Genomic DNA, 56,575 nt, shown 5'->3' with positions numbered 1-56,575 from the left:
AATAGGTATTTATGAATGTCTTTGTGTGAGTAAGGCAGTTCGCTGATGTCGATCAGGATCTTTAAAGGATCATGCCCCATATTATCCGATTCAAAATGTGGAAAAATATGTTTGAAGTCTTTGCCATCGAGCACTTTGATTTTATTTAAAGTGGCCATCTGTTGTTTGAATTCTGCGACATGATTGAGTAGCGAATTTAAGATCTTATAACCTTCCATCTCTAGCTGTTTATGGCACACATCAAGCGAGGCAATTAGCTGATATTTAGGTGAGGTGCTGGCGTAGATGCTGAAAATTTCGCGGAAAAAATCTTCATCAAAGTCCGGATCGTTGATATGAATATAGGAAGCCTGTGAGAAAGCCGACACTACTTTGTGCGCAGAGTGGGTGACATAGTCTGCCCCTGCGTTAATCGCTGAGTAATAGCGAAACTGTGGGTGGAACAATGAATAAGCAAACCAGGCCTCATCAATAAAGACTTTGACGTTATGGGCATGGGCTAAATCTACGACCTGCTTTAAATCACTTAACAGACCATCATACGTGCAGCCGGTCAACACCAATAGTTTGGCATCGGGGTTTTGCTTAATCGCCAGCTTCATGTCAGCCAGCGAAGGCGGTGCAAAAATGCCGTATTTCGGATTGAGGATACTGGACAGATAAATCGGCATACTGCCAGATTGTAAAATTCCGTAATGCACAGACTTATGGCAGTTGCGATCGATAATGACCTTGTCACCTTTGCGCAGCAGCGTCTGCAGAATGATTTTGTTCGAGGTGGATGAACCATTGGTGACGAAATAGGTGCGTTTAACTTCAAAGGTTGTTGCCGCAGCCTGTTGGGCGCGACCGATATAATTGGTGCTATCGGACAGTGAGCCCAAGGAGTCTACCGAAACGGAAAGGTCACCGACAAAAACATTGCGGCCATAAAACTGATAAAAGTCGCGGATGTAGGGTGAGTTTCTAAAACTGGCTCCGCCACTGTGCCCTGGTGTGTGCCAGGAATCATTAGATTCGGCTACATAGCGTTTATAGGCTGTCCAGAAAGGCGTTTCACAGCGATCGTCAAAATCATTGATGATATAACCGAGGATGGACTCGGGATCGGATAGGACATCATCCTTGAAAAAGAAGGATTCGATATATTCTGATTCATTAACGATATCGAGCCCTTTGCTATCATCACCTAATACGTAAACCGGCAATTCCAGACGGATAGATTTTAACTCGTCAATGAACTGGGCATAGCGATTAGCAATGGCGTTCTCACGAATCTGCCAGCTAACAATAACTGCCTGGATGTCACCATCGTCACGAATATAGTCGAGGCCTTTTGCAAGCGTGTCGCACTCAATGACCTCCAGGGTTACATCGGTACGCTCAAAGTTATCAATGGTTTTTGACAGGTTATGAGTTAATTCAGAGAGAATGGGTTTGTCGTCTTCAATCAGAAGAATTTTCAGTAATGGCAGCACTATGCATTCCAGCTATTTTATATCTTACAATTAGCATACATAAAAGCGGGGTAAGAAAGCAAAGACAGAAAGCCAATACAGAAAATTAGGCGTTGATCATTCTTCAAGAAGCTTTTCGAAAGTAAGCACACGAATTAACTGTGGGCTAAGGCAAAGTTCAAGCTGCTGTAGCCACTCATAAATCACTTCAAGGGTATTCCAGTCATAGTAGCTATAATCTTGCTCACTTAGGAGACGGAAGCCATCCAGAAACTTGCCTAGAGATTGTTCAAGAATATCATCAGGAATAAAAAGATTAGGATCAGTCAGTGCAAGTCGTGCTGCCGCCTGAGTACTACGTAAAGTTGCAGCTGGAACACCCTTTACTTGCAAGAGTTGCTGCGCAGGCAGCTCTACCAGATCGGCAAGTGACTCGATACCTGACTTTGCCAGAGCCTGAATGAGCTTGGTATCGGAAGAGTTAAGATAACGGATGGGCAGCTTGGATAGGTAGTCGTAAGCGATGATGCTCGGTGTTCCAGACTGAGTGAGCTGTTCGAGAGCTTTCTGGTTAGACTTTTTCTTGGCATCATAAGTAACTTCCAGTTGCCAGCCATCCTGAGCGAGCGGATAACGCTCGGTATCCAGTTGCAGGTTAGTCTGTTCCTGCGAACTTGGGAACTGACCCATACGCACCTTGATGGATGAAATCTCCACCATAGGCGCGTCGTAGTAGGTACTGGTGCTGGCTAAAGCCGTTGTGAGCTCGCCGTGTACCAGATGAACCATATCTTCTAAATCAACACTGGGCATAACGACTACCTGATTGACTTAAAGTTTAGCTCAATTTCACTGTAGATATTAGCAGTGGTGGTTGAGGCCTGAGGATCGCGATTGTTGGCAGGCTTGATGGCAACTTTTATATCTTCCGTAAGTTTGGGTTTAAGTATACCCGCCTTTATGGTTGGATTAGACAGTATACGGCTACGTGCACTGATTGTTTTTGTATCAATGACCGACTTGCGAATGGAATCTTTGAGCTTAATGCGTTTATCGAGCACCGCTTTTTTCGCTTTCGGCTTGGGCTTAGGTTTTTCTGCCCCGCCGTTTGCAGGTGCTGCTTCTTCTTCTGAGTCTTCGCGCTCTACTGAAGTATTGAATGTGAACTTGGCATTGATTTTACCGCTGTCGACGATGATGTTAGAAAAACCATGTTCGATAGCATTGATCATGGCCTGACGTTTTTGCTGAGCAAATGGTCTTGCCGCAGCACGATAAATTTCTAAAACATCAAGTTCGGTAAAACTTCCCTTTTTGGCAGAATCAGTATCAGTAAGATCCAGTCCAAGCTGTTCCAGAATAGCGGGTGACTCAGGGCTACTACCCTTTTTTACTTTATAGGGAGCACCTTCGAAAATAGCGTGCCTGCTGTTATCACTGGTAGTTGGAAAATAAGAGCTTAGCAGGCGATCAATTTGTTCGAGGAAGGTATCGTCCTGTAATAAATTGTCGATAAACAAACCTTCAGGCTGACTAACAAGCTCTTTAATTTCCAGTAATTTTTCCTGTTGCTCCGCTTGTGAAGTGACGACGGCGTCGAATACTTCAGAGATGAGCTTCGCCACAAATTCGGCGAAGCCCATATCAGCGGGCGTCAAAATTTCTTCTGACATAATGCTCTCCCGCTTAGTCTTGATCTAATGGTAGGTAATCAGTTTTAAAGTTCAGATGGACACGACCATAGATTTGTACGCTGCTGCTTGAGCGGTCAATGTCGGTCTTAGTTGCGGTTGAAACTTTAACGCTGTTATAGGATGTTGAAGCAGAGGCTTTAACCCATCCTGATAATAGACCACCAGTTTTGGCTTTAGCTCGGAAGTTAAAGTTCTTGCGGTTGTAATCGGTAGAGCGATTTTGTAGATAGGATGAACCGTAAGTGTTAAAGGTCAGGCGTGTTTCAATTTCACCTTGTTCGATGACTAAGCGAAGCAAACCTTGCTTAACCATTTCTTTGAGCAGGGTATATTTATCAGCAGCAAGGCGATTGGCAACAGCATCAAGTATGGTGTTGAACTTATCTTCGTCCAAGGCACCAGTGGGAAGGTTTTTACCGTTATCTTTAAAGGCATCGTCATCAATTTTGACTGCTTCACCGATTAGGTCTGCATCAGCTTTTGCTAAGGTAGCTCCCGGTCTTACCTTTGGATTACCATCCTTATCAGCGCCTACAACTTTAGATAAGAACTGTAATAGCATATTCCCATCAATATCATCCTTGGTATCATTGATGAATGCCTGCAACGACTTTCCTGTTTCTTTCAACAGTTCAACATAGGCTTCGGTTTGACGTAAGTTGGATGCGATTAATGAGTCAAAAACATCGCTTACCAGTTTGGTGGTGAATTCGGGAAAACCGATTTCGGGTAGGTGGGTTGCCAATTCAACGGCTTCATTGCTTCCAGACATAAAATTTCTCCTTGTCTTTGGTTTTGGTTAGTAAAACTATGTACAGAAAGCCACTTGCTCATCATGAGACTTGTGTCCTTTCTGTATTGGTGTAACCATTTAAAATTCCATTTGCGAGTGATGCTAGTTAATGACTTATACTTTGTCAACAGTTATAGATAGTCAGATTTGCATTGCTAACTCTATGAAAACTGTAAATAAATTCAACGCATGACTTCTGTCGAAAGTCGTTTTATGATGGAAATCAAAGGCGAGAATTTGGTCATAATAAAATAGCTAAGGGATGTGTATTGAAGGCTTGTAAGGCAGTTTTACTATTTACAAAGGCGCTGTTGTTGGTAGCAATGCTAACGATGTATGGTGCTGCTGTATGGGCTGAAGACAAAGTCAAAATTGAAGAAATTAATATTGTCGTCAATCCAATTTTTAGTGAAAAAGAGCGTACAGGCTGGTTGTATGAAACTGCCGACAAACTACACATTGACACCTACCCCTATGTCATCAGTCGATTATTACCTTTCAAGAAAGGCGATAGCATTACTCTGCGAAGCATAGATGAAGCAGAAAGAATTTTGAGGGCGAAATCATTTCTGCGCGATGCCAGAGTGACCTGGAAAGAGTCGGATAGCGGCGATGGAATCATTATTGATGTAAACACTTGGGAAAACTGGACGCTGGTACCAAAGGTGGATGTCAGTCGTAAGGGAGGGATTACCGAATATTCCTATGGTATAGAAGACGATAATTTGTTGGGGCATGGGCTTAGGGCCACCATGCTATATTTTAAAGAGCAGCAACGTAGCGGCTACTCGCTGGTGCTGGCTTCCCAGGTTTCTACAGAACACCATGTTCAGGCTTCGCTGGTTTTGTCTGATACTTCTGATGGAGAACAATATTCCTTAGGATTAAGCAAGCCTTTCTACACACTGGACGACGAATGGGGAGCTGATTTTTACGTCAATACCGAGCGTCGGGATGACACCATCTACAGTAACGATGAAGAGGTTAATGTATTTGAACATAAGATCGACCACTTTGAGGGGGCTTATGGGATATCTGAAGGGCTGGTGAACGATCGGACAGTCCGTTTTCAGTTTGGATATACTCAGCGAAAAGATAGCTTTATGGAAGGGCCATTAACGATTGGGCTACCGGAGGAACGAAACTTTAGCTACCCTTGGTTTGGGGTTGATTATATAGAAGATAATTTTATCAAAACCCGCAACCTGTATTTGATTGGCCGGGTAGAGGATGTTCAGCTCGGCTGGCGCCATAATCTCAGAGTGGGAGTCAATATCGGCAACAGTAAATACCAGAAGGCTGTACACTGGAACTGGTATTCACGCTATACCAATCAAATTAATGAGGAGCATCTTTATACCACCTGGCTTACAAGCGAAGGCGTTGAGCCGGAAAATGGCCTGACTCCAACCTATTATTATTCACTAGGCTATGAATATTTTCATAACGCATCGAGCACTCGAATATGGTACGGCAAGCTGCAATTCTGGGGAGCAGAGAATCCTTTTATTGACAGGCCTATCTCGATTGGGGGCGAGTCCGGTTTACGCGGTTATCCATTGCAATATCAGCATGGCGATCAGGCCTATCTGATTAATCTGGAGAAGCGGTATTACCCGGGGATTAATTTGTTTAAATTGGTCGATGTCGGCTTTGCAGCTTTTACCGACATTGGTCGGGCAAAGGGTGACACCCTCTATCCCAATCAGGAGGAGGGGACGCTGGCGTCAGTAGGCCTGGGTATACGATTATTCTTTTCACGTTCCAGTGGGCGTAATCTGGTCAACATAAATTTTGCCAGGCCGGTTAATTCTGATTATCTCAATGATTGGGATTTCAGTATTACTGCAACCACCAGTTTTTGATCATAAAACCTTCCTGCAACAAAAAGTATGTCCGAAAATCTATTCAGATGTGTGTCTGGAAACATAATTTGGCATACATTCTTTGCACTTTCCCAAAAATGGTACAGTTATTTGATCGTGGAAATGTCTGGTTACATTTACTAACAACGGTATCGTTCTTTTTCGTGTCTGATAAGTAGAAACAAGAAAATTGTTTAGTCACTGAAAAGGAGTATGGATATGAACACTAAAACCCAAAAAACACATGAGTTTGATGTTAAAGATTATGTATTGGATGCCTGCTGGGCAGTCATTGCGGTTTTACTGGTAGGGATGATTATTTTCAGTATAATTTAATATGTTACGGTAACTTCTAGTTGCTTTAGTGGTCTAAGGATTCGAAGTCCCGAGTTACGAACATCTGACACTTTATTTGCCCGTCGAAAGACAAGGAACTGGCTGTGCCACACACTTCGCGATGCTTTAATCTTGTTGACTGGCAGGTCGATCCTGCCCTCAACAGGCTTATGATCGATGAGCAAACTTTTGAGCTGGAACCCAGGGTGATGCAAGTATTAGTCTGCCTGTACGACCATGCGGAGGAGCTGGTTTCAAAGGATGACTTGCTTGGCGAAGTGTGGCATGGCGTTTCCATCACGGACGATGCCATTTACTGTAGCATTTCAAAACTGCGTAAAACATTTCGACAGGTTGAAGAGCATCGTAGCCCACAATTGAAAACCATTACACGCCAGGGTTATATGCTGTGCCTTAATCCGGTTTACAGGGTACTGCACGATAAGGTTAAGGCTAAGGGCCATATCAATGGCGGTCATCAATCCGAACCTACCTATGGCCGACGTCATGATGACAGGCAGCTGACGACTGAAATCAGTGCCAATGGTTATGCTTTTAACACAGCGCACAAAAGTGAAATGACCAAGGATGCAAAACGTCTGGCGACTGCTTCTGAGTTAAAGCCCGTTAACCTGCAAATATTCGTCGCTAAAAAAAATGATGGCTATCATCAGGAGGCGGTTTCTCAGCATAAAAAATTAAAGCTGGTGCTTTTCATTTTATTATCCATCCTCTTGTTGCAGACCATTTTTATCGTATATCTATGACAGCTGGCTGTAATACCTGAACTACTTTTGCGTCATTTGTCTTAAGAAACTCTTAAGAATGTCTGATGAAGCATATGCGACTTGATCTAAGTCATTGCTTCTGAATAGCTTTAAAAGCTCAGAAGCTGAACAGGACTTTAGAGCAATTTTATTGAATACTGAAAGCTCATTGGAAAACAGCGCAAGCAAGGAGAATCCATGAAACCTAAAATAGTTAAGCCAAAACATGAGCATGAGTATGACGCAGAAGATGTCTTTTTAAATGTTTGTCAGGGCGCAGTTGCTGCCTTACTGGTGACCATTCTGGTCTACAACATTTTTATCTAGAGTTTCTCTGATTAGCTGATCAATTAACTGGGTAACCTGTTCAACACTAATCTGTTGCATCAGGTTGTCCCCTTTCAGTCGATAGCCCCAGGGAAGTTCTTCTGCCTTGCAGTTAAGCTGCGAAGTTGCATTGCGGGTATAGGCGTCGGCAACATAGTTCAGATAGAGATAGGGGCCTGTGCGCTTTGGATTGCTGTGGGCATACAGACCAATAACAGGTGTGCCCTGAGTAACCGCCATATGTGCAGGCCCTGAGTCAGGCGCTATAACAAACTGTGCTTTTTTCAGCACCGCCAATAATTGTTTTAAGTTGGTTTGGCCGATTAGATCGATTATTGGGCTTTTGCTATGGCTCAAGATGCTATCACCGAGCGAACGTTCCATCGCGCTTGGCCCTCCGGTCATGACCACTTTGAAACCTTTACCATGACAATAATCAGCCACTTTGGCGTAGCGTGCAGCCAGCCAGTTACGTTCCGCTTTGCTGGCCCCCGGGGAAATCACCATGAAAGGTTCTTGTGGCAATTGATTGTCGGCCCACAATTCTACTTCATGCGGTAGCGGAATGTTCCATAAGGGCTCACTATCGGGCACGTCAATGGCACGGGCAAAATCACGAAAGCCTTCTAAAACATGCATTCCTTTGCTATCAGTAATATGTTCATTCACAAACAGAGAATGAAGTTCTTTGCTGCGCTTTTTTTCAAAGCCGAGTTTGATTTTGGCGGGAATAAAATAGGCGGCAAGATTGGCGCGGAAGGCTAGTTGCATGTGTAACAGAATGTCGTACTGGCGACCTTTCATCGCTTGACGCAATTCAGAATATGCTTTCATGCCCTTGCTTTTGTCGAAGACAATAAACTCAACATCGGGCAAGTTTTTTAACAGTTGCGCTTCGATCTTGCCAATGATCCAGGTAATTAAGGCCTCGGGGTACTGCCTTTGGATGGCCTGCACCGTGGAGACTGCATGACAGACATCGCCGATAGCTGAAAGGCGCAATATGCAGATCGACTGCGGCGATTGAGGGAGCTCTTTTAACACAGTATGGCCTTGAAAATTAGGGACTTGCGACGATTTTAATGTATAGTAGGCGATAAACCAACCATCAGTCCCGCTTACTTTTCTGTGAAAATTGAACAAGTTGACAGAAATCGGTTCCTGGTGACAACCAAGCGCTATCGCGACAAGGTTACCAGCGACTGGTTTGATGCAAAACTATTAGCAGAGCAGGGAGCTATCATTGGACATTCAACCGGACGAAATACCACCTGGTTTTTTCAACAGCAGGACGAGCAGTTCGTGCTGCGAAAATACTTCCGGGGTGGCATTTTATCGAAGTGGGTTGAAGATTCTTATCTATTCATTGGCCTGAAACGAACGCGCGCTTATCGTGAGCTTGCGCTGTTGCGCAAGATGCGTAAGAAGGGCTTGCCGGTGCCCGAACCCGTGGCCCTGATGGTGGATAAAAATGGTTTTACCTATCGCGCTTCAATCATCATCGGACTGATTAAAAATACACAGGACCTTTTCCATGTTTTGCGACAGCGTTCACTTTCCGCTGACGAGTGGCAGGCAGTAGGAGCGTTGATTAAGCAATTTCACGATAAGGGTGTCTATCATTCCGACTTAAACATTCACAACATTCTGTTGGACGATCAGGGTAAGTTCTGGTTGATTGATTTTGATAAAGGACGACTGATTGCTAACAATGGCGCCAAGCTAGAAACTAACCTGGCGCGGCTGCAACGATCCCTGCGAAAGGAGCGTTCAAAATTCTCCGACTTCAACTGGCAGGACAGCGACTGGCAATATCTGCTGCAAGGATATAACGGTTAGGCTGTAAGCAATCAGGCCGACATTAAACCAATCAATAACGCAATGATCAGCATAAAGCTGAAAATGACCATATAAAGCAGGCCAAAGAGTGAGAAGCGCCAGATAGTTGCCCAGTACCCGGTCTGATAGAAATTCTTCTGGGCGAAGAACAGATAAATAAACAGTCCAAAGAAGACGAACCAGCCGAGATGCAACACTTGCAGTTGCGGCAACCAACCGACTAGTTGTACCCAGCCCAGATACAGCAGAATTACCGCAAACATGAAGCTGTGGCTGTGGATCAGCAGGACCAGATGCTCAACGTAGAGTCGCTTTTTGAATAAATAAAACAAGCCCAGTAGCAAGGCAAAAATCGGCAGGGCAAAAAGGACTGTCTGCGGAATCACTTCAATCATGTTCTGAACAATCGACAATCCTAAAGCACTGCGCGCGGCTTTCTGCTTTTCTTCCGGTAAGTAGGAAATGTCGTGGTAGGTGTCGCACAGTTTGTCGATGCGTTCTTCCAATGCCTGGTCGAGCCATTGCGGCCATAACTGAAACATGTCTTTGGCTTCAGATTTACAGTTAAGCGCCATTTCTACCGGGTCGCGCTTTTCCTGCGGAGCAGCCTGCTTCTCAGCATTTTCAAGCGCCTTGAGCACGTTTGGACTGATCAGTTTGTCGTCACCTAGTTCGTTTCTGACTTCAGCCAAGTTCTGCTGCAGTTCCGCCTGTTGCTGCTCTGTCATATCGGTTCCACCAAACTGAACATTGGTGATGTTAAAACCGCCCACCTTGGTCATAATCAGGAAAATGATCGACAGGATTAGGTAAAGCTTGATCGGTGTGACGTAATGGTTTTTGTGATGCGAATTGTTGAAGTAGTCACGTGATAAGGCGCCGGGCTTGACCAGCATGCGCGCGGTCTTAAAGACTTTTGAATCGTAGTTGAGCCAGTCTTCGACGAACTCGACCAGCAGTTCCTTGATGGTTCTTTGTGGGCGAAAGGTCTTCTGCCCACATTGATTGCAATATTTACCAGGTTTTTGGGAGCTGGGCTGACTCACTATGACTTCCTTGCGATGAGGTTTCTACCGGTAGAACGCTTTCTCTAAACTCTATAACATCAAAGTAATGTAGCAAAATTACGATGATAAACAATAAGATAGAAAGGCCGATACGCCAGCTCAGCGCCTTGACCAGCTTTTTACTGGACTCTTCATCACCCTTGCCTAAAAAGAACAGGCCCCTAAAAAGGCTGAATAATATGGCCAGCATCAATATAATAAGTACAATTTTAATCCACATAATTTAATTCTTTGCTTCCAGCCAATCGCTAAGGGACTGGTATTTGTCTAAGTGTCAGTGACGCATTATACGCTGATTGGCCCTGAAAACAGAAGCGTCAGAATACTAAGGGCTTGTTTTGTCAAAACCTTTGTTTCAAATATCGATAGGCGGGCGCCGATTTGCGCCGACCCTGATTCCCACGCTGGCCTTTTTACTGCTGTTGCCCCTGCTGTTGCGGCTTGGGATCTGGCAACTGGATCGTGCCGAGGAAAAACGTGACTTGATAGCTAGCCTGGAAGCTAAATCCAGCGAGCAAAGTATCAGCCTTGAGCGGGCTTTACAGCTGGACAACCCTGATCAGACCAAGGTTACGCTGGCTGGTCAGCCGGTGCCTGATCTCCATTTGGTGGTGGACAATCAAAAGCACGAGGGAAGGCTGGGCTACGAGATTTATGGCTTATGGCAAATTGAGCCAAGCGTTGGCAAATCAGTTCCGGGATATGTATTAGTCAGTCGCGGCTGGCTGCCTCGACAAGATTTTTACCAGAAGGTCCCTACAATCCCTACTTTCGAGGATCAGAAGCTTGAAGGTCAGCTCTATTTTTCCAAGGGGGCCAATCAGATTGTGGCGCAAAATGCCCAGTGGCAGAAGTTCGACGATGCCTGGCTAATCGGCCAGTTTGATCTGGAAACTATTGCAGAAAAAGCAGGCGAAATAGGGTATCATACCGCTCCTTTTGTGGTCAGGCAGCAGGCAGAGCCGAACTCACCCTTCGTCAGGCAGTGGGAGTTGGTGGCTAGTCCTCCGGAAAAGCATATTGCTTATGCCATACAGTGGTTTGGTATGGCTTTGGTTCTGATCATTTTATTTATGGTTTTAAATCTTAAGCGAGAGAGACAAGATGAGTCAGCAAACGGTTGACCCGAAAGTACGCAGCCAAAACCGCAAAGTGGTTTCGGCGTTAGTTCTGGTTTTTGCCGCGCCAGTGATTCTGGCTTATGTGGCGATGCACATGGGATGGTTCCAGGTGGCCACCAAAAATAACGGCACCCTTCTGGATATGCCTTATCCTCATTTTGACCAATTCCAGTGGATTGGTGTGGATGACCAGCCGCTACATTTCAAAGATTTTGAAACTCAGTGGTGGTGGATTTATTTCCCAGATCAGAATACCTGTGATGAAGCCTGTGAGCTGAATATTCACTGGTTGACCCAGACTCATGCCACTCTTGGAAAAGAATCTGAAAAGTTAACCCGTCTGATCGTTTTCCCTGACGATATTATTTATGAAGACAAGGTGCAGGATAGCGAGCAACTGCGGTTGGCTCGTGGCAATGGTCAGCCCACGATAGGCGATGGCGTGCAGCTTGAAACAGGCAAGATTTATTTGATGGATGTGCATGGCAATATTTTCATGCGCTACGAGCCAGTAGCTGATGAGCAGGAAGCGATAATGCGCAGCAAAGGTCTGCGTGATGATGTGCGACGTGCCATTAAGGCCACAGGTTTGTAAGTAGGTACTATCGATGCAAAAGAAAACATTACGTAAGTTTGCGATCTTTGCCAGTATTCTGGCGCTGTGCGTGATTTTATTAGGAGCCTGGACGCGTCTGAGCGATGCTGGGCTTGGCTGTCCGGACTGGCCTGGCTGCTATGGTCACTTCACCGTTCCTCAGGATGCTGACTACATCAAGCAGGCTGAGGTGGAATACAATCAGGTTTTCGAGGCCGATAAAGCCTGGCCTGAAATGATCCACCGCCACTTCGCCAAGGCGATTGGTTTGGTCATTATTATTCTGTTTGTCGGCGCCTGGCGCGGGCGTCGTAAAGATTCAACCATTCCGGTTTTAATTCCCTCCATTTTGCTTCCGCTGGTCATTTTCCAGGGGCTGCTGGGAATGTGGACGGTCACCTTAAAAGTGCATCCTTTTGTCGTGATGCTGCATTTGTTGGGTGGCTTCTCAATTATTTCGCTATTGTTTTTATACATTCTGCAATTAAGACCGAAGATTGTTTCTCTGTCGCAGGTGGTGGCCAAGAAATTCAAAAAGTTGGCAGTGGTCAGTTTCGTTCTGGTGATTATGCAGATTGCTTTGGGCGGCTGGACCGCAGCTAACTATGCGGCGACTGCCTGTACTGAATTACCTTTCTGTAATGATGGCTGGACCCAGAATGTAGATTTCAAGGGCGGTTATGACCTATGGCAAAAAGGTTTTGAGTTCGACGAGTTCAAGGCTCTGGAGCAGGAAAAATTTGAAGCCGACCTGGCTAAAGCTCAGGGTGAACCCTTTATCAATTATGAGGGTGGTGTCTTAAGTCATCAGCAGAAAGTGGCTATTCATGTCAGCCATCGAATTGGCGCCTATATCGTTTTCCTGGTGGTGGGTTTATTGGCCTTCCTGATGATTCGTGAAAAAGACAGCGTTCTGATCCGTCACTTTGGTCGTGCTCTGGCATTAGTGCTCATCGGACAAATGCTGCTGGGCTTTAGCAACATCATATTCGCACTGCCACTTTACGTTGCGGTTGCCCACAATGGCGGTGGCGTTATTTTATTACTCACTCTAATTGCGGTTAACTTTTTGGTCAGTTGGCAGTTTAAACAACCAAAACGAGCGGGAGGCAAGCATGGCTAATTCGAATCAGCAAACCCAGGCAACAGAGGGTGCGCCGAAAAGCCAGGGCCGTCCCATAACATGGCGTGATTATTACGAGCTGACCAAACCGAAGGTGGTTTATCTATTGGTCTTTACTGCCGTCGTCGGCATGTTTCTGGCCAATGATGTCACTCAAAGCTGGTTCCCACCTTTGAATGCGTTGATTTTTGGTACTCTGGGTATTGCCTTTGCATCGGGTGCCGCGGCCGTGGTCAATCACGTGGTAGATGCACGCATCGATACCATGATGGCGCGCACCATGCAGCGCCCGGTTGCTCAGGGGCGGGTCAAGCCTCGCAATGCGGTGATTTTCTCGACCGTACTTGCGGCTGTTGCGATGGCCATGTTGTGGTTTCTGGTCAATCCATTAACCGCCGTATTCACCCTTGGCGGCCTGGTGGGTTATGCCTTTATTTACACCATGTTTTTAAAGCGTGCGACGCCACAGAATATTGTGATTGGTGGTCTGTCTGGCGCGATTCCTCCGTTGCTGGGCTGGACTTCAGTGACCGGTTCGGCTGATCCACATGCCTGGCTACTGGTGCTTATTATCTTCACCTGGACGCCGCCCCATTTCTGGGCGCTATCGATTCATCGTATCGAAGACTATGCCAAAGCAGAAATCCCAATGTTGCCAGTGACGCATGGCGAAGACTTCACCAAAACTTCCATTGTGCTTTATACCGTTCTGTTGATTCTGTCGACCTTACTGCCTTATCTGACTCACATGAGTGGCATCATCTATCTGGTAGGTGCGATAGGCCTTGGACTGTGGTTCCTGTATTACACGGTTGTACTGAAATACCGTGAGCGTGATGGCATTGCCATGAAAACCTTCGGGGTTTCGATTGGTTACCTGACCTTCTTATTCGCATTCTTATTGATCGATCACTATGTCGATCCCTTTATTAATTTTTAACCAGAGCAGAGGCTAATATGCAGAAGAACTCAGCATTTGGCAAAATGATATTCATTCTGACAGCGGTGCTTGCACTCATGGCTGGTGTTATGTCGTACCAACTATTATTTGCACCCAAAGAGATGCAGCTGATTCGCACTTTTGGCGAGCCACGTGCAATCGCCAACTTTGAGGGCAAAACCCACACCGGTGAATCCTTCAATCAGGAAAGCTTTATTGGCAACTGGAGTATCGTCTTTTTTGGCTTTACCACCTGCCCGGATGTGTGCCCAACGGCGATGAGCAATATTAACCAGGTTATGCAAAAACTACCGGAAGATATTGCTAAGTCGACGCAGGTAGTGATGGTCTCGGTGGACCCTGAGCGCGATACTTTAGAGCGATTAAACAAATATGTTCCGGCATTTAACAAAGGCTTTATTGGCGTCAATGCAGGTCTTGAAGAAACCCGTAAACTGACCGAGTCGATTGGCGTTACTTTCTATAAAATTCCTGGCCATGATGATCCTGATAACTATCTGGTAGAACACACGGCGCGCTGGTTTATCATCGATCCTCTTGGCCGCCGTTACGCACTGCTGACTCCAGATGAAGTGTTACCGGGCGAAGATTTAGTTGGAACTGTGGCGAGGGATTATGAAATTTTGAGGGAACAGTCAGAATTCTAATCCCAGACTGGTAGTATTAGGAAAAAGATAAAGTTGCAGGCTAGCTCCAAGATTTCCCCTTAGAGTTAGCCGAGAGAAGAAAAGTTATAGGGCAAACTGGGCAGGACGCCCAATTTAGCCACTTCGAAACAGGACGTTTCGTATTGGCGGCCCGTAATAGCTTTGATGAGCGAGGGAAGTCCGAAGGACCTAACGACTGGGGTGCCTTTCTTTTTGGTTATTTTTTCTTGGGCACGCAAGAAAAAGTGACTCGCCGAGTGGCGAAACCCACACCTACAATTAAATAATCAGCCTGAAGTTTGCCACACAAATCATATGAAACTCTGGACCTATAAAACCTTAAAACAAGATCTAGCCCGTCGGGATCAGCATTCGGCGATTTGGGCTATTGCGTTGCCAATGTTGTTGTCGAATATGACGGTGCCGTTGGTGGGATTGGTGGATTCTGCGGTGATGGGGCATTTGCCGGAGGCGCATTATCTGGCGGCAGTTGGTTTGGGTGCGGCTTTGTTTACGTTTATCGTCTGGACCATGGGTTTTCTGCGGATGATTACGACGGGGTTGGTGGCGCAGGCTTATGGTGCGGAAGATCATGTGGCGATCCGGCAGTGGTTGTTTTTGTCTTCTCTGTTGGGTTTATCGGTGGCGTTGCTGACGCTGTTACTGAACCCTTGGCTGATTGATCTGATTCTGTGGTGGATTGAGGGTTCCACTGAGGTGGAGTTGAGTGTTCTGGCTTATTGGAATACTCGCATCTGGGGCTTGCCGTTTAGTTTGCTCAATGCGGTGATGATTGGCTGGTTTCTGGGTATGCAGACGGCGCGTATTCCTTTCTGGATGCTGCTGATTATTAACCTGCTTAATGTCGTGCTGGATCTTTATTTTGTGCTCGGTCTGGGCATGACTGTTGAGGGTGTAGCGCTGGCCAGCGTGATTGCTGAAGCGGTAGGTTTTGCATTTGGTGCTTATCATGTGGTGCGGCTGCTGGCCAAATATCCTATTGCTAATAAATTTAAACTGGCCTGGTATAAGCTAAAACGATTGCTCAGCTTAAATGGTGATTTACTGATTCGAACCTTGGCGCTGGAACTGGTCTTTTTTACCATTCATGCGCGTGGTGCTGAGCTGGGTGACGAGGTAATGGCAATCAATGCCATACTGCTGAATTTCCTGTTGTTAATTGCTAACGGACTGGATGGTTTTGCCAATGCGGTTGAGGCTTTGGTGGGCAAGGCGGTGGGTCGCAATAGCTGGCGCGATTTTCGTTCGAGCATCAATGTTGGCGGTTTGTGGTCGCTGCTGGTCAGTGTGATTTTCGCTGTGGTGTTCTGGCTATTTATTGAGGAATTTATTGGCCTGATCACGACTATTGATAGTGTCATCGAAGCTTCCGAGCCCTATCATCTGTATATCATTTTTATGGCGCTTGTTTCTGTCTGGAGCTTCTGGCTGGATGGCGTCTTTATTGGTGCCTCGCAAATCAGCGCCATGCGCAACTCGATGCTGATTGCAGTCATTGTCGGGTTTATTCCCCTGTATTTCCTGACTAAAAGTTATGGCAACCATGGCTTGTGGTGGGCTTTCTATGCCTTTATGCTACTGCGAGCACTCAGTTCGGTGCTATTCTTAAAAATCGGTATTCGAGCAGGTGCTTACATTGCGCTGGATAGAGAGCCATTACAGGATAGGATCTAAGGATTATCAATGCAGGTTGCGTTAGTCAGGTTATCCGCGATTGGTGATTGTACGCTGGTATTACCGGTGGTTCGTGCATTATTAAGACAGCAGCCTGAGTTGGAATTGCATTGGATTATCGGCCAAGCGGCTTATTCATTATTAAAGGACTGCAATCATCCCCGGTTACATTTTGTTCCCATCGACAAACCGAAGCGTATTGCTGATTATCGAGCCTTGAAAACGCAGTTGGCTGATATTCAATTTGATGCCGTGTTAGCGATGCAGGCGAGTGCTCGCGCTAATTTAATTTACCCGCTTTTTAACAGCCGCCGAAAGATAGGATTCGATAGAACCCGTGCGCGTGATTGGCAGTGGTTGTTTACTAACGAAAAAATAGCCTTTGCTGATGAGCACCTGCATGACAGCTTTAAGCGTTTTGCAGAGACTTTAATCGGCGAGCCGTTGCAAGTGACTGCTGATGATTGGGTTATTAGTGTTTCAGAGGATAATCAACAGTCTGCTCTTGAATTGAGTTTACCCGAGCAATTTGTAGTCATTAACCCTGCGGCGAGCAAGCTGGAGAGATGCTGGTCAGTAGAGCGTTATGTGCAACTGATTCAAAAGATTAAGCAGCAATTTAATTTACCGGTAATACTAACCGGTGGGCCGGATGAGCTGGATAAGACACTCGCTAAGGAAATTGAAGAGCAGGCAGATGTTATTAACCGTGTTGGCAAAACCAATTTGCAGCAGTTGGCTGCCATCTTGCAGAAGGCCAAAGTATGTATTGCACCAGATACTGGTCCAGCGCATATAGCCAATGGGGTGGGCACTCCGGTGATTGGTTTGTATGCGGTTGCGCCGAGTAAACTATCTGGGCCTTATCTTAATCAGGAATATACCATCGACAAGTTTGAACAGGCAGTAAAGCAGTTTCTGGGCAAGGAGCCGAATCAGATTTCCTGGCGGACGCGGGTGCATAACCGCCAGGCCATGGATCTGATCAGTGTTGATGAGGTTATGGCTAAACTGAGCAGTATCCTGAATAGATGATTCCAGTTAAGGCTTCATCTGATATTGCTCAATAAAAAGCTCACGGCAACGCTGACTGTCTTTTAATAAAGCAATTGCTTCCATCATCTGCTGACGATCTTTTTCGCGCAAAGACTCCTTCACTTCACGGTCAAAAAACTCACAGTTAGTCGGGTTGAGTAAGATAAAAGAGCCATTGGGCAATATCTGAATATTGGTCTGACGAATATCTTTCAAATAAATCCCTTCGTTATGCAGATGGTTGAGCCAGCTACCGAGCAGAATGGCGGTGGGTTCGTGACGATCGGCTGGGATATGGCTTAGACTGACTCCGGGAACTTCAAGGTAACGCAACATGTAGGCATTGCGCTCCTCGCACAGGGTAAATTCCTGTGGAGTGATGGTGTAGAAACCGCGGAAAGTAAACAGAGAGCACTTGTCCAGCATACGCTTGAGTTCCTGGCGCGTAATATCAATGGCCAGACTGGTGCGGCGAGGGAAGATATTCAGCAGTTGTCCGTCGAAGGTGCGTACCAGTTTTGGCAGGCCTTCCTGTCTAGTCAGTGTTTTGCCAGAACTTATGGCACCATCATGTTGCTCTGCACTAATTGCCTTGAGCCTGGGTGGTTTCTGCTTGTAGATGGTGCGCTGGCCCTCGGGCAGGGTTTTAAATCGACGATGAACCCAATAATATTGTTCCGGTGCCTGCATGATACAGGCTTCGAGAATCTTATTGGTCATGGTGCAGTCGATGTCATCCTGGCCGGTAAACTCTACTTCAGGCAGAACTTCGACAATCATTTTGCCCTTCTTGTCCTTGTGGTAACTGACTGGCAGCACAATGGCATTGCCCAGTTTAGTGATGCGCATTGGCGAATTGAGCGTTGCCATGGGATTTCCAAAGAAGGGGGCGAATACGGTCGCCTTGCGACCCATATCCTGATCCGGCATAAACCATAAATTCTTGCCGGATTTCAGCCACTTGCCTATAGAACGGATGTCATTGCGGCCCATGGTCTGAGTGCGGTTATTACGCCCTTTTTGGATATGATAGTCGAGTGCAGGATTCTTGTTAGGTCGATAAAAGGCAGCAAATTCGAGATAGCGCGACATAATGGCGCCAGACAGTTCTAAACTGGTGTTGTGATAACCCAGAAATAAAATGCCGCGTCCGGTGGCCTGAGCTTTTTCGTAATGCTCAAGTCCACGAATCTCATGGTATTTTTCCAGCTTTTTGAAAGGTTTGTACCAGGCCAATGCCAACTCGGCAAAACCTTCGCCCAGTGCCAGAAAGTGAGCCTTGCACATCTTTTGGCGCTCTGCGTAGCTCAGTTCCGAGAAGCAGTAACGCAGATTAGCTTCGACTATAATGCGGCGGCTTTTCACCCGGTAGAGTAAGCGCCCCAGCTGACGGCCACAGGCAATCACAAAAGGATAAGGGAGTTTTGCGAACAGTTTCAGCAGGCCAAAGGCCAGGCCAATGACGAGTGCGGATGTTTTGCTGGGTTTTTTAGCCAAGGGATTCAAATCATTAAAAAATTTTGGTCATTTTACCCGTAAAGGGCTTAATTATAAAACCGCAGATTTTGTAAACCTCTTTTCTCATGTAATACTAGGCTCTTTTTAAAATTCTAACGTCTTAATGAAAAAGCACTTTATTCTACATGGCGCCATGTTTATGGCGCTCGGGGTGGCTCTTGGAGCTATGGGATCTCATGCCCTAAGCTTACCCGCGGACATGCAAAGACTGTTTGAACTTGGGGTTCAATATCAGATTTATCATGCACTTGGCCTGTTAGCCGTGGGGCTAGTTTCGGGCTATCTGGCCAATCGCAGAGGAGAGCTGGCTGGCTGGCTGATGTTTGCCGGTATCATCGGGTTTAGCGGTGGTCTCTACTTTTACGCATTGACGGGCAGTGAGCTGATCCGTAAAGTAATCCCACTCGGCGGAAGTCTACTCATTATAAGCTGGCTAGTCTTTTTCTGGGCCGTCTTTGCCAGCAAGGTTGACAATAATAATCAATAGCCGGAATCAACGAATGGGGTAAGTTGATGGTCAAGGAACAGTTATTACAACATCATCAGGATAATTTCTGGGATTGGTCGTGCGTCTTTTATGAGGCCGCGCAGGTCAAACCCCTATTACTCAAGCTACAGGATAGCTATCAACTCAATGTTAACTATGTGCTTCTGGCCTTATGGGCGGAAGAACAGGGGATAGCTATGGACTCGGTGGTCTGGAAAAAAGTGATCCGCGAGGGGTTACAGGCTTCTCAGGCAGTAGCTGGATTACGTAACAGACGGCGACAGGCCAAACATCTGGGGCAAAAAGAAGAGTATAAAAAGCTTCTGGCACTTGAGCTTAAAGGCGAAAAACTGGTGCAACAACAGGCAGTTAAGAGCTTGTTACCCTTTTGGCCAATCGTGCCGCACTCTGTTGAACCAATGAGTAATTTACGTTTCTATATTCAAACTCAGGCTCAATCGCGAATCGAAGCGGATGAAGCCCTGCTGGAAGCTTCTGAACTAGGAGTAATAGTTCAAAAGTTACAGGTTTAGACCTCGCATTTTGCAGATATCTCCTGCACAATGCCTGTTTTTCAACCACTATTTGGGGAAAATATCAGTGAAACAACTAACTATGAAGAAAACAACTTTAGTTCTAGCGTTAAGCGCTGCATTGGTTGCCTGTGAGCAATCAAGTGATACAAAAAGTGAAACTGCAAAACCAGAAACTGCTCAGCAAGCTGCCGAGTTCAAAGGTGAGTATGATAAAGCTGCTTATGCAATAGGAGTCAATTTCTCCAAGCAGATGGGCCAGAATTTCGAGTCTTTGAAAGAATATGGCATAGAGATTAATCCGCAGATTGTCGCAGATGGCATCAAAGATGGTTTTGCTGGTAATGCTCAGCTAACAGATGAAGAAGTTGATGAGCAGATGGACGCCTTCCAGAACAATCTGAACACTAAGATGGAAGAGCACCAGGCGAAGCTGGAAGCTGAAGCACAAAAAGAAGCAGAAGCTAATCTGGCAGCCGGCGAAGCTTTCCGTGAAGAATATGCACAAAAAGAAGGTGTTCAAACCACCGAGTCAGGCTTGATGTATCGCGTGATCGAGGCAAGCGGTAACGACCAAAGTCCTAAGGCTGAAGATACCGTACGCGTTCATTACCGTGGAACCTTTATCGATGGTAAAGAATTCGATAGTTCTTATGCTCGTAAACAGCCAATCGACTTCCCTTTGCGTGGCGTTATCCCAGGCTGGACTGAAGGCGTTCAGTTGATGAATGTGGGTGATAAATACGAGTTTGTGATTGAGCCTGAGCTTGCTTATGGTGAAATGGATCGCGGTACTATTCCGGGCAATTCAACCCTGGTTTTTGAAATTGAACTACTTGATATCAACCCAACTGAGCCAGTTCAACCTGACGAAGAACCAGCCATCGACGAACAGCTTGAAGAGCAGGTTGAAGAAGCTGCTCAAGAGTTAGAGCAGGCTGCTGAAACGACTCAGGAAACTGTTGAAGAAGCTGCTCAGGAAGTTGAAGAGGAAGTTAAAGAAGCTACGGGCGACGACCAGTAATAAACGGTAGTAAGGGCTATGGCGGAAAAAAGCATTAAAACCTTCAAAGAGTTTTGGCCTTTTTATCTCGGCGAGCATCGCTTGCCGAGTAACCGCCTGCTGCATTATGTCGGCACGACCACATCATTGGTTCTGCTGATTTACCTTATCGCTACTGCCCAGTGGCTATGGTTACCGTTGGTATTAGTGGTTGGCTACGGCCCGGCCTGGATCGGTCACTTCACCATAGAGAAGAACCGTCCAGCCACATTCACCTACCCATTATGGTCACTGATGGCTGATTATAAGATGCTGTTTATGGCTATGACTGGGCAGCTGAAAAAAGAATGGCCTAAGTATTTTTGATAATATTCAGAAGGTTATAGGCACAAAAAAACCAGCTAAATCAGCTGGTTTTTTATTGGGAAGGAATAAATTAGCTTTTAATATTACTGCTTTCCAGCACAGTGACTTTTTCGTCTGATTCCAGCAAGGGGCGCATGGCGTCTAGTAAATCCAAACGCTGTTCTGACTCTGCCCACACCTCCCAGGTCTCAAATGAATCCCAGCATGACATGACGATGACATGATTAGGATTATCTTTAACGTGGAAAATTTCACCGGTTAAGAAACCGGCAGAGTTGCTGGCTTTGTTTTTGGCTTGGCGGATTAGCGCATGGTAGTCGTCTAGCTTACCTTCGCTGATAACTCGCTCGATAATAACTCGGATCATAAGAGCCTCGGTTGTACCTTAGGATTAAAGTGGTTTTGGTTGCTGGAATGCTTTAAACAATCTAAAGCCAAAGACCAGCGCCGCTATGATGAATATGATCAGCATCCAGCCAGGCATTGATATTCCTAAGAATCTCCAGCTGATTTTGGCGCATTCACCGGCGCCCGTTAATACGGTTTGTAAAACTTCCATGAAGGGTAAAACATCCATCATGTAATCTAAGGGTGCACCACAAGCTGGTGCTTCGCCTTCTGGCAGGCTTTGTAGATAGACATGGCGTCCGGCAATTCCGATACCAGCAAACGTGGTTAGTAATCCCAGGATCTGGTAGATGCGATTGCTGATGGAAGAGATGGGTGGGTTATGGATTGCGTTCAGGAGAAGCACAATACCCATGGCCGCAACAGCGACTCGTTGGAACATGCATAATGGACAAGGCTCGAGTCCATCAACGTACTGGAAGTAAAAGGCGGTTACCAGTAACTGATAACAGATGAAAGCACCAAAAAAGTTCCAGCCACGGCTATTTAAATTCATGTGATATGCTCTTGTGTCTTTGGTTCACAGGACGCGAATAGCGCACACTACCTGCACTTGGTTTAAAGTGCAAGCAGTTACGTTTCGCAATACTACCCGTGACATAGACGGTTTAAAAGTGACAATTTGTAACCATTTCCTTGCGGCTTATTTCTTCAGGGCTGCCGCCAAAGCATCGGCAAAAGCACCCTGCGGCTTATTTTGACCACGTTTAGCGGATTGGTTTCCTTTAAAGTTGCCTTTTTTATGGGATTTAGCATCGCGCTTTTGAGCGGGCTTTGATGCGGCCTGAGCATCGGGGCCAATCATCGACAGGCTGATGCGTTTACGCTGTATATCTACGTCCAGCACCCAGACCTTGACGATATCGCCGGCTTTTACCACTTCTGCCGGGTCTTTAATGAACTCATTGGCCATCATTGACAGGTGCACCAGACCGTCCTGATGGACGCCAACATCCACAAAGGCACCGAAGGCGGTTACGTTGGTGACAACCCCTTCCAGTTCCATGCCAATTTTCAGGTCACTCAGGGTTTCGACACCTTCTTTAAATTGGACCATTTTAAACTCCGGACGTGGGTCGCGGCCCGGCTTGTCCAGTTCTTTCAAAATGTCATTAACGGTATGTAAACCAAAGGTTTCGTCTGTAAAGTCCTGAGCCTTAACCTGACGTAACTTATCTGAGTTGCCCATCAACTGATGCACGTCCTGCAGTTCAAGAGCTTGCATCATTTTTTCAACCACTGGATAGGCTTCGGGGTGAACTGCAGAGCTGTCCAGAGCGTTGTCGCCATCACGAATACGCAGGAAGCCTGCGGCCTGCTCATAGGTTTTCGGCCCCATGCGCTCAACTTCGAGAAGCTGCTTACGGTTATTGAAGCGGCCATTAGAGTCGCGCCAGTTAACGATATTCTGCGCAATGGTTTTACTCAGGCCTGAAACGCGGGTCAGTAGCGGAACAGAAGCCATATTCAGGTCAACGCCAACCGCATTCACACAGTCTTCGACCACGCCATCGAGGCTTTTTGCCAGCTGGCTTTGGCTGACATCATGCTGGTATTGACCTACACCAATAGACTTAGGCTCAATTTTTACCAGCTCTGCCAGAGGGTCCTGTAAGCGACGGGCAATGGATACAGCGCCACGATAACTCACATCCAGATCAGGGAATTCTTGTGCGGCCAGTGCCGATGCAGAGTAGACCGAAGCTCCTGCTTCGCTGACCATGATCTTTTGTAATTTAAGTTGCGGTGCCATTTTTATCAGTTCGGCTACCAGCTTGTCGGTTTCTCTTGATGCAGTACCATTGCCGATACTGACAAGCTCAACCTTGTGCATTTCACATAAGGTCTGCAGTTTGCGTAATGATTGGTCCCACTGATTTTGTGGCGCATGTGGGAAGATGGTGGTTTGTGTCAGCAACTTGCCTGTTTCATCGACAATCACTGCTTTAGTACCAGTTCGCAAGCCCGGATCCAGCCCCATGGTCACCTTGGCACCAGCCGGAGCAGCCATTAGCAGGTCATGCAAATTGCGGGCAAAGATACGTATTGCTTCAGTTTCGCCCAGTTCACGCACTTTGGCTAATAATTCAGTTTCGAGATATAGGTGCAGCTTGATCTTCCAGGTCCAGAGGACTACCTGCTGTAGCCAGTAATCAGCCGGTCGCTTCTGATCTTTGATATTAAAATGCTCGGCAACCATCGACAGGCAAGGGTCGTTGGCTTCAGGGTCTTTGATAAGTTCCTGGTTAGAAACCATCTGCAAGGTCAGAATGTTTTCGTTGCGGCCACGCAGCAAAGCTAGGATTCGATGGGAAGGAATGGTTTTGAAAGCTTCGCTGTGGTCAAAATAGTCAGAGAACTTGATGCCTTCTTTTTCTTTGCCTTCAATGACCCTGGCATGAATAAAGGCGTTATCCCATAGGTATTCGCGCAGTGTTTTCAGCAGTTCAGCGTTTTCCGCAAATACTTCCATCAGAATCTGACGGGCGCCGTCCAGCGCATCTTTAGTCGATTCAATTTTATGTTCAGGATTGAGGTATTTCTCTGCTTCGGCTTCAGGATCAAGCGCTGGGTTCTGCCATAAATCCATGGCCAATGGCTCAAGACCTGCTTCGCGCGCGATTTGGGCTTTGGTGCGACGCTTGGGTTTATAGGGCAGGTATAAATCTTCCAGTTCACTCTTGGTGGTGGCTGCTTCAATCGAAGATTTCAGTTCTGGTGTCAGCTTTTCCTGCTCTTCGATACTTTTAAGAATGGCAGCGCGGCGATCTTCCAGTTCGCGCAAATAACCCAGTCTCTGCTCAAGATCCCGTAGCTGGGTGTCATCCAGTGCGCCAGTGACTTCTTTACGGTAACGCGCGATGAAGGGTACGGTCGAGCCTTCATCCAGCAAGCGAACCGCAGCTTCTACCTGTTGCGGGCGAACATTTAACTCTTGAGCTATCTGTTGGTTTATTTGTAACATCTTGTTAAGTGCTTATTGGGGAAAATATGGCGGCATAGTATAGTGCTTCGAAACCTATGAAAAAAGAACAAAATGCCCAAGTCGGCTTTGACTCAGCGCTCAACTGTGGGTAAATCAAGGGTAAAGCGCTACTGGAGCATGACTAATTGTTTGTTTTTATGGCCAATTTGTTGACAATTAATAACAAGACAAGAAAAGGCCTTTCTGATAAAAGTTACTGATGTAATTCTAATAGACGTTAATAATGTAACGGGGGCGCTTAATAGAAAGCGCATAATAAAGTAGAAGGAATGTTGGGTTATGACTGAAGAAACTCCGAAGATATTAGTGGTTGATGATGACGTTCGTTTGCGAAGTCTACTGGAGCGTTATCTGAAAGAGCAGGACTTTATGGTCCGCACTGTTGAAAATGCTGAGCAGATGGATCGTTTTCTGGAGCGTGAGAATTATCACTTGATGGTTCTCGATTTGATGCTTCCTGGTGAAGACGGTCTTTCCATTTGCCGCCGCCTGCGTTCCCAGAATAACCCCATCCCAATCATTATGCTGACTGCGAAAGGCGATGAAGTGGATCGTATTGTCGGTTTGGAAGTGGGTGCGGATGACTATCTGGCGAAACCTTTTAATCCCCGTGAGCTGTTGGCTCGTATCCGTGCAGTGCTTCGTCGCCAGGCCAAACATATTCCAGGGGCTCCAAGTAACTCCGAAACAGTCGTCAGCTTTGGGCGCTTTACTCTAAATCTGGCAACCCGCGAGATGACCGATGATGGTAATCCTATTTCATTGACTAGTGGCGAGTTTGCGGTGTTGAAGTCATTGGTTGAGCATGCTCGTCAACCATTATCTCGCGACAAGCTGATGAATCTGGCTCGTGGTCGTGATTACTCAGCGCTGGAACGCAGCATTGATGTACAGGTATCGCGTTTACGTCGTCTGATTGAAGCCGATCCGGCCCATCCGCGTTATATCCAGACGGTCTGGGGCGTGGGCTATGTGTTCGTTCCAGATGGTGGTGAGGCCTGATAGCTCAGGTCTTGCTCTGTTCCCTTTGACAGTCTCTATCACTAGCTTTCATGCGTATTCTGCCTAAATCAGCATTTGGCCGTATTGCCGTATTGGTCGGTTGCCTGTTGCTGATTAATCAGTGGGTGTCTTATCTGTCGATCTCCTGGTATGTGGCGCAGCCTTCAATGAAGCAGCTGGTGCAGTTGCTTTCGGCGGATGTGAAAACTTCACTTGAATTGCAGGCGCTGGAGTTTGAAGGGAAAATTGATGGCTCGGTGCGTCAGCAGATTATGGATAACCAACGCATCCAGTTTATTTCCACCCGTATGGGCGAGCCAAAACAGCTTAGAGAGGCGCGTCCATACAGCGTGTTGACCGAGCAGCTGGCTGAGAGTCTGGGCGTCAGTGAAACCCAGACTGAAATGCGGGTAGAAGAATCCGATAACATTTATTACTGGATTAAATCTCCGCAGCATACCAATGTCTGGCTCAGAATCGCGATGGATCCTTTCGAAGGTTTTTATATCCACCCGCCCGTGGTCTATATATCGGTAATTTTATTGTTAAGTCTGCTCGGAGGCTGGATTTTCACCAAGCAGATCAGCCGTCCACTGCGCCGCCTGGAATTTGCCGCGCGTGAAATTGGTCGTGGTGACAATCCGGGCCAGTTAAAGGAAGAGGGGCTTGAAGAAATGGTCACCGTGACACGAGCCTTTAACCAGATGGCGCGCAATGTGCAGCAGCTGGAGCAGGATCGTAATTTGCTGCTGGCCGGTGTTTCGCATGATTTGCGCACACCATTAACGCGTATTCGCTTAGCCACTGAGTTTATGGGTGAGGCGGATGAAGAGTTACGCGAAGGGATTGTGCGGGATACCGAGGATATGGATCAGATTATTGACCAGTTCATTTCGTTCGTGCGTGATGGCCGGGATGAGCGCGAGCAGCTCGGTGACTTAAATGCATTGGTTGAAGAATGTATCAAGTCGGTCAGATTACAAACTCAGGATATCAGTTTTGAGCTGGGGAAATTGCCGAAGATTTATTTTAAACCCTTGGCAATGAAGCGATTAATTACTAACCTGATCATGAATGGCCTGAAATACGCAGGGCCACCCCTAAAGGTCACCACCAAAATTGAGGATAAGATGATTCAGCTATCGGTGCTGGATGAAGGTCCGGGTATCAGGGATGCCGAGATGGAGCATCTATTCCAGCCATTCTCCCGGGGCGATTCGGCCAGAAGTGGCGGCGGCTCAGGTTTGGGATTGGCAATTGTCCGTCGTATTGCAGAAATGCACGGTGGCACGGTCACTTTGCATAACCGCGCCGAGAAAGGCCTGGAAGCGCGCCTGCAGATTCCTCTTCATTAGAACTTCTCACTAGAGCTTCCTGCAAGTCAGGCAGGTTCTCCTTTATTAATTGACCGATTCGCTACCCTGATTAGTGGTGATAAGCTGCGCAATTTCCTGCTGGGTAAACACTTCCTTCTTACTGCAAAAATCACATACTAACTCAACTTTACCATCATGCTCCTCGGCCAATTGCATCAACTCCTGTGGCTCAATGGTTAACAGGGCCCGCTCATTACGTTCACGTGAACAACTGCATTGGAACTGGATCGGTTTTTCCGTGTACAGAGTTACCTTGTCCTGATGGAACAGGCGATAGAGCAGATCATGATGAGATAATGTGAGTGCCTCTTCATCAGTAATGGTTTCGGCTAATGTGGTGACATGCTCAAAAGCAGTCTGTCGATCCTTTTCTTGATTGCCCTCATCAGGCATGGCCTGCAGGAAGACCCCGGTAATCCGCTCTTTACTAACAAACAGTTTGAGATAGGTCGGCAACTGCTCGGAACTGGTAAAGTAATCTTCAAGACATGCCGCAAGACTGTCTTTTTCCAGCGAAACAATACCCTGGTAGCGGTGGCCTTGCACCGGCTCAATGGTAATGGCCAGGGTGCCGCCCTGAGTCCACTTTTTGAAGTCATAATCTGTAATATCAGGATCGAGCGGGTGCATGACGCCACGAATATGGCCGTGATTATTGCATTCGGTGACCAGCAATTTGACCTGCGAAGGGCTTTGCAGCTGTAGCGAAACCTTGCCTTCGATCTTTATGATTTCAGCCATTAAGGCAGTCGCTGCCAAGGCTTCGCCAAGCAGGTGGCGCAGGGTGTCTGAATATTGGTGCTGTTCGCAGATAGTCTGGAAGCTTTGCTCAAGGCTGATGATCTCGCCACGAACCGGTAAATCGGCAAATGTAAATCTCTGAATAAGATCGGACATGAATGCTCTCTGATGTTTAATTAATGCTGATTGGTTATGAGTCTTTATCCTGCTGGCGCAAGAAACGGTGGATCTGACGGCGTTGTTTTTTGTCAGGCTTATGCTCTGAAAAAGGCATCGACTGGCGTTGAACCGCAAGCTGTTCCCGCTTTTCGATGCTCTCTTCGGTTTCTCTGTAAAGAGTCTGAGCCACCTTGGCCGGGCCGCGTTGTTCCGACAGGCCTTCGACAATGACTGTTTTTTCAGCAAACCCCTGGCGAATTTTTATACTCATACCAAGCTGAACCTGACGGCTGGGTTTGCCTCGAACACCGTCGCAATGAACTTTCCCACCTTCGATGGCAGCCTTCGCCAGAGCTCGAGTTTTGAAAAAACGCGCTGCCCAAAGCCATTTGTCTAATCTCACATAAATGTCAACTACCATCTTGAACCTTACTATTCTTTACAGTATCTTGCTTGCTTTCTCAGCTCCTGCATGGGACTATTTCCGATTATAGGCGATCTGCAGGAAGGATGCCGAACAATTACGAGGGAACACAACGACTTTTCGTGACACAGTAACTCATGAATCCTATAACTCAAAAAATAAGCCAGTTTGTGCAACAACGGGGTAGGTTGATTGCGCAGGTGCTAGCCGCTTTATTGACTGTACTGACTTTGTATATAGTTGCTAAGTTAATATGGTTGTGGATTGGTTTTTTTCAACCACCGCAACACGCTGAACCTGTAGTTCAAACACGTCCCCAACAAACTAACCGTTCAGCTGTTGATGTCAACAAGCTGGTATCTATGCATGTCTTTGGAGAAGCTGGCCGGGTTGAGGAAGAAACGGTGCAGGCCGAAGAAACTCGCCTTAATCTGAAGTTGCTGGGAACCTACGTTTCCTCTGAAGAAGGATTATCCAGTGCCATAATTCAGGCTAATGGACGTGATGAAAAAGCCTACTTTATTAATGATAAGTTGCAAGTGAACGGCAATGTGGTTCTGGAAAAGGTTGAAACTCTGAAAGTCATTTTGAAAAATAATGGCAAGCTGGAAACTCTGACACTGGAAGAGCAGCTTGATCAGAGTGCATTAACCAAACCTAAGCAAGAATTGAAAGCGGCCGAGCCGACTGCTGAAAGAACCATCGACAAGCGCCGTGATAGTCGTTTAACCAGTGAGCTGGCTGACATGAAAGATAAGGTATTCACCGATCCTCAGTCATTGGCCGATTTAGCCAAATTTGAGCCGGTTGTTGATGAAAGTGGTGTGGTAACCGGATATAAAGTTGCTCCTGGTAGTGACCCAAGAATGTTTGCTCGCCTTGGCCTGAGACGCAATGATGTCATCAAGTCAGTTAACGGAACACAACTTAACGAACAGGGTTTGTTGGGTATCGCTAATGAGTTGACCAGTGCAGATTCGCTGGAAATTACGATTGAGAGAGATGGACAGCCCGTAACACTATTGCTGGGTTTGTCAGAGCTGTCACAGCAGCAAAAGTCAGATCCAAATGAGAGAAGAATCCAATGATACAGACACTCAAGAAATTTCGTATGAAACGACTGGGTAGCAGTTTAACCATGACGGTATGTGCTGCTGGCCTGTTACTATCATCCTTTAGTGCGAACGCTGAAAGGTTGAATGTCAGAGACGCAGATATTCGTGAGGTTGTAGAAACCGTAGCCAAAATCACGGGTAAAACGATGATCGTAGACCCACGTGTCAAAGGACTGAAAGTTACTATTATTACTGCTGGAAATGTGGACTACACCAAAGATCAGATTTACAACATTTTTGTTTCAGCGCTTCAGGTCCATAAATTTCAAGCCATTGAAGCAAATGGTGTGGTCAAGATTGTTCCCGATCAGCAGGCCCGCTCTGAATACTCTCCAGTCAATGTCTCAAACCTAGATGAATATGGTGATCGCTATATTACTCAGGTCATACCGGTACAGAACGTCGATGCGCAACAAATTATGAATGTGTTGCGTCCTTTGGTTTCACCAACCTCAGGTCATTTATTTGCGGTTCAAGGTACTAATACCCTGATTCTTCATGACTCAGCTTCTAACGTTCGTCGCATCAGTGAGATTATCGACCGAACGGATAAGGCCAATGATGAAGAAATTGAAGTGATTCCATTAGAGCATGCCTCAGCAAGTGAAATCGTTAGAATTCTTGAGAGCTTAAGTCGTAGTGGGCGCCAGCAACAGGGCAACGAAGTGCAGGAGCCGCGTTATGTTGCTGATGAAAGAACCAACAGTATTTTGTTGAGCGCTAATGATCGTCAACGGGTACGTTTACGAGCTCTTATTGGCAGCCTGGACCGCCCGCTAAACTCTATGGGTAATACTAAAACTGTATTTCTGAAATATGCGAAGGCGGAGCAGGTGGCGGAGGTGCTTTCCGGCATTGGTGAAATTAAGCAGAAAGAAGAAGCTGCTGCATCAGGTCGTGCTGGAGCTGGTGGTGCTGCAACTGGTGGAGTGGCCGCGCAACGTTCGCTATATAGTATCCAACCTCACGAAGAAACCAATGCTCTGGTTTTAACTGCACCGCCAGATATTATGCGTGAATTTGACTCAGTGATCCGTGCGTTGGATATTCGTCGTAAGCAGGTTCACGTTGAAGCCATTATTGTTGAAATTTCAGACAATAAAGCGAAAGAGCTGGGTATTCAGTGGTTGTTCGCCCCAGATGGCGGCAGTGCTCCAGGTGGTGTGGTCAACTTTACTAACACGGGACCGGGTATTGGTAATGTTGCTGCAGGTGCGATTGCTGCACGCGGCACCGAAGAAGAAGTGTTTACGCGAGATCCTGAAACCGGTGCCATTACCGGAACCGAAACCCGACGCACTGCTGGTGATCAGGGTGTGGCATTGGCTGAGGTGCTGGGCGGTATGCAAGGTCTTGGTTTAGGCGTTGCTCGAATCAGACCCGATGGCTTTAGCTGGGGTGCATTCATTCGAGCACTGGAAGGTGTGACTGACTCTAATACATTGTCGCGTCCGAGTGTCACGACCCTTGATAATGTGGAAGCTATCTTCAAGTCAGGTCAGGAAATTCCAATTATTACTGGCTCCACTCTCGGTGATAACAACTCTAACCCTTTCCAGAATGTTGAGCGTAAAGACGTGGGCGTGATGTTGAAACTGACTCCACAGATTAATGAAGGTAATTACGTTCGTCTGGATATCGAGCAGGAAGTATCATCTATCGCCGGTTCAACCAATGTGGACGTGGTAACCAACAAACGTGAAGTAAAAACTTCGGTGCTGGTTCCTGATGGTGGCATGGTAGTGCTGGGTGGCTTGATTGATGATGATATTCAACAAAGCTCACAAAAAGTACCAATCCTGGGCGATATTCCTGTATTGGGTCACGCCTTTAAATCACAACGTACACAAAAAATTAAGCGTAATCTAATGGTCTTCATACATCCTACTGTTTTGAAAGATGATGAAGAACTGCGTGAGTTGAGTAGTGCCAAGTACAGTTATATTAGAGCGCAACAGATTGAGCAGGCTAATCGTGGTATTAGTTTGATGCCTGAAGAAGAGTCTGAAGTTCTGCCAACTTATGATGAAGCCTTGGTGTTACCGCCAACTTATGAAGAGTATATGCAGGAAGACACTTTACAACAGGAAGACACAGGCGAGGCTAAAGAAGACTGATGGCTGAGCAAATGGCAAATGAACATATTGAGCCAGTGACGGAGGCTACCGCGAAAGAGGTGGGCTTTCGTCCTTTGCCTTTTAGTTTTGCCAAGCGTCATGGCGTTTTTCTGATCCGAACTGACGATGGTATGCAGTGCTTCATGCGTGAAGGAACAGCTCCGCAGGCTTTGCTGGAAGTTCGCCGTCACTATCCTTATCGTTTCCAGATTGAAAAATTAAACGAAACTGAATTTGAAAGTCGTCTCAGTGCCTTCTATCAATCCGGAACGGCAGATGCACGGCAGACCATGGAAGACCTTGGCGATGAAATGGATCTGTTCCGTCTGGCCGAAGAAATGCCAGAAACGGAAGATTTGCTTGAGGCCGAAGACGATGCCCCCATTATTAAATTAATCAACGCCTTGCTGACCGAAGCCATTAAAGAAAATGCTTCGGATATTCATATCGAGACCTTTGAGAAAACCTTGTCAGTTCGTTTCCGCGTTGATGGTGTTTTGCGTGAGGTATTACAGCCTAACCGTAAACTGGCACCACTGCTGGTATCGCGGATCAAGGTTATGGGTAAATTGGATATTGCCGAAAAGCGTATTCCTCAGGATGGTCGAATTGCATTAAGAATTGCCAACCGTGCCGTGGATGTTCGTGTGTCCACTATGCCATCAAGTTTTGGTGAGCGGGTGGTGCTGCGTCTGTTGGATAAGGAAGCGGGACGTCTTGAGTTTTCGCATCTGGGCATGGAGTCCAAGACGATGCAGCTGATGAGCGATCTGTTGCATAAGCCGCATGGTATTATTCTCGTTACCGGTCCAACAGGTTCGGGTAAAACAACCACCTTGTACGCAGGTCTTTCACTTCTCAATAATGCTACACGTAATATTCTGACCGTTGAAGATCCGATTGAGTATCTGATCGATGGCATTGGACAGACTCAGGTTAATCCGAAAGTGGATATGACCTTTGCCCGTGGCTTGCGTGCTATTTTGCGTCAGGATCCGGATGTGGTGATGGTCGGTGAGATTCGTGATCTGGAAACGGCGCAAATTGCAGTGCAGGCCAGTTTGACAGGTCACCTGGTGCTTTCAACACTGCATACCAACACTGCGATTGGTGCGGTAACCCGTATGCAGGATATGGGGGTTGAACCATTTTTGCTTTCGACCAGTTTGCTGGGTGTTTTGGCACAACGACTGGTGAGAGTGTTATGCCCTGAGTGTAAAAAGCCAGCTGTTGCCAATCAGAAAGAATGTGAGTTGATGGGTTTTGACACCTCGAACCCGCCGACAATTTATCATCCAGATGGTTGTGAGGCCTGTAACTATCATGGCTATCGTGGACGTCAGGGTATCTATGAGCTAGTGCTGATTGATGAACAGATGCGTACCATGATTCACAACAATAACAGCGAGCAGGATATGGAGCGCCACGCGCGCAAAGCGACGCCAAGCATTCGAGCGGATGGCCGCAAGCGTGTGCTGGAAGGGATGACAACTGTCGAAGAAGTGTTGCGTGTCACGCGGGAGGATTAATGGCCGCGTTTGAATATATTGCGCTGGATGCTCGTGGTAAGCAGAAAAAAGGTGTTCTTGAAGCCGATACACCTCGTCAAATTCGCCAGCAATTAAGAGAAAAAGATATGACGCCACTTGAAGTGGTGCATATCGGTGATGCGCAGAAAGCGCGTGAGAAAAGCTCTGGTGGTTTCTTCAAGCCCTCCATTAAAGTTGCTGACCTTGCTCTGGTCACACGTCAATTGGCAACTCTGGTTAAAGCCGCTTTACCAATTGAAGAAGCTCTAAAGGCTGTTGCCGATCAAACGGACAAAGGTAAAGTTAAAAGTATTATTTTGGGTGTTCGCGCCAAAGTACTCGAGGGTCACACACTTGCGGACGGTATGGCAGAATTTCCTAATGTCTTTAATGAGCTATATCGCTCCATGGTTGCTGCTGGTGAACGGGCAGGTCACCTTGATAAGGTTCTTAATCGTTTAGCCGACTATACCGAGCGCCGTCAAAAAATTAACAGCAAGGTATCAGCGGCTATGGTTTATCCGGTGGTGCTGATTCTGGTTGCGGTGGGCGTGGTTTCCGGTCTGATGGTTTTTGCGGTACCTAAAGTGGTTGAGCAGTTTACCCACATGAGCCAGGAATTACCGGTTCTGACTAAGATTTTGATTGGTATCAGTGACTTCGTCATTAATTATGGTCTTTATACACTGATATTACTGGTATTAATGTTTGTCGGAATGCGTTACTGGCTTCGTAATGAAGACAACAAACGTAGATGGCACGCTAAGATCTTGAAAATGCCAGTATTTGGTCGTTTGTCCAGTAACCTGAACACAGCCCAGTTTTCCAGTACCTTAAGTATTTTGCATTCCAGTGGCGTACCTTTGCTGGAAGCCATGAATATTGGCGGCAAAGTATTGTCTAATTTGAAGATGCGTCAGGCTGTTGCAGAAGCCGCGGTTAAAGTTCGCGAAGGTAGCAGTTTGAAAGTGGCTCTCCAGCAATCTGGCCTGTTTCCACCGATGATGATCCACATGATCGGTAGTGGTGAAGCCAGTGGTGAATTAGAGCAGATGTTGCAGCAGGTCTCAGACAATCAGGAAAGCTTGTTTGAAAATAGTGTCGATGTTGCTCTCAATATCATGGGTCCACTGATTATTCTGGCTTTGGGTGGCATGGTGATGTTTATTGTACTGGCCATGATGCTACCTATTTTCGAGCTAACAAATTCTATTACGAGTTAAATTATTTTCGGAGTTGAAATGAAACGTATATTGCGCAAACAGAAAGGTTTTACCTTGACTGAAATTTTGATTGCTTTGGCAATCGTAGCGATTATGGGTACAGTCGTAACTTTGAGCTTGCTTGGCAATACTGACAAAGCCAACCTACAAAAGCTTAAGTCAGATCTCGGTACTATTGAAATGGCATTACAGAACTACAAGCTCGACAATGGTTATTACCCAACCACGGAACAGGGTTTGCGAGCCTTGATTGAAAAGCCAACAACTAACCCGGTACCACAGAATTACCCACGAAATGGCTATCTTGGAAGTCGTGCCATTCCAACCGATCCGTGGAAACGTGAATATATCTATATGCAGCCTGGCCGAAATCATGATTATGACCTTTACACGCTAGGTGCCGATGGCCGTCCTGGTGGTGAAGGCGAAAATATGGACATCAGTCCTTGGAATGTACATGAAGCCAATTTCAACCGCGACAACCAGTAAGGGTTTTTTACGCCATCCAAATTTTCAGGCAGGGTTTACCCTGCTTGAAATTCTTATAGCGCTGGCACTTGCCGGTATCATGCTTTCTGTTGCTGTTATCGCTTTTTCTGATAACGATGCTGCAAAACTTAAAAATCGGGCACACCAGTTGTTTGGTTTGATGCAGGTTGCGCAGGAAGAGTCGATTTTACGTGGAGTAGAAATAGGAATCCGCGTTAAGCAGAATGGCTATAGTTTTTTGATTTATGATGGCACACGCTGGAATCCTTTGCAGGAACATAGCCTGCTTAAGGATATTGAGCTTGAAGAGCCTATTGAAATGTATATCAATGTTGAAGGTCAGGAAGCTTTACTGGCGAACTCGGCGGATGAAGAAGATCTGGGCGATTCGGATGGTGAGGAGTCTGAAAAAGAAACCAAACCACCACAAATATTTATCCTGTCCAGCGGTGAAATGAATGAGTTCACTGTCACCATCGGACTGGACCGAGATGATGCCAGGTTTTATCGGATTAATGGCAACTATATGGGAGAGATAACCATGGAGCCCGCTATGGAAGGACACTATCGACACGACTGGGATTTAGAATTAAATGCTCCCTTTTAATTAGCTGGCTAATACTGATGATGGCAAACATAACGAAACAGAAAGGTTTAAGTCTGCTAGAGCTGCTCATAGCTTTGGCAGTGTTTGCTATTTTTATAACACCTATGCTGACGGGGTTATATGCCGCCAGTGTTACCGCGATTGGCAATGCTAAAGAGCGGACTCTGGCCAGCTATATTGCACAAAATCATCTAGCAGAGTTACAGCTCAAAGATGAGTGGCCGTCGACCGGTAAAAGACAGGGTGAAGTAGATTTTGCTGGTCAGGAATGGCGCTGGGAGCAAGAGGTCGTTAATACGGCCAATGAAGATATGCGCCGAGTTACGGTAACCATTCTGCTTGGTGAGCAGGGCAGTTTTGCAATGATTGGTTTTGTCGGAAAGAAAGATAAGCGCTGATGAAAAAACTATTTGCAAAACAGTCAGCATTTACGCTCACCGAAATCCTGGTTGCACTTTTTGTTTTTAGTGTTGTCGTTGCAGGTGCACTGCAGGTGTTTACCTTTGTGCAAAATGCTACCGATTCAAATGACAAACAGATTCAGCGACTGCGTGAAGTACAGATGGCTGTCAGGCAGCTGGAAGAGGATATTCGTTATCTGGTGCCTCGAACCAGACGAGATGAGTACGGTGATACCTCACCGCTAATAGTTGGTGAAACCAATAGTGTCAACAGCTACCTGGAGTTTACCCGGGCCGGCTGGCGGAACCCTGCCAAGCTCTCTCGTAGCGAGCTTCAGCATTTGAAGTATGAGTTTGTTGATGATGAGCTGTTAAGACATCATTGGATGTATGTTGACCCGGCACAGGAAGGGCAGCAACTGACGCGTGTGATGCTCACTGGGCTCAAGAGTTTTAAAGTGGAATTTCTGGAGCGGGATAACTGGAAAGAAGACTGGATTATTGATCGAGGCTCAAAAGGAACTATGCCAGAAGCAATAAAAGTTACGATTGAACTGGACGACTTTGGTGAAATTTATCGACTTTTCCCTATGCCTGATCTTGCAGGTAGTGAGCGAGGCGGAGACCGAGGAGAAGGCGAGCCCGGTAATGGCGAGCCAGGCCGTGACAATAATGATGGTAGTGTGAGAAGGGGAGGTCGCTAGTGTTCGCCCGGCGTCCATTAAAACCCATGGCCAGCGGCAAATATAGTGCCCGTAGTCAGCAAGGTATTGCTCTGATAACTGTGCTGGTTATATTTTCAGTATTGAGCATCATGGCAATCCACATATTATCGAATCAGCACATGAATAATCAGCGGACTGCCAATATTATTAATAGCTCCAGAGCTTACCAATATATGTATGGCGCGGAAGAGTTTGCTAAAAGTTTACTGCAGGAGTACTTCGAGGAAAGTGAGCAGGAACGAGTTCATCGTAATCAACCCTGGGCGCAAAATCCGATGATGTTTCCGATTGAGCAGAATATGGGGCAATTAGAAGGTTCGGTAAGAGATATGCACAGTTGCTTCAATCTCAATAGCATTATCATGGAGCCTGTTGTTCAGGCCGGAAGTGAAGAGAGCGCCCGAGGTAATGGTGGTGGAGGCCTGCAGGTTGTCGAAGAAACTGGTGGTCAGCCAGACGAGCAGCTACCAGGACAAAAATTATTCGCAAAACTGATTGAGCCTTTGATAGAGCAAAGCGAGAGTTCGCCTCAGGCACTGGGAGCTGCTGTACGCGACTGGATTGATGATGATCTGGAGCCTGCGGGAATTGATGGTGCGGAAGACTATACTTACACAGGGCTAACCAAGCCTTACCGTACGGCTAACACCTTCATGGCGCATACCAGTGAACTGATGGTGGTCAAAGGGTTTAATGCAGCAATCTATGACAGTATAAAAGACTACATTTGCGTGCTACCTACTGAGCAGGGCACCATCAATGTTAATACGGTAAAACCTGAGCAGGCAGAGCTAGTTTGGATTTTATTAGAGGACGTTGATCTGGCAACAGTAAGACAGGCGTTGGAGCAACTGCCAGAGGATGGTTATGACGAAGCCAGCTTTTTTGAGACTTTGGGCAGTGGTAAAGTATCTCAGGATGGGCGTGGCCGCTTAGTGTTTGACAGCCAATATATGCAGTTAACAGCAAAAGCTATGGTGCAATCTGGCAGCGCCAAAGTGCAATCATTATTGATGAAGTCAGAGAATAAGTTTGAAGTGGTTGCACGCCACATTGGAGACTAACAATGAAAGATCGATTATTTATTCGATTAAAAAGTGATGAAGAGTCATTAGAGTGGGGGCTCTTATCGACTGGGGAATCAGGAGCTGCCTTTAAGGAGCAGGGCGAGTTATTGCTGGATGACTTGGTAGCACTTGCCGAGCAGGCAATGGAACACCAGGTCATTTTGTTATTACCTGCCAGTCGTGTGCGCTGCTTTAAAGTTAAGGCACCAACCCGTAATCGTAAGCAGCTTGAAAAGGCAGTACCTTACATTCTCGAAGAGCAGGTACTTGATAACGTTGAGCAACAACTCTTTGCCTTAGGTAGCGTTAACACTGACGGAATGCTTGCGGTTAATGTGGTAGATAAAGCTTATCTGGCAGACTTGTTGGACAGACTCAAGCAGGCATCTATTGAGCCTGACTTTGTGATTTCCGATGCAGCCTGTTTACCTCTTTTCGATGATGCCTGGTCGCTACTGGAGCATGATGATGCGATTCTGGTCAGACAGTCTGCGAATGAGTATTGGTCAACCGAAGCCGACATGCTTGCTGATTTGATCAGCTGGAACCTTCAGACTCAATTTGAAGAAAACCAAACCGTCTCGCAAGCAATCAGAATTTATAGTCCGGATGAGAATACCGAATTACTTTCAGGTATGGCTGGTCTGGCGATACAGAAAATGCCTGTCGAAGATAGCTTTGAGTGGTTGTGTACTCAGTTCAGCTATTCATCAATAAACCTGCTGCAACAGGAGTTTTCCTCACAAAAGAAACATCAGATGAATTTAGGGCTGTGGAAACTGCCGGCCGTTGCGGCCGCCGCTCTGCTGGTAGTTGGCTTGATATATTTGGTGAGTCAGATGATTGTTCTCGGTCAACAGAGAAGCCAATACGAGCAACAGATATTGGCCAGTATACAGCAACTTTATCCGAACGTAACTGATGTTAATACCGGGCTGATACAGGTTTCCAATAGCTTTTCAACTTTGGGTGGTAATGCTGCTTCATCCAATAGCTTTATGTTATTGCTGGATAAGTCTTTGGCTGCCATTGATACACAAACTATAAAGGTATCGCAGCTGGAATATTTATCCAGCATGGCGCAGTTAAGCTTTGATGTTGAGACTAGCGACTATTCCACGCTGACCGCTGCGCAAAACAAGTTGGAGTCGGCGGGGATGAAAGTTGACATGAGAAACGCATCAGAAAATGGTGGTGTCTGGTCGGCGAGAATTTCTGTAGGAGTTAAAGAATGAGTGCATTAAAAACCTGGTATTCTGGATTACAGGAGCGCGAAAGGAACATGGTTATCGCGCTGGGAATTACGCTGGCCATTTTGCTGATTTTCTTATTAGTGATTTTGCCGCTAAGAAATTATTACAAGAGTCTCAATGATGATTTGAGTTATTACGAAAATCAGGTGATGACTGTTAACAAGCAGGTCGCAGCGATTAAAAGTGCCGGCCCAGCAAAAGTAAATAACACCAATATCTCTTTGAATCAGCTGGTTAATCAGACTGCTAAAAGCTTTGGTCTGAGTTTTTCCAGAATCGAAGAAAGAGAAAGAAATAAAGAAATTCAGTTGCGACTTGATGACGTCGAGTTTGATCAGTTGTTACGTTGGATCTCTCAGTTAGAGCAAGATCGGGGTTTGGTGGTAGATACCTTAAGGGTTTCAAAAAAGGATGCAGTTGGCAAAGTGGATGCTTCGATCAAATTGATCAAAGCTTCATGAAGAAATTAGTCATCAGCTCTACTGCGGTTATTGTAGTCCTGCTTATCTTTATTGTAAGCATGGCTCCGGCGAGGGTTGTCTTGCCCTGGTTCACACAATCGCTACCGCAGGTTTCATTCAGTCAGCCGGCAGGGACAATCTGGAATACTTCCCTCGATTCGGTGGCATACCGTGATCAGACAATTCACAACATTTCAATGCAAACCAGTTTCTGGTCATTGCTATCAGGTAGTCTTTCTTCTGACATACAGATCAATGATCAGCACCTGTTTGTTGACGGTAGTTTCAAACTCAATCGGCAATCTGTAAGCGTGCTGAACACAGACTATGAGCTGGATGCCACGAGTGTTTTGCAGTGGGTAAAGCTGCCAATCACTGAGCTATCAGGTCATTTCAGTGGAAAGGTTCAAGAGCTAGAACTGGCGTCGGATGAGGTAGTGAAGTTAGCAGCCGAGGGACTGTGGCAAAATGCGGTGGTAGGCTACCCTAATTCCGTACTGGAATTGGGGGACATTCATTTCACCATAGAGCGCACCGAGAATGGACGTGCTTTACTGACGATCACGGATAACCCTGGCATGCTAGATTTGAAGGGAACCCTTGAGGTGGGTTTTGATAAGCAGTATCAACTCAATGTTAGTACACAAACTGATGTGCCTTCACAGATTAAACAATGGTTGACTCAATTGGGGAGAACTGAAAATAATCGAGTGGTAATAAAATGGAATGGTCGCCTGCCTTAACCCAGCAACAGTGGAATGAACTGGAGGCTGTCCTTCTTGATATGGATGGTACTTTGCTTGATCTGGCTTTTGATAATGATTTCTGGTTGAGACAGGTGCCTAAACTGTATGCTGAGCAATTGGGTATCGAGCCTGAGCTGGCTCAAAAACAGCTGTTTGATCTGTACCATGAATATAAAGGCACATTGCAATGGTACTGTACTGACTTCTGGAGTGAGCAATTAGGCATCGATATCATCAAGCATAAGTATGAGCTTGCGCACAACATTGCTTTACGGCCAGGAACTGTTGAGTTTCTAAATAAAGCTAGAACTCACAACAAGCGATTGATTCTTGTAACCAATGCCCACCCTGATACACTGACGGTCAAAATGGATCGTGTTTTAATCGCAAAGTACTTTGACGATATTTTCTCATCCCATCAATTTTCAAAGCCCAAGGAGTCACCGGAGTTCTGGGCAATGTTGCAGCAGGAAATTGATATTTCCTTCGACAAATGCTTATTTGTTGATGATTCAGAAGAGATTTTAACGGTAGCGCAACAATCTGGTGTTAAACTGGTTCTGTCAGTGAGCCAGCCTGATTTATCACTGCCCGAGAAGGATGGAATGAAGTTTCCTTACATCAACCAACTGAATGAAATTATTGGATAAACTGGAAATGCCTAAACCACCTATAATTAAAAATACTAAGCTAATAGCACAGACAAGAATTTTTGGTGTGGAAGAGATGGAGCTTGAGTTTTCGAATGGGGTCTATCGCATATATGAGCGACTCAAAGCAGGCAAACATGGCGCTGTCATGATCGTTCCTTTGTTGGACAGTGAAACCATGCTGCTCATAAAAGAATATGCTGCTGGTGTTGAACGTTATGAATTGGCTTTTCCAAAAGGACTAATTGATGCTGGTGAAACCAGTGAGCATGCAGCAAACCGAGAGCTACAGGAAGAAGTGGGTTTTGCCGCCAAAGAGCTCAAGGTACTTCGTAAAGTTAGTCTGGCACCGGGTTATTTGAGTCATCAGATGGATATTGTGGTTGCCGAGGATTTATATCCGAGCAAGCTGGAAGGCGATGAGCCAGAGCCGATTGAAGTAGTAGAATGGAAAATCAGTGACATGGATAAGTTGCTGGAGATCGAGGAGTTCAGTGAGGCGCGCAGTATCGCGGCTTTGTATTTATTAAAAGATTATTTAGCTAAAAGATAATAATAAAAAAAAACAGCGAGCATTGCTCGCTGTTTTTTATTGGTAACAATGACCATTACTTTTCTTCTGCAGGCATTGAAATAACCGTTTCACCATTGTCCTGCTGTTCCAATGTTCCATTGATTTCCAGATACTCCTGGATAGGTTTGCTGCCGGCAACTATCTGGATGGCGATAGGCTTTTCATAGGCCACTGACAAGTCCTTGGCATAAATCGTCAGCAAATGAATGCCTTCTGTTTGCGGGATCACCGTAATGACCTGTTCCTCTGTTTGCTGAGTCTGGGACCCAGCTTTAAAGGTCATTTGAGAGTTGCCAGATAGTAGCAAATGGTCAGTGGTTTGCAGCCGCGCTGTAATATCCTGTTTTAAGCTGCTGGTTGAAAGGTAAACCTCTACTGCCTCACCGACGGCAACTCGCTCTTTGCTGACCCTGTAGTTGATGGATACTTTAGGACCAGGTTTGCCTGGGCTTTGATAGGTATGATTGCTTTTATCTGCTTCAGTTTGCTTGGCGCAGGCGGTCAAAGACACTACTCCTAGCATTAAACTGGCGGCAAGACTTAGGAATACTGAGAGTGATTTCATAATAGGAGTCCTATTTAATTACTAATAAGTTCAACATCATAACAAGCGGCTGCGATATTGGAGCCACTTGAGTCATAGGCTAAGGTATCCGCGACATAGGTGCCCGCCTGCAGGTTTGTGGTGACATTGACTTGCCCGGTTCCAAAATCCTCGTTAAATGCTACTAAACTGCCTTGTGAGTAGATATAAGCATCGACATCATGTGTGTTTGCAATAACGGGAGTCAGTCTTAAGGTATAACTGCCGCTACTTGCCACGTTGAGCCTTAAGAACCGGTGATTGCCAAGCTTATTGCGATCATCACCATTGGTTGTATTGGTGCAAGCTTCAACTGGGCTGTTGTTTGGGGAGATTGTGATATAGACCGGTAAGTTTTCAACGTTACCACCGTTGTTCGTTTCATTAGTTCCCCAGATATCCGTATTGGTTACAATTTGCTGCTCACTGACCAGACTATTAATTTGAGTAACCTGTGCTGGGTTATTGTCCTTTAAGTAGGTAATAAAACTGAAAATACTGGTAAAGGCATCAGTATTTTTCTGCTCATTGATTAGCACTTCATAAATAGGGGCAAGCCCAAGCGTCGCAGTATCATCATTCAGACCGTCATAGAGGTCATATAAAATGGCCTGAACCGAACCTTCACTAAACCAGCCTTTGTTAGAAACATTATTGTTTTCAACATTAATGGCGAAACCTTGAGCCTGACTGGTACCGAAGGAGTCTCGGTAGTATGGATCATCCGTGATGATTCCTGACCAGGCATTACCAAAACCTTCGCCAAATGCAACGCGCATATCCAGGCGATCACCGCCAGAGTGAGAGCCTCCTATGCTATCCGAACGAGCAAGTTTATCTTCAAAATAGTGTCCCCACTCGTGAATGATGACATGACCATCATATTCGTCAGTATCTGTATCCTCGGCTCCTAACAAGTAAATTTCACCATTACTATAGAAAGAGGTAGTGATCTGGCCTAAGGTACGATCTCCTGATTGCGGCACATTATTAACGCTCCAGTTAATGTCGAGTGCAGGCAGATTAATGGAGCTATCTACTGACTCAAGCTTTTTAATAGTTTCATAGACACGATCCAGAATATGGAATGGCGCCGCCGCACGGGTTGAAGTATAGCTGGTACCACCCCAGCCCGAAGGTGCATTCAGGTTACGGGTCTGATTAGCAACGCCTGTTGAAAAAATAGCAGAATCCAGCGCATAGAGAGCTTTATTATTGGTATTATCGACAATCTGTACATCCCAACTTGAGATATCTGATTGAGTAAGTTCTGCTCGAACACGAATTTTGACATCAATCAAAGAGGGAAGATTAAAACTGTAACTGCCATCCGCAGTTGTTTTAGAAGTTGCGATAACTGTGCTTCCCTGTAGAACCTGAATCGTTGCACCTCGAACGGGATCCTGATTCGTATTGCTGTAATCTAATCCATTGGTCACAGTATTATGTGGAACGTTGTCGTAAGTGATCTTGCCAGAAACAGTGACTGATTCAGGTGCATTTGCCGTGTTGACTGTGATAATAACTTCGTCACTATCGGTTGCGCCATCATTATCCGTCACTGTTAGACGTAATGTAATCTGTAGGCTTGAAGTTGTTGCAGGTGCTGTAAAACTGGTTGTGGCTGTGTTGGTTGAACTGAGTGTGACATTGGTGCCACTGACCTGTGTCCAGCTATAGCTACTGATGGTGCCATCGCTATCAGTTCCTGAACCTGTTAGTTCAACCAGCTCACCCTCGGTTACAGTGATGTCTGTGCCGGCATTGGCTGTAGGAGCCTGGTTTGAGGGAGGTTGAGTTGAATCGCCATCACTGGAGCCACCACCACAGGCGGCCAGTAACAGGATAGTAGCAATTAGCAGGGTGCCACGAATAAGCTGCATTGATCTTCTCCGAGTTAGGTATAGTGCTAAATATAAAGAAATTAAACTTTACCTAATATGAACAAAACAGCATTTATTGTAAATGGAAATTCTATATCCAGTTTGTAGTGAAAGAATTTATGTTTTAACTACAAATAATTACAAAGATAGATTACTTTGTAAAACAACTAGTTAGGAAAGAGTGCATTGCATTTAGAGCTTTACATTTTCAGGCGGTGCTGACAGGTGTTTTAAGGCAGCCATCACCTGATTGTCCCGCTGGTAATCTTTGAGTACTTCACCGGCACGGCTTGCCAAACGCTCGTTTTGTGTGTCATCAATGGCCTCAAACTCAACAACTATATCGGGAGTAATGCCTGAGCCCTGTATCGATTGGCCATCGGGAGTGTAGTAGAGTGCAGTGGTCAATTTGACAGCGTTGCCGCCATGGATTGGCAATATGGTTTGAACCATGGCTTTGCCGTAGGAAGGGGTGCCAATAATGGTGGCTCGGTGATGATCCTGGAGGGCTCCGGCGACAATTTCTGAAGCCGAGGCAGAGCTGTTATTGATTAAAACAGCCATTGGTTTGCCACGAAGGATATCACCTGATGTTGCAGAGTAGGAGTCATTACCTTCGGGCAGACGACCCTTGGTTGAAACAATGATACCGTCATTTAAAAATAGATCACTGACCTCAATCGCACCATCTAACAAACCGCCGGGATTGTTGCGCAAATCCAGAATAAATCCTGCCAGTGGCTTTTGATTTTGCTTTTCCATTGCACTAATGGCTTTGCTCAGGTCATTGGCCGAGCGGATCTGGAATTCATTGATATGGGCGTAGCCAATACCTTGTTCCAGTAACTGATACCTGACACTGGTGGTGTGAATGATTTGGCGGGTGATGGTTATGGTCTCTGCTTTATTGTCTCTGGCTTTGATAATCTCGAGAGTGACTTTGCTACCAGGTGGACCGCGCATTAAATCAGAGCCTTCAACATCAGAAAGACCTTTTGCTGAAATATCGCCAATAGCCGTGATCATATCATTGACTTCCAGACCCGCCTCTTTGGCTGGAGAGCCTTCGACCACGGCCATGATTTTGATGCCATCCTCGAGGTGTAAAGCTTCAATACCAATTCCGGCATAATCGCCCGTTGCAGTTTCTTCTAATTGGGCGAACTCTTCTGCGTTAAGATAGCTGGAGTAAGGATCAAGGTTATACAGCATGCCTCGGATTGCCCCATCGAGAATTTCCTTATCGGTCAGCTCGTGTACATAGGATTTTTTAATTTCTGCATAAACGTCGGCCAGCGCAGCCAATTCATCAAGCGGGAGGGTTTCAATTGAAGGTTCAGGCTTTGGATTTTGAGATGAATCATCATGAGGGTGCTCTGCCAGGCCAGTCATTGGCAGCATTATCAGCACCAGCATGCAACAGAATACAATGCGCTTCATCTAGTTCCCTCAATTCCAATTGTGCGTTTACTTAATCCAGTTGACTGGATTTTGTGGTTTGCCTTTATAGCGAATCTCAAAATAGAGCCCAGGTTCTGTGCTACCACCACTTCGACCGACAGTGGCGACTGGCTCACCTGCTTCAACCCAATCCCCTGTTGATTTGAGCAGGCTTTCGTTCTGCCCGTATAGCGACATATAGCCCTGACCATGATCGATAATAACCATTAGTCCAAACCCGCGCAACCAATCAGCAAATACCACTTGCCCATTGTGGATGGACTGCACAATTTGTCCTGAGGATGCATTGATAACGATACCGTTCCATTTTACTTTGTTTTCAAACTTGTTGCTGCCAAAGCGATGTTGGATGCTTCCTTTAACTGGCCAGTTTAATTTGTTTTTATATTGAGCAAGGCCTTTTAGAGACTGCTTCGGCGCAAATTCTTCCAGAGTTTTTTGCAGTGAAGAAATAATGGCCTGTAATTCCTGCTCATCTTTTCTCAGCTGTGCAAGACGGGTATTTTGATTCTGGTATTCTTTCTTGAGGGCTTTTAAGGCTTCTGTCTGCGCAGACTTTAAAGCAAGCTGCTGATCAACCTGCTGCTTTTGTTGTGCTTCCAGCTGAGTTAGTTCCAACGTGGTGGAGTTGATTTGCTGTTCGACCTGCTCCAGTTCCTGCAAGGTTTTCTGCAGCGCCTCAATGTCACGAATCCGTGCCTTATTCAGGTAACGGTAGTATTGCAGCATGCGCGAGATTTTTGCGGGATCTTCCTGATTAAGTAGAAGTTTGATGTATTCTTCCTGGCCTGCAATATAGGCACTGCGCAGCTGGGATGCGAGTTGTTTGCGTTGTTTTTCTTTAAGGATATTTTTTTCAGTTTTTTGTTTCTTTAACTGGTTGAGCTGTCGCTTGTTTTGGGTGATTTTAGTTTGCGTGTCGCGCAGCTCCTTGCTGACTGCAGATAATTTTACATCAATCGCCTGAATGGCCTTTTCGGTATCGCTTTGCTGACTGCGGTTTTCAGCAAGCTGTTTCTGCAGTTGGCTAATGACCTGCTTTAATTGTTCCAATTCCTGCTCGGCCTGCTGCTGATCTTGAGCTGAGAGACTAAGAGGTGAAAAAAGAATAACAAGCACCAGCAGGAGATACTGTGGTACTTGCTTGAGTGAGGATCGAAACAACAAATCAGTTAACTTCAAAGATTGGACGCCCCGTCATTTCTTCAGGAATCGGCAAGCCCATCAAACTTAACATGGTCGGTGCCAGATCCGAGAGTACTCCATCACTGATTTTAACTGAAGCACTTCGTCCGATATAAAGTAATGGCACCGGCTCGTTAGTGTGAGCCGTATGAGCCTGTCCGGTAGAAGCATCAGCCATTTTTTCAGCGTTGCCATGGTCAGCGGTTATCAATGCTTCACCACCGACTTTTTCTAAAGCTTCAACGATGCGACCAATACACACATCCAGTGCTTCAATAGCCTTTACCGTGGCTTCAAAATTGCCAGTGTGACCTACCATATCGGGGTTAGCAAAGTTGCAGATAATAACGTCATAGCTTTGATTTTCGATGACTTCAACCAAGTGATCGGTGACCATGGCCGCATTCATTTCAGGTTGTAAGTCATAGGTTGCAACCTGGGGAGACGGAATGAGTTTGCGGTCTTCGCCAGCAAAGGGTTCCTCGCGACCACCATTAAAGAAAAAAGTTACGTGAGCATATTTTTCCGTTTCGGCAATACGCAACTGTTTCTTGCCAAGTTTCATCAAATGCTCGCCAAGCACATTAGTCATGGCGATTGGCGGATAGGCGACGCTGGCAGGAATGTCAGATGCATATTCGGTCAGCATCACAAAGTCGGCAAGTTGAGGGCGAGCTTTGCGTACGAAGCCATCAAAATCATCGTTCACAAAAGTCTTACTTAATTGGCGTGCACGGTCAGCGCGGTAGTTCATGAAAATGACTGAATCACCATCCTCTATTATTGCAGGCTCACCAATAGTTGTAGCTTTAACAAACTCATCATTCTCGTCGCGCTCATAAGCAGCTTGCAAGCCAGCAACGGCGTCATTGGCTTGATAAGCGGCTTTGCCTTCGGTGAGCATTTGGTAGGCTTCTTCAATGCGCTCCCAACGATTGTCGCGATCCATCGCATAGTAACGACCAATGATACTGGCAATACGACCGACACCCTGTTGCTCGCATACCTGTTGCATCAGCTTAAGACTGGCCTCCGCGCTACGTGGCGGCATATCGCGGCCATCCAGAAATGCATGGATATAGACTTTTTTAGCGCCACGCTGATGACACAGTTTTAGCGCTGCGTGAAAGTGTTCTTCATGGCTGTGAACGCCACCCGGTGACAGTAGTCCCATCAGATGCACCGCTTTGTTCTGTGCTACGGCTTTATCAATGGCTGCAACGAGAGCCTGATTGTCAAAAAAATCACCGTCAACAATGGCCTTGCTGATGCGGGTGTAGTCTTGATAGACCACACGGCCTGCGCCAAGATTGAGGTGACCCACTTCAGAGTTACCCATCTGTCCGTCAGGTAGACCAACGTCGGTGCCAGAGCCGGAAATCAGTGTATGGCTGTATTGTTGCCAGTATTTATCCCAGTTAGGGGTATGGGCAGCCATGATGGCGTTGTCGGTTGGATCTTCGCTGTAACCCCAACCATCAAGGATGATTAAGGCCATAGGTTTCGGCGTGTTACTCATGGATTTTTGAATTAGCTTGCTGAAAGTTGGCGCTATTGTACCTTTTGCCTCGATTCTAAGCCAGCCAGAGCCTTTAAGATAAACTTGATTACATAAAAACAATTGATTTCATTGTGAAAAACTACCTATAGTTAATGCTTTAACAATTCCAATAAACAAAGAGGATGATTTAATGGATGCAGGTTTAATAACTATAATTGTGTTGGTTGTTTTTGTCGTTTTCTTACTATTTTCGGGGATTAAAACCGTTAATCAGGGTTTTGAATATACGGTTGAGCGATTTGGTAAGTTCCGTAAGGTGCTGACTCCGGGATTACATATCATTGTGCCTATCATGGATCAGGTCGCGGCCAAGGTGAATATGAAAGAGCAGGTACTGGATATTCCTGCACAACAGGTTATTTCACAGGATAACGCCACCGTCACTATTGATGCGGTGTGTTTTTTCCAGGTGATCGACCCGATTAAGGCGACCTATGAAGTCAATCAGCTGCATAGAGCCATGCAAAATCTGGTGCAGACCAATATCCGTACCGTATTAGGTAGCATGGATCTGGACTGGATGCTTTCTAAGCGTGATGAAATCAATGCGCGTATTTTGACGATTGTTGATGAAGCGACTAATCCTTGGGGCGTTAAAGTAACGCGTATAGAGATTAAGGACATTTTGCCGCCCCGTGATCTGGTCGATGCGATGGCGCAGCAGATGAAGGCTGAGCGTTTGAAGCGTGCCAAGATTCTTGAAGCCGAGGGCACCAAACAGTCAGAAATCTTAACTGCTGAGGGTATGAAGCAATCATCTATCTTGAAAGCGGAAGGTGAAAAAGAAGCGGCATTCCGCGAAGCGGAAGCGCGCGAGCGTCAGGCCGAAGCTGAGGCTAATGCGACGCAGATGGTATCGAAAGCGATAGCCGAAGGTAATGTACAGGCGATTAACTACTTCGTTGCGCAGAAATATGTTGATGCCTTAGCGCAAATTGCCACTGCCGATAATCAAAAACTGTTGATGTTGCCGCTTGAGGCTTCTTCGGTGATTGGTTCGGTGGCCGGAATCGCTGAAATTGCTAAAGAATCCTTTGGCCAGAAATAAGGGGTAATGATGGAATTTTTTCAGCAAATGGAATATTGGCACTGGCTGGTGTTTGGGCTGGTGCTGTTAATCCTGGAAATGTTTGCTCCTGGCGCCATTTTATTGTGGTTTGGTGTGGGAGCTTTAGTGGTTGGCGTGCTGCAACTGATTGTGCCTGGTTTAATGCCTCCAGAAATGCAGTGGCTGGTGTTTTCTATTCTGTCTGTTGCCAGTCTTGTTCTATGGAAATCTTACGCCAAAAAGCACAAGTTGGATCAGGATGATGACAGCGGATCCCTTAATCAGCGCAGTAAGTCTTTGGTCGGTCGGGAGTTTACCTTGAGTAACGCCATCGAAAACGGTGTTGGCAAGGTTCGAGTCGGCGATACCTACTGGCGTGTAGAAGGACCTGAGCTTCCTGAGGGGCACAAAGTGAAAGTTACTGGCTTTGAAGGAGCAACCCTGAAAGTTGAACCGGTTAACCCTGAGGGGTAGCCGTCATGTTAGCCGATGGGAATGGGGGCTGCGGCCTCCATTGTCGTTTTAACTGGCGCGATAATTTGGCCATAGAAGCCCTATAGGATCTAGGCCTTGCCGCTGTTTTGTGTATAATGCGCTGTCTCTATTTTGTGAAATCCAAAGGCTTATTAGCAGATGCAACAACTACTCGAGTTTTACGGCAACCATCCGATTTTGGGTACTGCCTGGCTGGCATTCACCCTGCTTTTAATTATTAGCATGATTAAAACCGCGACCAGCGGCTCTAAGTCATTGACTCCATTAGTAATGACGCAAATGGTCAACAAGCAGAATGCGGTGGTTGTGGATCTGAGAGCCATTGCTGATTTCAACAAAGGGCATATTCCAGGCTCGATCAATATTCCTTTCGGTAAACTTAAGGACCGAATCAAGGACCTTGAAAAACACAAAGAGGTCCCCATCATTATGGTCTGTAACGCAGGTGTGCAGGCGGGTAATGCCGCGATGCAACTCAGAAAGCAGGGTTTCACCGATGTGCATAAATTGAAAGGTGGAATCCAGTCCTGGACTACAGAAAACTTGCCTTTAGCCAAAGGCTAGGCTAAAACATCCGACGATATTTGAGTACTATATGTCACAAGTTACCATTTACACCACTCGTTACTGCCCATTTTGCGTCAGAGCGAAAGCGTTGTTAGATCAACTACAGGTTGAATATAAAGAGATTCCTGTGGATGGGGATTCTGAGCTTAGAGCTCGTATGGAATCTATAACCGGTGGCTACACGGTTCCTCAAATTATTATCAATGAGCGCGCAATAGGAGGTTGTGATGACCTGTATGCACTTCACCGCAAGGGTGAGTTATTACCACTATTGCAGGACAATAATTAATATTAGTTAAAATTAAAGAGAGAAGATTATGGCAGAGCAAGATCAAAGCATAGAAAATGGTAATGAACAAAAAGTTGAAACTCCAGAAGGAGCGCAACTTGTAATCCAGTCAGTTTATGCAAAAGACATATCTTTTGAAGCTCCAAACTCACCAGAGGTTTTCCTTGAGCAATTTAAGCCAAGCATTAATGTTAACCTTAATAATCAAGTCAAAGATTTAAAAAATGACAGTTACGAAGTAGAGCTTCAAGTAACTATCACTGCAAAAAATGGTGAGAAAACTGCTTATATTGCAGAAGTAAAATACGGTGGTGTATTTGGTATTAAAGGTCTTGAAGACGAAGTTAGAAGCCGTATGTTAAGAACTTTCTGTTGCGAGCAGATTCTTCCTTATGTGCGTGAGGCTGTATCAGAAATCATTGCACGTGGCGGTTTCCCTCGCTTTACGTTACAACCAATTAATTTTAATGCTTTGTATGAGCAGGCGATGCAGCAAGCTCAACAGCAACAAGCAGGTCAAGGCGAAGCGAACGCTTAATGTCTGCGCAACTATCCTTTGCGGTTCTTGGGGCTGGTTCTTATGGAACCGCATTGGCAGTGTTACTGGCCCGTAATGGACACACGGTTCGATTATGGGCTCGTAATGCCGAGCATGTTGCCGAAATGCAACAGGTAAACCAAAATACCAAATACCTTCCTGATGTCGCTTTCCCCGACAACTTATCAGTAACGGATCAGATTGAAACTGCACTGGAGAATCACCCGATAATTCTGGTGGCTGTTCCAAGTCATGCGTTTCGAGATACGCTCAACCTGATAAAGCCATTTGTTAACTTAGACAGCAAGCTGGTCTGGGCCAGTAAAGGTCTTGATCCGGAAAGCGGTGATTTGCTGGGTAATGTATTAAAAAATATTTTAGGCGATGAGATACCTCACGCCATTTTATCCGGCCCTACTTTTGCTAAAGAGATGGCTCTGGGTATGCCAACCGCTATCACGTTAGCTGCCAATAATGATGAGTTTGCTGAGCAGCTGGCCTTGGCACTGCACAATGAACGATTCCGGGTTTATACCAGCGATGATATTGTTGGTGTACAGGTTGGTGGCGCGGTCAAAAATGTGGTTGCCATTGGTGCCGGTATTGCCGATGGTTTAGGCTATGGTGCCAATGCACGCACAGCATTAATTACCCGGGGGCTGGTCGAAATGACTCGCCTGGGCGTAGCCGCAGGTGGTAAGCAGGAAACCTTTAACGGAATGGCTGGAATGGGCGATCTGGTTTTAACCTGTACCGACAATCAGTCGCGCAATCGCCGTTTTGGATTGGCTTTAGGCAAAGGCGCCAGTCGCGATGAAGCGGAACATGCCATTGGACAGGTGGTTGAAGGCGTTCGTAACGCCAAGGAAGTCAAAATGCTGGCGGAGCGCTTAAATGTAGAGATGCCAATCAGTGATGCCATCTATAGGATTATTTATGAGGGTGTTGATGCACGCCAGGCGGCTCACGAGCTGTTAACGCGAGATCTAAAGTCAGAAGGCCTGGAATAGGTCTTCCTGCAATAGATTACAAAAAGCCCTCAAACTGCTCCTGTCGTAACACTTCGTAAGTCACAATAGCTACCGTATTCGCAAGGTTCAAACTACGACTGTTGGGGCGCATAGGGATTCTCAGCAGGTGTTCACCCATGTCTTCGAGTATCGGATCAGGTAACCCTCGCGTTTCTGGCCCAAACATCAAATAATCGCCATCCTCAAAAGCCACCTGGTGAAAATAGTTTTTGGCTTTGGTGCTTAAGCCAAATAAACGCTTTGGCTGCTCACTTTCAAGAAACGCTTGATAGTCTTCATGGATTTTGACTTGTGCCCACTCGTGATAATCAAGCCCGGCCCGACGCATTCGCTTATCATCAATTTGAAAGCCGAGCGGCTTAATTAAATGAAGCTGAAAGCCAGTGTTGGCACATAAACGGATAATATTGCCGGTATTCGGTGGTATTTCAGGTTCAAATAAAACGATGTGGTACATTCAGTCGTCTTCCTGCTGTTGCCAGTGTTGAAGTTTGCGGGTCAGGGTGTTGCGTCCCCAGCCAAGCAGCTTGGCTGCTTTCTGTTTATGGCCCTGAGTCAGTCGCAGGGCATTGTCTACGATAAAGCGTTCAAAATCATCCTGAATTTGCTGCAATATCTCTGTCTGCCCCTGATGGTAATGCTGCTCAATGGTTTTATGAATTTGTTGCTGCCAGGCCGGTAAGTGGGTATTCGGCAACTGGCTATCCAGCGCTTTGCGACAGATATCGATCACCTGATTAATATTAAACGGCTTGGGCAAATAATCAAAAGCGCCCAGCTCGTGAGTCTGACTGCCAATATCAGTATCGGCATAAGCGGTAATCATGATGACAGGCAGGTTGGGATGGGACTGATTGAGCTTTTCTAAAAGTTCAAGACCACTCATGCCGGCCATTTGAATATCGGTTATCACAACATTGGGCTGGTGAATTTTTACCAGCTCAAGTCCCTCAGCTCCATTATCACAGGAAATTACTTTAAACTCAGCGTTATGTAATGCGCGAGCCAGCACCCAGCGAATAGAACTGTCGTCGTCTACTACAAGAATGGTTGCCTGCTCATTCATTAACTTTCACTCTGACTTTTGATGACGGGCAGATATATGGAAAATATTGTGCCAGCAGAATCACTGACAAACTCAATAATACCTTCCTGCTGCTGAATCAGACTCTGGGCAATTCCTAGTCCCAGGCCGCTACTTTGTTTGCCGCTGATAAGAGGCATAAAGACATTGGGCTGTAGCGAAGGATCGATTCCGGGACCATTATCAATGACATCAATGCGAATGGTCAGTGGGTATTGTTTAATACCGATGCTGTGGCGCGGAATAGCTCGGGTTTTTATCGTGATGTTTGATTGTTCCTGGCCTGTGCAGGCTTCAATCGCGTTTTGCACCACATTGAGCAAGGCTTGATAGACTGATTCCGGAGCAATATTAAGTTCAGGTAGGCTGGGATCATAGTCTTTCTTGAGTTGAACTCCTGCAGGAAGGCTAATGCTGCAGAAATCGTAAACTTGTTCGGTGATCTCATGAATGTTGATTTGTACCTTGCTCGCTTTCTTGCCGCCGAGCAGCATGCGATCGACCAGTCTCGATAAGCGCTCAATTTCATGTTGGATAATATCGGTGAATTCCTGCTGTTCTTCGGGCAGCTCCTGCGCCAGAAGCTGAGCTGCACCGGCTATGCCACTAAGTGGATTTTTAACTTCGTGTGCTAACTGCGCGAGAAGTTTATTGTTAATTTGATTCTGTTGCAGAATACCCAGTTCATGCTGATAACGTTTAATGCTTTGCCGATCCTGCCATTCAACCGCCAAGTAGGGCTTGTCCAGATGAATCCAGTGACCACTGAAGTTGGCGATAATATTGCGACCATTGAGCAGCTCCAGTCGCAAATCATCCTGAGCAAAGCTGCCATTCTCCTTAAGTGTTTTTAACAACTCTCGAAGGGGAAGGCTGTCACTGGCGATAAAATAGCTGTAACGCTGACCGAGCAGAACTTTGGCAGTGGTCATCAGGGCACTTTCAGCGGTTTGATTCAAATAGGCAAAGCGCCCATGCACATCAAAGAGCATGACAGCGGTAGAAAGCTGGTCGAGTAACGCTTTGGTATTCATTGGAGAACTGGCGAAAAAGAAGGGCAGTATAGCAGGCCTGAAACCATAACGCACCAATATGGTGCGTTATCTGTGGGTTAAGGTTATGGAGCAGCGTTAACGATTCAAGATCGATGTTCTAAGTACATGAAAAGTGACAGCCTTGCTGGTCTGCACAATTTCCTGGGTTTCATCATTAATAACCATTGCTACCAGCTCATGGGTGCCACGATCGACGTTGCCTAAATTAAAATAGGGGATCTTTTGATCCTGTCCAACCTGTGCTCCGTCCATGTGCAGCCTAATGCTATGGTTAGGTTGAATCTGGGGTGAGATACCTATCACAATATTGACTGTTCCATCGTTTGCCCTGACGCCCTCATCACTGCCTGGGCTGTCAATAGCAAAGACATCATACTGCGCTTCTTGCTGTTCCTCCTCATCAGTGCCTTGTGGAGGGGGAGTATTCATGCGAGGCGTGGACACTACATTTCTATTGGATTTTACCGTGATGGCTTCTGCGTCTTCGCTGGGCTTGTCGGTGTAGGTTACTTTGCCGTCTTTATCCACTTTTTTATATAAAACAGTGGCATCAGCCTGTGTTGCCGCCAGGCTGGCGATGCAGAGTAAGGACAGTTTTAAAATGAATGAAACTTTAATAACCATTAAAATCTCCCTGTAATAAATCTACTTAATTAGACAAAGTATTGGGCAGTTTGTGCCAACTGTCAAAAATAAAAAAGCCCAGTGTGAGCTGGGCTTTAAAATTGCTTGCTGAAAGTGCTCTGATTACAGGCTGTAGTACATATCAAACTCAACAGGGTGAGTCGTCATATTTAGACGTTCAATATCAGCACGTTTAAGCTCAATATAGGCATCAAGCATATCGTCCGAGAATACGCCGCCACGAGTCAGGAACTCACGATCTGCGTCAAGTGCATCCAGAGCCTGTTCTAACGATTTTGCAACGGTTGGAATTGCTTTGGCTTCTTCAGCTGGTAAGTCGTATAAATCTTTATCCATGGAATCACCAGGATGGATTTTGTTCTGGATGCCGTCAAGACCCGCCATCATCAAGGCTGCAAATGCAAGGTATGGGTTTGCCATTGGATCCGGGAAGCGCACTTCAATGCGACGCGCTTTAGCGCTGGTTACGTGTGGAATACGAATTGAAGCTGAGCGGTTATTTGCTGAATAAGCCAACATAACTGGTGCTTCAAAACCCGGAACCAGGCGTTTGTATGAGTTAGTAGAAGGGTTGGTGATAGCATTAAGAGCACGAGCGTGCTTAATAATGCCTCCTATGTAGTATAGAGCCTCTTCAGAAAGGCCCGAATATTTATCACCCGCAAAAAGGTTTTTACCATCTTTTGCTAAAGACATATGAACGTGCATACCGGTACCATTGTCACCAACGATTGGCTTGGGCATGAAGGTTGCAGTTTTGCCATAAGCATGTGCAACGTTGTGGATCACATATTTTAAGATCTGAACTTCGTCAGCTTTTAGCATCAGCGTATTAAACTCAGTAGCAATTTCGTTCTGACCACCAGTTGCAACTTCATGGTGGTGAGCTTCAATGCGCAGACCCATTTGCTCCATTACTAAGCACATTTGCGAACGGATATCTTGTGACGAATCAACCGGGGGAACTGGGAAGTAACCGCCTTTGACGCGAGGACGGTGAGCATAGTTACCGCCTTCGTATGATTTATCAGAGTTCCATGCTGCTTCTGGATCATCGATCTTAACGAAGGAACCACTCATGTCTGTTTTAAAACGAACATCTTCAAACATAAAAAATTCTGGCTCGGGACCAAAGTATGCAGTGTCAGCGATGCCTGTTGATTTTAAGTATTCTTCAGCGCGACGAGCTACCGAGCGTGGATCACGATCATAACCAGTCATTGTTGATGGCTCTAGAATATCGCAACGCAAGTTCAATGTAGCGTCTTCAAAGAATGGATCCATAACAGCTGATGCAGCATCCGGCATCAACACCATGTCTGATTCATTAATGCCTTTCCAGCCAGCAATTGAAGAACCGTCGAACATCTTACCTTCGGTCAGCATTTCTTCATCAACAAGACGCGCCGGGATGGTTACGTGCTGCTCTTTACCTTTTGTATCGGTAAAGCGAAGGTCGACAAATTTAACATCCATTTCTTCAATCATTTTAAGAACGTTTTCAACTGACATTACTTGTGCTCCAGTGAGTCAAAAGGAATTTGATGAAGGCTATTATAATAGGCTACCAAGATTAAAACTAATCAAAAGACAAGGATTACAATAGAAGTGTGCACCAAAATGGTGCGCAAAAGCTGGCCACGGTATCATCCGGATAACATATGAAAAAAAAGATAAGCATATTTTTTATTGCTTAAAAAAAGTACAGAGACAAATATTTTTTTAGACCCTATATCGACCTAAATCCCTTTCTCTATATGGGAAAATAGGGGAAGGGGCGATAGTCACATAAATGTAAAACTTGTTGACCGAGCATAGAAAATTATGATAACTATAACATTCTCCAAGGCTGTGTTTGGCCGTGGTAC

The 56,575-nt window shown here is 46.0% G+C and carries 60 protein-coding genes (1 of these 60 cut by a window edge); 37 read left to right on the top strand and 23 right to left on the bottom strand.

The annotated features are described in order from the left end of the window. The 4 genes from HUJ19_RS12035 to HUJ19_RS12020 all read right to left on the bottom strand — a co-directional run. Positions 1–1,478, bottom strand: the 5' portion of a protein-coding gene (locus HUJ19_RS12035) for an aminotransferase class I/II-fold pyridoxal phosphate-dependent enzyme (RefSeq protein WP_290624443.1). It extends 421 nt beyond the left edge of the window; the window shows 1,478 of its 1,899 coding nt (coding positions 1–1,478); it begins with the start codon at positions 1,476–1,478; its stop codon lies off the left edge, out of view. Positions 1,479–1,574: 96 nt separating this feature from the next. Continuing rightward, positions 1,575–2,270, bottom strand: a complete 696-nt coding sequence (locus HUJ19_RS12030; RefSeq protein ID WP_290624442.1) for a helix-hairpin-helix domain-containing protein — start codon at positions 2,268–2,270, stop codon at positions 1,575–1,577. A gap of 5 nt (positions 2,271–2,275) precedes the next feature. Continuing rightward, positions 2,276–3,130 carry a hypothetical protein gene (locus HUJ19_RS12025; RefSeq protein ID WP_290624441.1) on the bottom strand — a complete coding sequence of 285 codons (855 nt, stop codon included), beginning with the start codon at positions 3,128–3,130 and terminating at the stop codon, positions 2,276–2,278. A gap of 13 nt (positions 3,131–3,143) precedes the next feature. Continuing rightward, a complete protein-coding gene (locus HUJ19_RS12020) occupies positions 3,144–3,923 on the bottom strand; it encodes a hypothetical protein (RefSeq protein WP_290624440.1) in 780 nt (259 codons plus the stop codon). A 344-nt stretch (positions 3,924–4,267) separates the two neighbouring features. On the opposite strand from HUJ19_RS12020, the gene HUJ19_RS12015 reads away from it, so the two are divergent. The 3 genes from HUJ19_RS12015 (at position 4,268) to HUJ19_RS12005 (ending at position 7,239) form a co-directional block, all read left to right on the top strand. Then, a complete protein-coding gene (locus tag HUJ19_RS12015; protein WP_290624439.1) occupies positions 4,268–5,809 on the top strand; it encodes a hypothetical protein in 1,542 nt (513 codons plus the stop codon). 440 nt (positions 5,810–6,249) lie between these two features. Next, on the top strand, positions 6,250–6,912 hold the full coding sequence (locus tag HUJ19_RS12010; protein WP_290624438.1) for a winged helix-turn-helix domain-containing protein: 663 nt from the start codon (positions 6,250–6,252) through the stop codon (positions 6,910–6,912). Positions 6,913–7,110: 198 nt separating this feature from the next. Beyond that, positions 7,111–7,239, top strand: coding sequence for a hypothetical protein (locus tag HUJ19_RS12005; protein ID WP_290624437.1), 129 nt, complete (start codon positions 7,111–7,113; stop codon positions 7,237–7,239). On the opposite strand, the gene HUJ19_RS12000 is transcribed toward HUJ19_RS12005, so the two are convergent. Then, entirely contained in the window at positions 7,201–8,283 is a 1,083-nt protein-coding gene (locus HUJ19_RS12000) for a glycosyltransferase family 9 protein (protein WP_290624436.1), read from the bottom strand. The genes HUJ19_RS12005 and HUJ19_RS12000 overlap by 39 nt on opposite strands. A gap of 84 nt (positions 8,284–8,367) precedes the next feature. Here HUJ19_RS12000 and HUJ19_RS11995 point away from each other — a divergent pair, with 84 nt between their 5' ends. Beyond that, a complete protein-coding gene (locus HUJ19_RS11995) occupies positions 8,368–9,078 on the top strand; it encodes a 3-deoxy-D-manno-octulosonic acid kinase (RefSeq protein WP_290624435.1) in 711 nt (236 codons plus the stop codon). A gap of 11 nt (positions 9,079–9,089) precedes the next feature. Here HUJ19_RS11995 and HUJ19_RS11990 read toward each other — a convergent pair whose 3' ends face one another. Together HUJ19_RS11990 and HUJ19_RS11985 are read right to left on the bottom strand one after the other, a co-directional pair. Then, positions 9,090–10,124, bottom strand: coding sequence for a DUF3667 domain-containing protein (locus tag HUJ19_RS11990; protein WP_290624434.1), 1,035 nt, complete (start codon positions 10,122–10,124; stop codon positions 9,090–9,092). Beyond that, positions 10,093–10,365: a twin transmembrane helix small protein gene (locus HUJ19_RS11985; RefSeq protein ID WP_290624433.1), complete on the bottom strand. Its 273-nt coding sequence runs from the start codon at positions 10,363–10,365 to the stop codon at positions 10,093–10,095. Before HUJ19_RS11985 ends, HUJ19_RS11990 begins: the two co-directional genes overlap by 32 nt. 118 nt (positions 10,366–10,483) lie before the next feature. On the opposite strand from HUJ19_RS11985, the gene HUJ19_RS11980 reads away from it, so the two are divergent. The 7 genes from HUJ19_RS11980 (at position 10,484) to HUJ19_RS11950 (ending at position 17,322) form a co-directional block, all read left to right on the top strand. Further along, positions 10,484–11,269, top strand: coding sequence for an SURF1 family protein (locus HUJ19_RS11980; protein WP_290624432.1), 786 nt, complete (start codon positions 10,484–10,486; stop codon positions 11,267–11,269). After that, entirely contained in the window at positions 11,250–11,861 is a 612-nt protein-coding gene (locus tag HUJ19_RS11975; protein ID WP_290624431.1) for a hypothetical protein, read from the top strand. Before HUJ19_RS11980 ends, HUJ19_RS11975 begins: the two co-directional genes overlap by 20 nt. A 13-nt stretch (positions 11,862–11,874) precedes the next feature. Then, a complete protein-coding gene (locus HUJ19_RS11970; RefSeq protein ID WP_290624430.1) occupies positions 11,875–12,984 on the top strand; it encodes a heme A synthase in 1,110 nt (369 codons plus the stop codon). After that, positions 12,977–13,924 (top strand): heme o synthase, encoded by a 948-nt coding sequence (gene cyoE, locus HUJ19_RS11965; protein ID WP_290624429.1) that lies wholly within the window; start codon positions 12,977–12,979, stop codon positions 13,922–13,924. The genes HUJ19_RS11970 and cyoE overlap by 8 nt, the downstream gene beginning before the upstream one ends. Before the next feature lie 17 nt (positions 13,925–13,941). Next, a complete protein-coding gene (locus HUJ19_RS11960; RefSeq protein ID WP_290624428.1) occupies positions 13,942–14,592 on the top strand; it encodes an SCO family protein in 651 nt (216 codons plus the stop codon). 315 nt (positions 14,593–14,907) lie between these two features. Next, positions 14,908–16,287, top strand: coding sequence for an MATE family efflux transporter (locus HUJ19_RS11955; RefSeq protein ID WP_290624427.1), 1,380 nt, complete (start codon positions 14,908–14,910; stop codon positions 16,285–16,287). Positions 16,288–16,296: 9 nt separating this feature from the next. After that, positions 16,297–17,322, top strand: a complete 1,026-nt coding sequence (locus HUJ19_RS11950) for a glycosyltransferase family 9 protein (RefSeq protein ID WP_290624426.1) — start codon at positions 16,297–16,299, stop codon at positions 17,320–17,322. A 6-nt stretch (positions 17,323–17,328) separates the two neighbouring features. On the opposite strand, the gene HUJ19_RS11945 is transcribed toward HUJ19_RS11950, so the two are convergent. Beyond that, on the bottom strand, positions 17,329–18,819 hold the full coding sequence (locus tag HUJ19_RS11945) for a lysophospholipid acyltransferase family protein (RefSeq protein WP_290624425.1): 1,491 nt from the start codon (positions 18,817–18,819) through the stop codon (positions 17,329–17,331). Between the two features lie 124 nt (positions 18,820–18,943). On the opposite strand from HUJ19_RS11945, the gene HUJ19_RS11940 reads away from it, so the two are divergent. The 4 genes from HUJ19_RS11940 (at position 18,944) to HUJ19_RS11925 (ending at position 21,229) form a co-directional block, all read left to right on the top strand. Then, positions 18,944–19,327, top strand: a complete 384-nt coding sequence (locus tag HUJ19_RS11940; protein ID WP_290624424.1) for a DUF423 domain-containing protein — start codon at positions 18,944–18,946, stop codon at positions 19,325–19,327. Positions 19,328–19,353: 26 nt separating this feature from the next. Further along, complete coding sequence (locus tag HUJ19_RS11935) at positions 19,354–19,860, top strand: TIGR02444 family protein (RefSeq protein ID WP_290624423.1); 507 nt, start codon at positions 19,354–19,356, stop codon at positions 19,858–19,860. Positions 19,861–19,927: 67 nt separating this feature from the next. Continuing rightward, positions 19,928–20,884 carry an FKBP-type peptidyl-prolyl cis-trans isomerase gene (gene fkpA, locus HUJ19_RS11930; protein WP_290624422.1) on the top strand — a complete coding sequence of 319 codons (957 nt, stop codon included), beginning with the start codon at positions 19,928–19,930 and terminating at the stop codon, positions 20,882–20,884. A gap of 18 nt (positions 20,885–20,902) precedes the next feature. Further along, positions 20,903–21,229: a DUF962 domain-containing protein gene (locus tag HUJ19_RS11925; RefSeq protein ID WP_290624421.1), complete on the top strand. Its 327-nt coding sequence runs from the start codon at positions 20,903–20,905 to the stop codon at positions 21,227–21,229. A 70-nt stretch (positions 21,230–21,299) separates the two neighbouring features. Here the strand turns inward: HUJ19_RS11925 and HUJ19_RS11920 are convergent, their stop codons facing one another. From HUJ19_RS11920 to HUJ19_RS11910, 3 genes are all read right to left on the bottom strand, one after another. Further along, positions 21,300–21,596 carry an antibiotic biosynthesis monooxygenase gene (locus tag HUJ19_RS11920; protein ID WP_290624420.1) on the bottom strand — a complete coding sequence of 99 codons (297 nt, stop codon included), beginning with the start codon at positions 21,594–21,596 and terminating at the stop codon, positions 21,300–21,302. Positions 21,597–21,620: 24 nt separating this feature from the next. Beyond that, the gene (locus HUJ19_RS11915; RefSeq protein WP_290624419.1) at positions 21,621–22,133 is read right to left on the bottom strand and encodes a disulfide bond formation protein B; all 513 of its coding nucleotides are present in this window, start codon (positions 22,131–22,133) and stop codon (positions 21,621–21,623) included. A 147-nt stretch (positions 22,134–22,280) separates the two neighbouring features. Further along, positions 22,281–24,602 (bottom strand): Tex family protein, encoded by a 2,322-nt coding sequence (locus HUJ19_RS11910; RefSeq protein WP_290624418.1) that lies wholly within the window; start codon positions 24,600–24,602, stop codon positions 22,281–22,283. 300 nt (positions 24,603–24,902) lie between these two features. Between HUJ19_RS11910 and ompR the strand changes: the two genes are divergently transcribed. Beyond that, positions 24,903–25,625: a two-component system response regulator OmpR gene (ompR, locus tag HUJ19_RS11905; RefSeq protein WP_015781335.1), complete on the top strand. Its 723-nt coding sequence runs from the start codon at positions 24,903–24,905 to the stop codon at positions 25,623–25,625. 50 nt (positions 25,626–25,675) lie between these two features. Next, positions 25,676–26,980, top strand: coding sequence for a two-component system sensor histidine kinase EnvZ (gene envZ / locus HUJ19_RS11900; protein WP_290624417.1), 1,305 nt, complete (start codon positions 25,676–25,678; stop codon positions 26,978–26,980). 45 nt (positions 26,981–27,025) lie between these two features. Here the strand turns inward: envZ and hslO are convergent, their stop codons facing one another. Next, positions 27,026–27,898: an Hsp33 family molecular chaperone HslO gene (gene hslO / locus HUJ19_RS11895; protein WP_290624416.1), complete on the bottom strand. Its 873-nt coding sequence runs from the start codon at positions 27,896–27,898 to the stop codon at positions 27,026–27,028. A 34-nt stretch (positions 27,899–27,932) separates the two neighbouring features. Further along, complete coding sequence (locus HUJ19_RS11890) at positions 27,933–28,322, bottom strand: S4 domain-containing protein (protein ID WP_290624415.1); 390 nt, start codon at positions 28,320–28,322, stop codon at positions 27,933–27,935. A 140-nt stretch (positions 28,323–28,462) separates the two neighbouring features. Here HUJ19_RS11890 and gspC point away from each other — a divergent pair, with 140 nt between their 5' ends. From gspC to nudE, 14 genes are read left to right on the top strand one after another with little or no spacing between them, the layout of a single operon-like run. Next, entirely contained in the window at positions 28,463–29,413 is a 951-nt protein-coding gene (gene gspC, locus HUJ19_RS11885; RefSeq protein ID WP_290624414.1) for a type II secretion system protein GspC, read from the top strand. A 23-nt stretch (positions 29,414–29,436) separates the two neighbouring features. Further along, complete coding sequence (gspD, locus tag HUJ19_RS11880; RefSeq protein WP_290624413.1) at positions 29,437–31,557, top strand: type II secretion system secretin GspD; 2,121 nt, start codon at positions 29,437–29,439, stop codon at positions 31,555–31,557. After that, the gene (gspE, locus tag HUJ19_RS11875; RefSeq protein ID WP_290624412.1) at positions 31,557–33,086 is read left to right on the top strand and encodes a type II secretion system ATPase GspE; all 1,530 of its coding nucleotides are present in this window, start codon (positions 31,557–31,559) and stop codon (positions 33,084–33,086) included. The genes gspD and gspE overlap by 1 nt, the downstream gene beginning before the upstream one ends. Continuing rightward, a complete protein-coding gene (gene gspF, locus HUJ19_RS11870; RefSeq protein ID WP_290624411.1) occupies positions 33,086–34,309 on the top strand; it encodes a type II secretion system inner membrane protein GspF in 1,224 nt (407 codons plus the stop codon). Before gspE ends, gspF begins: the two co-directional genes overlap by 1 nt. 18 nt (positions 34,310–34,327) lie before the next feature. Then, positions 34,328–34,798, top strand: a complete 471-nt coding sequence (gene gspG / locus HUJ19_RS11865; protein WP_106647509.1) for a type II secretion system major pseudopilin GspG — start codon at positions 34,328–34,330, stop codon at positions 34,796–34,798. Then, a complete protein-coding gene (gspH, locus tag HUJ19_RS11860) occupies positions 34,767–35,405 on the top strand; it encodes a type II secretion system minor pseudopilin GspH (RefSeq protein ID WP_290624410.1) in 639 nt (212 codons plus the stop codon). The genes gspG and gspH overlap by 32 nt, the downstream gene beginning before the upstream one ends. Before the next feature lie 17 nt (positions 35,406–35,422). Next, positions 35,423–35,803 carry a type II secretion system minor pseudopilin GspI gene (gspI, locus tag HUJ19_RS11855; protein WP_290624409.1) on the top strand — a complete coding sequence of 127 codons (381 nt, stop codon included), beginning with the start codon at positions 35,423–35,425 and terminating at the stop codon, positions 35,801–35,803. Beyond that, the gene (gene gspJ, locus HUJ19_RS11850) at positions 35,803–36,510 is read left to right on the top strand and encodes a type II secretion system minor pseudopilin GspJ (protein ID WP_290624408.1); all 708 of its coding nucleotides are present in this window, start codon (positions 35,803–35,805) and stop codon (positions 36,508–36,510) included. Before gspI ends, gspJ begins: the two co-directional genes overlap by 1 nt. Beyond that, positions 36,510–37,595 carry a type II secretion system minor pseudopilin GspK gene (gene gspK, locus HUJ19_RS11845; RefSeq protein ID WP_290624407.1) on the top strand — a complete coding sequence of 362 codons (1,086 nt, stop codon included), beginning with the start codon at positions 36,510–36,512 and terminating at the stop codon, positions 37,593–37,595. The genes gspJ and gspK overlap by 1 nt, the downstream gene beginning before the upstream one ends. 2 nt (positions 37,596–37,597) lie before the next feature. After that, complete coding sequence (gene gspL / locus HUJ19_RS11840; RefSeq protein ID WP_290624406.1) at positions 37,598–38,833, top strand: type II secretion system protein GspL; 1,236 nt, start codon at positions 37,598–37,600, stop codon at positions 38,831–38,833. Then, positions 38,830–39,312, top strand: a complete 483-nt coding sequence (gene gspM, locus HUJ19_RS11835) for a type II secretion system protein GspM (protein WP_290624405.1) — start codon at positions 38,830–38,832, stop codon at positions 39,310–39,312. Before gspL ends, gspM begins: the two co-directional genes overlap by 4 nt. Continuing rightward, a complete protein-coding gene (gspN, locus tag HUJ19_RS11830; RefSeq protein ID WP_290624404.1) occupies positions 39,309–40,055 on the top strand; it encodes a type II secretion system protein N in 747 nt (248 codons plus the stop codon). The genes gspM and gspN overlap by 4 nt, the downstream gene beginning before the upstream one ends. Continuing rightward, the gene (gene yrfG / locus HUJ19_RS11825; RefSeq protein ID WP_290624403.1) at positions 40,034–40,708 is read left to right on the top strand and encodes a GMP/IMP nucleotidase; all 675 of its coding nucleotides are present in this window, start codon (positions 40,034–40,036) and stop codon (positions 40,706–40,708) included. Before gspN ends, yrfG begins: the two co-directional genes overlap by 22 nt. Next, positions 40,692–41,261, top strand: coding sequence for an ADP compounds hydrolase NudE (gene nudE, locus HUJ19_RS11820; RefSeq protein WP_290624402.1), 570 nt, complete (start codon positions 40,692–40,694; stop codon positions 41,259–41,261). Before yrfG ends, nudE begins: the two co-directional genes overlap by 17 nt. Before the next feature lie 55 nt (positions 41,262–41,316). Here nudE and HUJ19_RS11815 read toward each other — a convergent pair whose 3' ends face one another. The 5 genes from HUJ19_RS11815 to gpmI form a co-directional block, all read right to left on the bottom strand. Then, positions 41,317–41,847, bottom strand: a complete 531-nt coding sequence (locus HUJ19_RS11815) for a hypothetical protein (RefSeq protein WP_290624401.1) — start codon at positions 41,845–41,847, stop codon at positions 41,317–41,319. Between the two features lie 14 nt (positions 41,848–41,861). Next, a complete protein-coding gene (locus tag HUJ19_RS11810) occupies positions 41,862–43,748 on the bottom strand; it encodes a PKD domain-containing protein (protein ID WP_290624400.1) in 1,887 nt (628 codons plus the stop codon). A 192-nt stretch (positions 43,749–43,940) separates the two neighbouring features. Further along, complete coding sequence (locus tag HUJ19_RS11805) at positions 43,941–45,188, bottom strand: S41 family peptidase (RefSeq protein WP_290624399.1); 1,248 nt, start codon at positions 45,186–45,188, stop codon at positions 43,941–43,943. A 27-nt stretch (positions 45,189–45,215) separates the two neighbouring features. Continuing rightward, complete coding sequence (locus HUJ19_RS11800) at positions 45,216–46,391, bottom strand: peptidoglycan DD-metalloendopeptidase family protein (RefSeq protein WP_290624398.1); 1,176 nt, start codon at positions 46,389–46,391, stop codon at positions 45,216–45,218. Then, a complete protein-coding gene (gene gpmI / locus HUJ19_RS11795; RefSeq protein WP_290624397.1) occupies positions 46,378–47,913 on the bottom strand; it encodes a 2,3-bisphosphoglycerate-independent phosphoglycerate mutase in 1,536 nt (511 codons plus the stop codon). Before gpmI ends, HUJ19_RS11800 begins: the two co-directional genes overlap by 14 nt. 172 nt (positions 47,914–48,085) lie before the next feature. Here gpmI and HUJ19_RS11790 point away from each other — a divergent pair, with 172 nt between their 5' ends. From HUJ19_RS11790 to gpsA, 6 genes are all read left to right on the top strand, one after another. Next, a complete protein-coding gene (locus HUJ19_RS11790; protein WP_290624396.1) occupies positions 48,086–49,003 on the top strand; it encodes an SPFH domain-containing protein in 918 nt (305 codons plus the stop codon). Positions 49,004–49,009: 6 nt separating this feature from the next. Then, a complete protein-coding gene (locus HUJ19_RS11785) occupies positions 49,010–49,477 on the top strand; it encodes an NfeD family protein (protein ID WP_290624395.1) in 468 nt (155 codons plus the stop codon). Between the two features lie 159 nt (positions 49,478–49,636). Continuing rightward, positions 49,637–50,062 (top strand): rhodanese-like domain-containing protein, encoded by a 426-nt coding sequence (locus HUJ19_RS11780; RefSeq protein ID WP_290624394.1) that lies wholly within the window; start codon positions 49,637–49,639, stop codon positions 50,060–50,062. Positions 50,063–50,093: 31 nt separating this feature from the next. Then, the gene (grxC, locus tag HUJ19_RS11775) at positions 50,094–50,354 is read left to right on the top strand and encodes a glutaredoxin 3 (RefSeq protein WP_290624393.1); all 261 of its coding nucleotides are present in this window, start codon (positions 50,094–50,096) and stop codon (positions 50,352–50,354) included. A gap of 28 nt (positions 50,355–50,382) precedes the next feature. Further along, entirely contained in the window at positions 50,383–50,892 is a 510-nt protein-coding gene (secB, locus tag HUJ19_RS11770; RefSeq protein WP_290624392.1) for a protein-export chaperone SecB, read from the top strand. Further along, complete coding sequence (gene gpsA, locus HUJ19_RS11765) at positions 50,892–51,902, top strand: NAD(P)H-dependent glycerol-3-phosphate dehydrogenase (RefSeq protein WP_290624391.1); 1,011 nt, start codon at positions 50,892–50,894, stop codon at positions 51,900–51,902. The genes secB and gpsA overlap by 1 nt, the downstream gene beginning before the upstream one ends. Before the next feature lie 16 nt (positions 51,903–51,918). Here gpsA and trmL read toward each other — a convergent pair whose 3' ends face one another. From trmL to glnA, 5 genes are all read right to left on the bottom strand, one after another. Further along, positions 51,919–52,380: a tRNA (uridine(34)/cytosine(34)/5-carboxymethylaminomethyluridine(34)-2'-O)-methyltransferase TrmL gene (trmL, locus tag HUJ19_RS11760; RefSeq protein WP_290624390.1), complete on the bottom strand. Its 462-nt coding sequence runs from the start codon at positions 52,378–52,380 to the stop codon at positions 51,919–51,921. Beyond that, on the bottom strand, positions 52,381–52,989 hold the full coding sequence (locus HUJ19_RS11755; protein ID WP_290624389.1) for a response regulator: 609 nt from the start codon (positions 52,987–52,989) through the stop codon (positions 52,381–52,383). Beyond that, positions 52,989–54,041: a nitrogen regulation protein NR(II) gene (glnL, locus tag HUJ19_RS11750; protein ID WP_290624388.1), complete on the bottom strand. Its 1,053-nt coding sequence runs from the start codon at positions 54,039–54,041 to the stop codon at positions 52,989–52,991. The genes HUJ19_RS11755 and glnL overlap by 1 nt, the downstream gene beginning before the upstream one ends. Positions 54,042–54,137: 96 nt before the next feature. Next, positions 54,138–54,686 (bottom strand): DUF4124 domain-containing protein, encoded by a 549-nt coding sequence (locus tag HUJ19_RS11745; RefSeq protein WP_290624387.1) that lies wholly within the window; start codon positions 54,684–54,686, stop codon positions 54,138–54,140. A 123-nt stretch (positions 54,687–54,809) separates the two neighbouring features. Continuing rightward, entirely contained in the window at positions 54,810–56,219 is a 1,410-nt protein-coding gene (gene glnA, locus HUJ19_RS11740; RefSeq protein ID WP_290624386.1) for a glutamate--ammonia ligase, read from the bottom strand. Between the last annotated feature and the right edge of the window lie 356 nt (positions 56,220–56,575).

The organism is Kangiella sp., assembly GCF_014762745.1.
GTDB lineage: Bacteria > Pseudomonadota > Gammaproteobacteria > Enterobacterales > Kangiellaceae > Kangiella.
The sequence above is the reverse complement of the archived record's forward strand: the minus strand, read 5'-3'. Positions and strand labels throughout refer to the sequence as shown.

What these genes read in the sequence shown, in the direction of transcription:
- HUJ19_RS12030 (WP_290624442.1), bottom strand. Translation starts at nt 2,270, where the DNA reads ATGCCCAGTGTTGATTTAGAAGATATGGTTCATCTGGTACACGGCGAG.
- HUJ19_RS12025 (WP_290624441.1), bottom strand. Translation starts at nt 3,130, where the DNA reads ATGTCAGAAGAAATTTTGACGCCCGCTGATATGGGCTTCGCCGAATTT.
- HUJ19_RS12020 (WP_290624440.1), bottom strand. Translation starts at nt 3,923, where the DNA reads ATGTCTGGAAGCAATGAAGCCGTTGAATTGGCAACCCACCTACCCGAA.
- HUJ19_RS12015 (WP_290624439.1), top strand. Translation starts at nt 4,268, where the DNA reads ATGCTAACGATGTATGGTGCTGCTGTATGGGCTGAAGACAAAGTCAAA.
- HUJ19_RS12005 (WP_290624437.1), top strand. Translation starts at nt 7,111, where the DNA reads ATGAAACCTAAAATAGTTAAGCCAAAACATGAGCATGAGTATGACGCA.
- HUJ19_RS11985 (WP_290624433.1), bottom strand. Translation starts at nt 10,365, where the DNA reads ATGTGGATTAAAATTGTACTTATTATATTGATGCTGGCCATATTATTC.
- HUJ19_RS11975 (WP_290624431.1), top strand. Translation starts at nt 11,250, where the DNA reads ATGAGTCAGCAAACGGTTGACCCGAAAGTACGCAGCCAAAACCGCAAA.
- HUJ19_RS11970 (WP_290624430.1), top strand. Translation starts at nt 11,875, where the DNA reads ATGCAAAAGAAAACATTACGTAAGTTTGCGATCTTTGCCAGTATTCTG.
- cyoE (WP_290624429.1), top strand. Translation starts at nt 12,977, where the DNA reads ATGGCTAATTCGAATCAGCAAACCCAGGCAACAGAGGGTGCGCCGAAA.
- HUJ19_RS11960 (WP_290624428.1), top strand. Translation starts at nt 13,942, where the DNA reads ATGCAGAAGAACTCAGCATTTGGCAAAATGATATTCATTCTGACAGCG.
- HUJ19_RS11955 (WP_290624427.1), top strand. Translation starts at nt 14,908, where the DNA reads ATGAAACTCTGGACCTATAAAACCTTAAAACAAGATCTAGCCCGTCGG.
- HUJ19_RS11950 (WP_290624426.1), top strand. Translation starts at nt 16,297, where the DNA reads ATGCAGGTTGCGTTAGTCAGGTTATCCGCGATTGGTGATTGTACGCTG.
- HUJ19_RS11940 (WP_290624424.1), top strand. Translation starts at nt 18,944, where the DNA reads ATGAAAAAGCACTTTATTCTACATGGCGCCATGTTTATGGCGCTCGGG.
- HUJ19_RS11935 (WP_290624423.1), top strand. Translation starts at nt 19,354, where the DNA reads ATGGTCAAGGAACAGTTATTACAACATCATCAGGATAATTTCTGGGAT.
- HUJ19_RS11925 (WP_290624421.1), top strand. Translation starts at nt 20,903, where the DNA reads ATGGCGGAAAAAAGCATTAAAACCTTCAAAGAGTTTTGGCCTTTTTAT.
- HUJ19_RS11920 (WP_290624420.1), bottom strand. Translation starts at nt 21,596, where the DNA reads ATGATCCGAGTTATTATCGAGCGAGTTATCAGCGAAGGTAAGCTAGAC.
- HUJ19_RS11915 (WP_290624419.1), bottom strand. Translation starts at nt 22,133, where the DNA reads ATGAATTTAAATAGCCGTGGCTGGAACTTTTTTGGTGCTTTCATCTGT.
- HUJ19_RS11910 (WP_290624418.1), bottom strand. Translation starts at nt 24,602, where the DNA reads ATGTTACAAATAAACCAACAGATAGCTCAAGAGTTAAATGTTCGCCCG.
- ompR (WP_015781335.1), top strand. Translation starts at nt 24,903, where the DNA reads ATGACTGAAGAAACTCCGAAGATATTAGTGGTTGATGATGACGTTCGT.
- envZ (WP_290624417.1), top strand. Translation starts at nt 25,676, where the DNA reads ATGCGTATTCTGCCTAAATCAGCATTTGGCCGTATTGCCGTATTGGTC.
- hslO (WP_290624416.1), bottom strand. Translation starts at nt 27,898, where the DNA reads ATGTCCGATCTTATTCAGAGATTTACATTTGCCGATTTACCGGTTCGT.
- HUJ19_RS11890 (WP_290624415.1), bottom strand. Translation starts at nt 28,322, where the DNA reads ATGGTAGTTGACATTTATGTGAGATTAGACAAATGGCTTTGGGCAGCG.
- gspC (WP_290624414.1), top strand. Translation starts at nt 28,463, where the DNA reads ATGAATCCTATAACTCAAAAAATAAGCCAGTTTGTGCAACAACGGGGT.
- gspD (WP_290624413.1), top strand. Translation starts at nt 29,437, where the DNA reads ATGAAACGACTGGGTAGCAGTTTAACCATGACGGTATGTGCTGCTGGC.
- gspE (WP_290624412.1), top strand. Translation starts at nt 31,557, where the DNA reads ATGGCTGAGCAAATGGCAAATGAACATATTGAGCCAGTGACGGAGGCT.
- gspF (WP_290624411.1), top strand. Translation starts at nt 33,086, where the DNA reads ATGGCCGCGTTTGAATATATTGCGCTGGATGCTCGTGGTAAGCAGAAA.
- gspG (WP_106647509.1), top strand. Translation starts at nt 34,328, where the DNA reads ATGAAACGTATATTGCGCAAACAGAAAGGTTTTACCTTGACTGAAATT.
- gspH (WP_290624410.1), top strand. Translation starts at nt 34,767, where the DNA reads ATGAAGCCAATTTCAACCGCGACAACCAGTAAGGGTTTTTTACGCCAT.
- gspI (WP_290624409.1), top strand. Translation starts at nt 35,423, where the DNA reads ATGATGGCAAACATAACGAAACAGAAAGGTTTAAGTCTGCTAGAGCTG.
- gspJ (WP_290624408.1), top strand. Translation starts at nt 35,803, where the DNA reads ATGAAAAAACTATTTGCAAAACAGTCAGCATTTACGCTCACCGAAATC.
- gspL (WP_290624406.1), top strand. Translation starts at nt 37,598, where the DNA reads ATGAAAGATCGATTATTTATTCGATTAAAAAGTGATGAAGAGTCATTA.
- gspM (WP_290624405.1), top strand. Translation starts at nt 38,830, where the DNA reads ATGAGTGCATTAAAAACCTGGTATTCTGGATTACAGGAGCGCGAAAGG.
- gspN (WP_290624404.1), top strand. Translation starts at nt 39,309, where the DNA reads ATGAAGAAATTAGTCATCAGCTCTACTGCGGTTATTGTAGTCCTGCTT.
- yrfG (WP_290624403.1), top strand. Translation starts at nt 40,034, where the DNA reads ATGGAATGGTCGCCTGCCTTAACCCAGCAACAGTGGAATGAACTGGAG.
- nudE (WP_290624402.1), top strand. Translation starts at nt 40,692, where the DNA reads ATGAAATTATTGGATAAACTGGAAATGCCTAAACCACCTATAATTAAA.
- HUJ19_RS11815 (WP_290624401.1), bottom strand. Translation starts at nt 41,847, where the DNA reads ATGAAATCACTCTCAGTATTCCTAAGTCTTGCCGCCAGTTTAATGCTA.
- HUJ19_RS11810 (WP_290624400.1), bottom strand. Translation starts at nt 43,748, where the DNA reads ATGCAGCTTATTCGTGGCACCCTGCTAATTGCTACTATCCTGTTACTG.
- HUJ19_RS11805 (WP_290624399.1), bottom strand. Translation starts at nt 45,188, where the DNA reads ATGAAGCGCATTGTATTCTGTTGCATGCTGGTGCTGATAATGCTGCCA.
- gpmI (WP_290624397.1), bottom strand. Translation starts at nt 47,913, where the DNA reads ATGAGTAACACGCCGAAACCTATGGCCTTAATCATCCTTGATGGTTGG.
- HUJ19_RS11790 (WP_290624396.1), top strand. Translation starts at nt 48,086, where the DNA reads ATGGATGCAGGTTTAATAACTATAATTGTGTTGGTTGTTTTTGTCGTT.
- HUJ19_RS11785 (WP_290624395.1), top strand. Translation starts at nt 49,010, where the DNA reads ATGATGGAATTTTTTCAGCAAATGGAATATTGGCACTGGCTGGTGTTT.
- HUJ19_RS11780 (WP_290624394.1), top strand. Translation starts at nt 49,637, where the DNA reads ATGCAACAACTACTCGAGTTTTACGGCAACCATCCGATTTTGGGTACT.
- grxC (WP_290624393.1), top strand. Translation starts at nt 50,094, where the DNA reads ATGTCACAAGTTACCATTTACACCACTCGTTACTGCCCATTTTGCGTC.
- secB (WP_290624392.1), top strand. Translation starts at nt 50,383, where the DNA reads ATGGCAGAGCAAGATCAAAGCATAGAAAATGGTAATGAACAAAAAGTT.
- gpsA (WP_290624391.1), top strand. Translation starts at nt 50,892, where the DNA reads ATGTCTGCGCAACTATCCTTTGCGGTTCTTGGGGCTGGTTCTTATGGA.
- trmL (WP_290624390.1), bottom strand. Translation starts at nt 52,380, where the DNA reads ATGTACCACATCGTTTTATTTGAACCTGAAATACCACCGAATACCGGC.
- HUJ19_RS11755 (WP_290624389.1), bottom strand. Translation starts at nt 52,989, where the DNA reads ATGAATGAGCAGGCAACCATTCTTGTAGTAGACGACGACAGTTCTATT.
- glnL (WP_290624388.1), bottom strand. Translation starts at nt 54,041, where the DNA reads ATGAATACCAAAGCGTTACTCGACCAGCTTTCTACCGCTGTCATGCTC.
- HUJ19_RS11745 (WP_290624387.1), bottom strand. Translation starts at nt 54,686, where the DNA reads ATGGTTATTAAAGTTTCATTCATTTTAAAACTGTCCTTACTCTGCATC.
- glnA (WP_290624386.1), bottom strand. Translation starts at nt 56,219, where the DNA reads ATGTCAGTTGAAAACGTTCTTAAAATGATTGAAGAAATGGATGTTAAA.